The following is a 41929-nucleotide window of genomic DNA, read 5'->3' as shown; positions in this document are numbered from 1 at the left end:
TCCGCGCCCCCCCACCGGCGGGGGGGGCGCCGCCTCTGTCGTACGCGGGACCGTCTCTACTGCCCCTACTGCGGCTGGAGTTCCGCGATCCCGCCCTCCGGGATCTCCTTGCCGTCCGAGCCGACCACCTCACGGTCGCCGAGCGGCTGGTCCAGCTGTACGGTCCGCTCCATCGCCTTGGCGATCATGATGCAGACCTTGCCCTCCCAGGGGGTGCCGGTCACGGTGACGGTCACCTCGCCCGACTCCTCGCTCACCGACGCCGAGTAATCGCTGCACACCCCGCCCCAGAACGACACGGTCAGCTCGTCGCCGTCGACCGTGTAGCCCTGGATCTCGACGTCCTGTGCGTCGGGGGAGGTGGTGCCCGGCAGATCGCTGGGCGGCTCGGTCGGCTCGGTCCGGGTCTCCGGCGAGGCCAGATACTTCGGGTCGACCGCCGGATACGAGACGGTGTAGCTCTCCTCCGCCCCGGCCGGCCGTACCTCGAACATCCAGGACGGCACCAGCGCCGGCTGCCCGTCCACATGGTGCGAGGCCAGCCCGAACACCGCGTCCTCGACGGCCACCGGCTCCGGCTCCGGCAGGGTCGAAGCGCCGCACACCGGCTCGTCCGCCTTGATGTCGCCGTCGCCCCCGTCCATCGGTACGGGAGTGGCGCAGTCGTCGACACCCTCGCGCGCGGTGCCGACACCCTGGCCCGAGCCGTTCAGCAGGTCGAGGGCCCGGTCCGCGTCGACGACCGGATACGTGTCGCTCTTCACCGGGGTCTTCAGGTTGCCGTTCCCGGCGGTCACCCGGCCGTCGGCGCCGATCTGGACGCCGGTGGCCCAGCCGTACGTCGGCAGCCCGCCGACCTCGGGATCGGCGTTCACGACCCGCACGGAGCCGAGGAGCCCGGAGGCGTCGACCTTGGCGTCGTCCTGGCCGACCGCCTTGAGCACCGGCGCCGCCGCCTTCCTGGCCACCGCCTCGCTCACCGGATCGGCACCCTCCGCCGTGCCGCCGGAGGAACAGACGTCGACCTTCTGGCAGTTGTCGGTACCCGGCGCGTACCGGTTGAACGACCAGCTCCCCGGGGCCTGTGCGCCGACCTGGAGCAGCGCTCCCGAACCGTCCTTCGCGCCCCCGACCCGCCAGAACTCCCCACTGGCCGTGGGCGTGCCCTCCACCCCGAGCGCCTTCGCGAGCCGGGCCACCTCGGCGGCCGTGACCTCACCCTCGACCGCGTACACGGGCGCCGACTCGGGCCCGTCGGGCAGCTCGCCGTCCGCGCGATACGTCACCCCGTGGGGATCGGGCTCACCGGGCGCTATGCCGTTCGAGCCGCCCGAGGCGTAGCCGTCGAGTGCCAGCGGCGGGGGAGTGCCGTCGCCGCCGGGAGCGGCCGAACCGCCGGAATCCCCGTTCCCGTCGAACCCGCTCGTCGCGAGATACGCCCCACCGCCCCCGACCAGCAGCACGGCGGCGGCCACCGCGGCGACAGCCACCCGGGACCGCCGCGGCCTCGGCTCCCCACCGCCTACGTGTACGACGTCGGCGGGGGGCACATCGGCGGCTTCACCGTCGCCATCGCCATCGCCCTCGCCTGCGTCACTTTCCGTGACCGACGCCGTGGTCGCCTCGGCCTCGTCGGTCCCCTCGGCCCCGGTGACGTCATCCCCGGCGGACCCGAGCTGCTCCGTGGCGTCGGGCTCGGGGCCCTCGTCCGGGGTCTCGGGGTTGTCGGGTCGCTCGGAGTTCACCGCATCGCTCCTTCGGCTGGTCGTACACCGCATCCCCTTTACGGGGGACGCCGATGGGACGCGACGGGGGAGCGAGCGGTTCCCTCGGCGGTCCGAGGAAACCGCGCCGTGACCTCAGTTGCCGTACTCCGACATCGCGTCCACGAGCCGTGCGGAGGTCGCCGGCACCTTCACCCCGTGGATGAGCGAAGGGGACACCGGCGCCGTAATGACCTTCGCGGGGGCCGCCCAGTGCGGGGCCATCCGGGCGCAGTCGCCGCGCAGCGCCGCGAGATCGGCGTCCGGGTCGAACGGGACGGTGCCGTGGATCTTGGAGTTGTTCATGACGGCACCGTATGCACCACCTACCTCACGAAGAAAGCCCTACTATCGGGTAGTTTTTCCCGCTCCTGAGCGCCCGGACGACCTTCAGCGGGCACGGACGACCCGGTAGCGTGAACTGTCAATCGTCTCTCCCCCGCAGGAGCGTGTCCTCGCCGTGCGTATCGCAGTCTCCGGTTCCATCGCCACAGACCATCTGATGACCTTCCCGGGCCGCTTCGCCGACCAACTCGTCGCGGACCAACTGCACACGGTCTCCCTCTCCTTCCTCGTCGACCAGCTGGACGTACGCCGAGGCGGTGTCGGCGCGAACATCGCGTTCGGCATGGGGCAGCTCGGCACCCGGCCGATCCTCGTCGGCGCGGCGGGCGCGGACTTCGACGAGTACCGCGCGTGGCTCGACCGGCACGGCGTGGACACGGAGTCCGTGCGCATCTCCGAGACCCTGCACACCGCCCGCTTCGTGTGCACCACGGACGCCGACCACAACCAGATCGGCTCCTTCTACACCGGCGCCATGAGCGAGGCCCGCCTCATCGAGCTCAAGACCGTCGCCGACCGCGTGGGCGGCCTCGACCTCGTCCTCATCGGCGCCGACGACCCCGAGGGCATGCTCCGCCACACCGAGGAGTGCCGCACCCGCGCGATCCCCTTCGCCGCCGACTTCTCCCAGCAGATCGCCCGCATGGACGGCGACGAGATCCGCACCCTGCTGGACGGCGCCACGTACCTCTTCTCCAACGAGTACGAGAAGGGGCTCATCGAGACCAAGACGGGCTGGTCGGACGCCGAGATCCTCTCCCGCGTGGGCCACCGCGTCACCACCCTCGGCGCGCGCGGCGTCCGCATCGAGCGCGCCGGTCACGACCCCATCGAGGTCGGCTGCCCCGACGAGGAGCGCAAGGCCGACCCCACCGGCGTCGGCGACGCCTTCCGCGCCGGGTTCCTGTCCGGGCTGGCGTGGGGGGTCCCGCTGGAGCGGGCCGCGCAGGTGGGCTGCATGCTCGCCACTCTCGTCATCGAGACGGTGGGGACGCAGGAGTACCAGTTGCGGCGGGCGCACTTCATGGAGCGGTTCACCAAGGCGTACGGGGATGACGCCGCCGGGGAGGTCAAGGCTCACCTTGGCTGAGTGCCGGCTTTGCGACTAGGGGGGGGTGCCGCGGTCGGTGTTTTGTCGGCTGCGGCGCCGTCGTGGCTGATCGCGCCCCGCGGCGGAGCCGCTGATGTCACAGCCCCGCGCCCCTGGGTTGGCTGGGGTGCGGGCACTGCTTCAACTCACCCTTCGCACCACATACGCCGAGCCCCTCTCCTCGGCTTCCTCTCCCACGTACTCCTGGCCCCTCATCTCGCACCACGCCGGAATGTCCAGGCGGGCCGCCTCGTCATCCGAGAGGACCCGGACCGTCCCGCCCACCGGTACGTCCCCGATGACCTTCGCCAGTTCGATGACCGGGATCGGGCAGCGCTTGCCGAGCGCGTCCACGACCAGGACGTCCTCCCGCACGACCGGAGCCGGAGCCGGAACCGGCGCCCCCAGCTTCTCCCGGACCGTCGCCACCGCACCCGGCAGCACCGACAGGAACCGTTCGACATCCTCCTCCGCCACGCCCATCGGCAGCGACACCCGCACGTTCCCCTCGCTGAGGACGCCCATGGCCCTCAGCACATGGCTCGGTGTCAAGGTGCTGCTCGTGCACGACGAGCCGGAGGAGACGGAGAAGCCCTCCCTGTCCAACGCGTGCAGCAATGTCTCCCCATCGACATAGAGACACGAGAAGGTGACCACCCCCGGCAGTCGCCGCTCCGGGTCTCCGACCACCTCCACGTCCGGCACCAGCGACGGCACCCTCGCGCGGATTCGGTCCGTCAACTCCCGTAGCCGTACGGCCTCGGCGGCCGCCTCCGCCCGTACCGCCCGCAGTGAGGCCGCCGCCGCCACGATCGCCGGGATGTTCTCGAAGCCGGCGGCCCGGCCCGACTCCCGCTCGTCGGCGGGGCCTTGAGCCGCGAACCGCACACCCTTCCGTACGACCAGCAGTCCGACCCCGGACGGACCGCCCCATTTATGGGCACTGCCGGTCAACGCCGACCAGTCCCCGTCCACCGGTCCCCACCCCAACGACTGCGCCGCGTCCACCAGCAACGGCACCCCGGCCTCCCGGCACACCGCCGCCACTTCGGCCACCGGCTGCTCGGTGCCCACCTCGTGGTTGGCCGACTGAAGACAGGCGAGCGCGGTGTCGGACCGCAGGGCCTCGCCGTACGCCTCGACGTCAACGACCCCGGACCGGTTCACCTCCACCCGAGTGACCGTGCCGCCCCCGGCCTCGTGCACCTCGGCCGCATGCAACACCGAAGAGTGTTCGACAGCCGACACGATGAGATGACCCCCGATACGCCGCCGCCCGGCCAGCACCCCGGCGATTCCCGAGTGCACGGCCCGCGTCCCGGACGAGGTGAACACCAGCTCGTCGGGCCGGCATCCCACCGCCTCGGCAGCCGCCTCCCGAGCGGCGTCCAACAACAACCGAGCCCTACGCCCCTCCCGGTAGAGCCGGGCAGGATCGGCCCACCCTTCATCAAGACCGGCCACCAGGGCCTGCCGGGCAACAGGATGAAGAGGAACAGAGGAAGCAGCGTCGAAGTAACCCACAGGTCAACGCTATAAGCAGGGAGCCGGGCAGCGCCCCTTCAAGGGGCGCGGGGAACTGCGCGACCAGCCACAAACCACCCGCAGCCGCCAAATCAGCGAACCACCCCTCCCACTAGGCACCCCTCCTCGCACCCCCCCGGAGGGCGTCGGCTAGGGTTTGGTCCGCATAAACATCCAAACCCCTGCCCGCCGCAGGGCGGCGACCGACCAGCGAGAAGGCCGCAGCCTGACCTGCGCGGGCGAGACTCTCGGGAAGGCGCTACGTGAGTCCCAACGGCTCCGACCTCCCCCGCGGCCTGAAGAGCGCGGGTGGTACCCCCATGCCGCGGCGCCCGATGCGGCGGAAGCTGCTGCAGGCACTGACTGCGGGCCTGGTCCTGGCGACCGCCACCGGTTGCACATACAAGGACTTCCCCCGCCTTGGTATGCCCACCCCGACCACGGAAGAGGCTCCGCGAATCCTCTCCCTGTGGCAGGGCTCCTGGGCCGCCGCGCTCGCCACGGGCGTACTGGTCTGGGGCCTGATCCTGTGGAGTGCTTTCTTCCACCGGCGCAGCCGCACCAAGGTCGAAGTTCCTCCGCAGACCCGTTACAACATGCCCATCGAGGCGCTGTACACGGTCGTCCCGCTGATCATCGTCTCGGTGCTCTTCTACTTCACCGCCCGCGACGAGTCGAGGCTCCTCGACACGTCCAAGAAGCCCGACGTCACCATCAACGTCGTCGGCTTCCAGTGGAGCTGGTGCTTCAACTACATCGAGAACGTCGACGGCGTCACCGGTGACGCGAAGACCGACGAGAACCTGGCCGCGGTTCCCACCAAGTGGAAGAACCAGTTCCCGGACAACGCGGGCGGCGTCTACACCTGCGGCATCCCCGGTGACAAGAACCCGCAGACCGGCAACCCCGGCCCCACCCTGTGGCTGCCCGAGGGCAAGACGGTCCGCTTCGTGCTCACCTCGCGTGATGTCATCCACTCCTTCTGGGTGGTTCCGTTCCTGATGAAGCAGGACGTCATCCCGGGCCACACCAATGTGTTCCAGGTGACGCCCAACCAGGAGGGCACCTTCCTCGGCAAGTGCGCCGAGCTGTGCGGCGTCGACCACTCCCGGATGCTCTTCAACGTGAAGGTCGTCTCCCAGGAGCGGTACGAGCAGCACCTGAAGGAGCTGGCCGAGAAGGGCCAGACCGGTTACGTCCCGGCGGGCATCGAGCAGACGCAGCACGAGAAGGACCGGGAGGTGAACCAGCTGTGAGCATCGTCAACGAACCCCAGGGCACTGCCGCAGGCGAGGGCTCGTACGAGGACGAGCTGCCCGTCCGGCGCAAGCAGCCCGGGAACGTGGTGGTCAAGTGGCTGACCACCACCGACCACAAGACCATCGGCACCCTGTACCTGGTCACGTCGTTCGCGTTCTTCATCATCGGTGGCGCGATGGCGCTGCTCATGCGTGCCGAGCTGGCCCGCCCGGGCAACCAGATCATGACGAACGAGCAGTTCAACCAGGCGTTCACGATGCACGGCACGATCATGCTGCTGATGTTCGCGACGCCGCTGTTCGCCGGATTCGCCAACTGGATCATGCCGCTGCAGATCGGCGCGCCCGACGTGGCGTTCCCGCGGCTGAACATGTTCGCGTACTGGCTGTACCTCTTCGGCTCGCTGATCGCGGTGGCCGGCTTCCTCACCCCGCAGGGTGCCGCCGACTTCGGCTGGTTCGCCTACTCCCCGCTGTCGGACGCGGTCCGCAGCCCGGGCATCGGCGCCGACATGTGGATCATGGGTCTGGCCTTCTCCGGCTTCGGCACCATCCTCGGCTCGGTCAACTTCATCACCACGATCATCTGCATGCGCGCACCCGGCATGACGATGTTCCGTATGCCGATCTTCGTGTGGAACGTGCTGCTGACCGGTGTCCTGGTCCTGCTCGCCTTCCCGGTCCTCGCGGCCGCGCTGTTCGCCCTGGAGGCGGACCGCAAGTTCGGCGCCCATGTCTTCGACGCGGCCAACGGCGGCGCCCTGCTCTGGCAGCACCTCTTCTGGTTCTTCGGCCACCCAGAGGTGTACATCATCGCCCTGCCGTTCTTCGGCATCATCTCCGAGGTCATCCCGGTCTTCTCGCGCAAGCCGATGTTCGGCTACATGGGCCTGATCGGCGCGACCATCGCGATCGCCGGCCTCTCCGTGACGGTGTGGGCGCACCACATGTACGTCACCGGTGGCGTGCTCCTACCGTTCTTCTCCTTCATGACGTTCCTCATCGCCGTCCCGACCGGTGTGAAGTTCTTCAACTGGATCGGAACGATGTGGAAGGGCTCGCTGTCCTTCGAGACGCCGATGCTCTGGGCGACCGGCTTCCTGATCACCTTCACCTTCGGTGGTCTGACCGGTGTCATCCTGGCCTCGCCCCCGATGGACTTCCACGTCTCCGACTCGTACTTCGTGGTGGCGCACTTCCACTACGTCGTCTTCGGCACCGTGGTGTTCGCGATGTTCTCCGGCTTCCACTTCTGGTGGCCGAAGATGACGGGCAAGATGCTCGACGAGCGCCTCGGCAAGATCACGTTCTGGACGCTGTTCATCGGCTTCCACGGCACCTTCCTCGTCCAGCACTGGCTGGGCGCCGAGGGCATGCCGCGTCGTTACGCCGACTATCTGGCGGCCGACGGCTTCACCGCCCTGAACACGATCTCGACGATCGCCTCGTTCGTACTCGGTCTGTCGATCCTGCCGTTCCTCTACAACGTGTGGAAGACCGCCAAGTACGGCAAGCCCGTCGGCGTCGACGACCCGTGGGGCTACGGCCGTTCGCTGGAGTGGGCGACCTCCTGCCCGCCGCCGCGGCACAACTTCCTCACCCTGCCTCGGATTCGCAGCGAATCCCCGGCGTTCGACCTGCACCACCCCGAGATCGCCGCGCTGGAGCAGCTCGCGCACAGCGGTCACGGTGAGCTCGCCGGCAGCGGCGCCAGCAAGGAGGCCGGCAAGTGAAGATCCAGGGCAAGATGTTCATCTGGCTGAGCGTCTTCGTCCTCGCCATGGCGATCGTCTATGGCGTGTGGTCGAAGGAGCCGGCCGGCACCACGGCGCTCTTCCTGGCCTTCGGCCTGTGCATCATGATCGGCTACTACCTGGCCTTCACGGCCCGGCGGGTCGACGTGGGCGCGCAGGACAACAAGGAGGCCGACGTCGCGGACGACGCAGGTGAGCAGGGCTTCTTCAGCCCGCACAGCTGGCAGCCGCTGTCCCTGGCCATCGGTGGCGCGTTCGCCTTCATGGGCGTCATCTTCGGCTGGTGGCTGCTGTACTTCTCGGCTCCGATCATCCTGGTCGGTCTGTGGGGCTGGGTCTTCGAGTACTACCGCGGCGAGAACCAGAACCAGTAGCGCGCCGCTGTAACACGCGCCGAGCGCAAGGAAGCCCGGACACTCCGCCAGGAGGTCCGGGCTTCCCCCTTTTGCCGTATCGAACATCCCCCACACGGCCCACTCGGCGAGCCACGCCCGGCTCACATTCCTACGTTGGCCTCATGAGCCACACACCGCGCCACCGTACGCTCCTCAGCTGCACCCTGCTGGCCCTCTTCCTCGGGGCGGCCACCACCGCCTGCGGTTCAGGCGGTCATCCGCTCTCCGGCCGGCCCTACGACGCGGGCGACCAGGTCTCCTTCAACACCCCCGCCGAAGAAGGCGAGAAGGCCGACCCGGACAAGGCCCTGGAGGTCACCGCCGAGGACGACGCACGGATCACCGACGTCCTGGCCGTGGACGCCGCAGGACGGTACGTGGCGGGCGAACTCACCGCCGACGGTGGCCGCTGGCACTCCACCGCCCCGCTCGCCGCCAACGCCCGCTACACGGTCCGCGTGAGCACCGAGGACGACGACGGCGCTCCCGGCCGCGAGACGCTCACCTTCGACACGGGCAGGCCCCTCACCAAGAAGCGCCTCGACGTCACCTTCGGACCCGAGGCGGGCAAGTACGGCGTCGGCCAGCCCGTCACCGCCGAACTCAGCGCACCGGTCAAGGACCAGGCGGCCCGCGCCATAGTCGAGCGCGCCCTCAAGGTGGACTCCGTCCCCGCGGCCGAGGGCGCCTGGCACTGGGTGGACGACACGAAGCTCCACTACCGCCCCAAGGAGTACTGGCCCACCGGCGCCACCATAAGGGCCCACAGCAACCTGGAGGGCATAAAGATCGGCGACCGCCTCTGGGGCGGCAGGGCCAAACCCCTCACCCTCACCACCGGCGACAAGATCATCGCCGTGACGGACGCCGCCGCCCACCAGATGACGGTCTACAAGAACGACGAGGAGATCCGAGCGATCCCGGTCACCACGGGCATGCCCGGCTACGACACCCGCAACGGCGTCAAGGTCGTACTCGCCAAGGAAGGCACCGTACGCATGACCAGCGCGAGCATAGGAGCCTCGGACTTCTACGACCTGACCGTCCACCACTCCGTCCGGGTCACCAACAGCGGCGAGTACGTCCACGCCGCCCCCTGGTCCACCGGCTCCCAGGGCTACGCCAACGTCAGCCACGGCTGCACCGGCATGAGCAGCGCCAACGCCGAGTGGTTCTACGACACCATCAACGAGGGCGACATAGTCGAGGTCGTCAACTCGGCCGGCGACACCATGGCCCCCTTCGGCAACGGCTACGGCGACTGGAACCTCGACTGGGAGAAGTGGCGAGAGGGCAGCGCCCTGACAGGCGGCAAGAGGAAGGTGCCCGAAGTGCAGCAGACGGCCCGCTTGAGGCCACAGTCGGCATAAAGGGTACGTAACGGGCTTCGGCTCGCGCCCCTGATAGCGGCGCAGCCGCTTCTTGAGGGGCGCGGGGAACTGCGCGATCAACCACAACGGACCCGCAGTCGCCCACGAACAGTCGCCCCCGAGCCACTAGGCGCTCAAAGCCCTCTTCTCACGAAGAAGCGAAGCAAGCGCCGAGGCGAACTCAACAGGCTCCACCGGCAAGGTGACCGCCGAGTCAGCGCGACTCCACGTCGCGAGCCACGCGTCCTGAGGCCGCCCGATCAGCACCAGCACCGGCGGACAGTGAAAGATCTCGTCCTTGATCTGCCGGCAGACCCCCATGCCCCCCATGGGCACGGCCTCCCCGTCAAGGACACACACATCGATCCCACCCCTGTCCAACTCCTTGATGACAGCGGCGGGCGTCGCGCACTCCACGAACTCCACCTGGGGAACGTCCGGCGCGGGCCGTCGCCCCGTCGCCAGCCGGACTTGTTCGCGGGTGTTGGAGTCGTCGCTGTAGACCAGCACCGTGGCGGTCGGCTGCATTGTTCCTCCGTGACGTCAGCGTCGTAAGGACAGGCCCGATGCGCGGGATGCTACTCCCTTGAACACCACGTCAACAGCGGTACGGACGGCAGCAACACTCCGAACGGCACCCCCCGGAGTGAGGGCGGGATAAGCGACCGACATAATGTCGGTCGTGGCGACAGCAACGACAGTAGAAACCGGGCACGCGCACCCGTCGGTCAACCGGCCGAACCTCACCAGCGTCGGAACCATCATCTGGTTGAGCTCCGAGCTGATGTTCTTCGCGGCCCTCTTCGCGATGTACTTCACCCTGCGATCGGTGACCGGTCCCGAGTTCTGGTCGGAGAAGGCCGACACGCTGAACTTCCCGTTCTCGGCGACCAACACCACGATCCTGGTGCTCTCCTCCCTCACCTGCCAGCTCGGCGTGTTCGCCGCCGAGCGCGGGGACGTGAAGAAGCTCCGGATGTGGTTCATCGTCACCTTCATCATGGGCGCGATCTTCATCGGCGGTCAGGTCTTCGAGTACACCGAGCTGGTCAAGCACGAGGGCCTGTCGCTCTCGTCCGACCCGTACGGCTCGGTGTTCTACCTGACCACCGGCTTCCACGGCCTGCACGTGACGGGCGGCCTCATCGCCTTCCTGCTGGTCCTCGGCCGCACCTACGCGGCCCGGAGGTTCACCCACGAGCAGGCGACCGCGGCCATCGTCGTGTCCTACTACTGGCACTTCGTCGATGTCGTCTGGATCGGCCTCTTCGCCACGATCTACATGATCAAGTAATCGGGCGGGTGAGCCGGGCGGACGTGACGCCCCGCCCGAGGGCGGACCGAACGCCCCGCCTCGAACCGAGAACGACCCTTCCAGAAGCATCGACGCAGAAGATCCTGACACCGGGGTAATCCGTGAAAAAGCTCTCCGCACGACGACGCCATCCGCTGGCGGCGCTCGTCGTCCTACTCATCGCGCTGGCGGCCACCGGGGGGCTGTACACCGCTTTCGCGCCCGCGGACAAGGCGCAGGCCGATGAAACCGCCCAGACCCTCACCATCGAGGAGGGCAAGAAGCTCTACGCCGTGGGCTGCGCGAGCTGCCACGGCACCGGCGGTCAGGGCACCACCGACGGGCCTTCCCTGGTGGGTGTGGGCGCCGCGGCCGTCGACTTCCAGGTCGGCACCGGCCGTATGCCGGCCCAGCAGCCGGGCGCGCAGGTCCCGAAGAAGAAGGTCATCTACTCGCAGGCCGAGATCGACCAGCTGGCGGCGTTCATCGCCTCCCTGGGCGCCGGTCCGGAGATCCCGACCGAGAACGCGTACGACCCCGAGGGCGCGGACATCGCCGAGGGCGGCGAGCTCTTCCGCACCAACTGCGCTCAGTGCCACAACTTCACCGGCAAGGGCGGTGCGCTGTCCGAGGGCAAGTACGCGCCGAGCCTTGAGGACGTGGACCCGAAGCACATCTACGAGGCCATGCAGACCGGCCCGCAGAACATGCCGTCCTTCCCCGACACGACGCTGACGGAAGAGAACAAGAAGGACATCATCGCGTACCTCCATGCGGTCAACAGTGACGACACCGTCGAGCCCGGTGGCATCAGCCTCGGCGGACTCGGTCCGGTCACCGAGGGCCTCTTCGGCTGGATCTTCGGACTCGGTGCGCTGATCGCCGTCGCCATCTGGGTCGCCGCTCGGACCGCAAAGGCCAAGAAGTCATGAGTAGCCAAGACATTCCAGAAGAGAACCTGCCGGCAGAGCAGGGCCACGCGCACAGTGTGGTGAAGGTCGCGGACGAGGAGAACCCCTTCGCGGACCCCGGCCTTCCGCCTCACGAGCACCGCATCCAGGACATCGACGAGCGGGCCGCCAAGCGGTCCGAGCGCACGGTCGCCCTGCTGTTCACGGTGTCGATGCTGTCGACCGTCGGCTTCATCGCCTCCTATGTGGCGATCCCCGTCGACAAGTCGATCTACGTCTGGCCGATCGGGCACATCAGCGCGCTGAACTTCGCGCTGGGGCTCACCCTCGGTCTGGCCCTGTTCTGCATCGGCGCGGGCGCGGTCCACTGGGCCCGCACGCTGATGTCGGACGTGGAGGTCGCCGACGAGCGCCACCCGATCGAGGCCGCCCCCGAGGTCAAGGCCAAGGTCATGGCCGACTTCAGGCAGGGCGCCAAGGAGTCCGCGCTCGGCCGCCGCAAGCTGATCCGCAACACGATGTTCGGCGCGCTGGCCCTGTTCCCGCTCTCCGGTGTCGTCCTGCTGCGCGACCTCGGTCCGCTGCCCGGCACCAAGCTGCGGCACACCCAGTGGGCCAAGGGCAAGAAGCTCGTCAACATGAACACCGGCGAGCCGCTGCGTCCCTCGGACGTCGCGGTCGGGTCGCTCACGTTCGCCATGCCGGACGGCCTGGACGAGCACGACCACGACTTCCAGACGAACATCGCCAAGGACGCCCTGATGATCGTCCGGATTCAGCCGAACGACATCAAGGACCCGCAGTCACTTCAGTGGTCGCACGAGGGCATCCTCGCCTACTCGAAGATCTGCACCCACGTCGGTTGCCCGATCTCCCTGTACGAGCAGCAGACGCACCACGTGCTCTGCCCCTGCCACCAGTCCACCTTCGACCTCGCCGACCGGGGCCGGGTGATCTTCGGCCCGGCGGGTCACGCCCTGCCGCAGCTGCACATCACGGTCGGTGAAGACGGCTACCTCGAAGCGGTCAGCGACTTCGAAGAGCCCGTCGGTCCTGCCTTCTGGGAGCGCGGATGAGTACTGCAACCACCACGGACGCTCGCGACTCGCGCGAGAAGGCACCGGCCGGCGAGCGGATCGCCGACTGGGCCGACGGCCGGCTCGGGATCTACTCCCTGGCCAAGGCCAACATGCGCAAGATCTTCCCCGACCACTGGTCGTTCATGTTGGGCGAGGTCGCGCTCTACAGCTTCATCATCATCATCCTCACGGGTGTGTATCTGACGCTGTTCTTCCACCCGTCGATGAACGAGGTGGAGTACCACGGCTCGTATGTGCCGCTGCAGGGCCAGCTGATGTCCGAGGCGTTCAACTCGACCATGCACATCTCGTTCGAGGTGCGCGGTGGTCTGCTGATCCGGCAGATCCACCACTGGGCGGCGCTGATCTTCCTCGCGGCCATGTTCGTGCACATGATGCGTGTGTTCTTCACCGGCGCGTTCCGCAAGCCGCGTGAGGTCAACTGGCTGTTCGGCTTCCTGCTGTTCGTCCTCGGCATGTTCACCGGCTTCACCGGCTACTCGCTCCCGGACGACCTGCTCTCCGGCACCGGTGTCCGCTTCATGGAGGGCGCGGTCCTGTCCGTGCCGATCGTCGGCACGTACCTGTCGTTCTTCCTCTTCGGCGGGGAGTTCCCGGGCGGCGACTTCGTGGCCCGCTTCTACTCGGTCCACGTCCTGCTGCTGCCGGGCATCATGCTCGGCCTCGTGGTGGCCCACCTGATCCTGGTCTTCTACCACAAGCACACCCAGTTCGCGGGCCCCGGCAAGACGAACAACAACGTCGTCGGCATGCCGCTGCTGCCGGTCTACATGGCCAAGGCCGGAGGCTTCTTCTTCCTGGTCTTCGGCGTCATCGCGGCGATCGCGGCGCTCTTCCAGATCAACCCGATCTGGTCCATGGGCCCCTACCGCCCGGACCAGGTGTCCACCGGCGCGCAGCCCGACTGGTACATGGGCTTCTCCGAGGGCCTCATCCGTGCCATGCCGGGCTGGGAGATCAACTTCGCGGGCCACACGCTCGTCCTGGGTGTGTTCGTTCCGCTGATGGTCTTCCCGCTGGTTCTGGCGGCGATCGCGGTCTACCCGTTCATCGAGGCGTGGGTCACCGGCGACAAGCGCGAGCACCACATCCTGGACCGCCCGCGCAACGCCCCGACGCGCACGGCGGTCGGTGTCGCCTGGATCACCTGGTACGTGGTCATGCTGATCGGCGGTGGCAACGACCTGTTCGCCACCCACTTCCACCTGTCGATCAACGCGGTGACCTGGTTCGTCCGGATCGCGTTCTTCGTGGCCCCGGTCCTCGCGTTCATCGTCACCAAGCGGATCTGCCTCGGCCTCCAGCGCCGCGACAAGGACAAGGTGCTGCACGGTCGCGAGACCGGCATCATCAAGCGTCTGCCGCACGGTGAGTTCATCGAGGTCCATGAGCCGCTCAGCCAGGAGCAGCTGCACACGCTCACGGCGCACGAGCAGTACGAGCCCGCCGCGATCGGTCCGGCGGTCGACGAGAACGGCGTCGCCCGCAAGATCACCCGTCGCGCCAAGCTCCGCGCCAAGCTGAGCAAGGGCTACTACGGCGAGGACGGCCAGATCGCCAAGCCGACCGTCGAGGAGTACAAGGAGATCACGAGCGGCCACGGCCACCACTGATCACCGATCGCCTGATCGCGTCGCCACACGACGGTCGAAGGGCCCCCGTCCGATCTTCGGACGGGGGCCCTTCGACGTGCTCCGGGCTGGATAGGGTGAGGGTGCGTAATTGTTTTTGGGTGCGCGCGGCACCGGCTGCCCGCGCCATGACGACCAGGAGCGGCTGATGAACGCTGTGACCCCCGCTGGAGGCGACACCGCGGCGGGCCGTTCCTGGCCCGAGGTGCTGAACGCCCTGCTGACCGGCAAGGACCAGGACGCCGGTGCGACGTTCTGGGCGATGGACCAGATCATGCGCGGCGAGGCGACCGACGCCCAGATCGCCGGGTTCGTGGTGGCGCTGCGGGCCAAGGGCGAGACGGTGGACGAGATCACCGGGCTCGTGGACGCGCTGTACGAGCACGCCAATGTCATCGAGGTGTCGGGGAGGACCGTCGACGTCGTCGGCACGGGCGGTGACGGCGCCAAGACGGTGAACATCTCCACGATGTCGTCGATCGTCGTCGCCGGCACGGGCGCCAAGGTCGTCAAGCACGGCAACCGGGCCGCGTCCTCGGCCTCGGGCGCCTCGGACGTCCTGGAGAAGCTGGGCGTCAATCTGGAGCTGACGCCGAAGCGGGTCGCGGAGGTCGCCGAGGAAGCGGGGATCACCTTCTGCTTCGCGGTGAAGTTCCACCCGGCGCTGCGGCATGTGGCCGCCGCGCGCGGGCAGCTCGGCATCCGTACGGTCTTCAACGCGCTCGGGCCGCTGGCGAACCCGGCGAAGGTGCGGGCGCAGGCCGTGGGTGTGGCGGACCCCCGGATGGCGCCGATCATGGCGGGGGTCTTCGCCGAGCGCGGCAACTCGTCGCTGGTCTTCCGCGGTGATGACGGGCTCGACGAGCTGACCACGACGGCCACGTCCCGGGTCTGGATCGTCCGGGACGGCAAGGTCACGGAGGAGTCCTTCGATCCGCGTGATGTGGGGCTGGAGTTGGTTCCGGTGGAGGCGTTGCGGGGGGCCGACTCGTCGTACAACGCGGATGTCGCGCGGCGGTTGTTGGGTGGGGAGACGGGGCCGGTGCGGGATGCGGTGCTGTTGAACTCGGCCGCCGCGCTGGTCGCGCTGGACCCGGGTACCGGGTCTCTGGCCGAGCAGTTGCGGGAGGGTATGGCCAAGGCCGCGGAGTCGATCGACTCGGGGGCGGCGGGGCGGGTTCTTGAGCGATGGGTTGCCGCGACCAATCGGTAGTTGGCTGCGGGTGGGTGGGGGTTGGTCGCGCCCACGCGGCGGAGCCGCAAATCGACACAGCCCCGCGCCCCTGAAAGACACGGCCCCTGCGGGCCGAAAAGCAAGGGGCGCAGCCCCTGCTTTTCAGGGGCGCGGGGAACTGCGCGAGCAACCCCCACCCACCCGCACCCGCCAACTCATCCGAACTCCCGAGTTATTAGGCGCCCCTGTCCCGGCATGCGGACAGATGTTGCGGACCGGCGATCACCTCACGTACGTTTTCGGCAGGTCATGAGTGACAGTCAACAGGCCCCGGCCGACTGTCCGGCAACCCTCCGTCCGTGGCGGGGTGCCCCGGGTGAAGACCAGGTCGTAGGCAGAGAGGTCTACGGCAAGCGCGGACCCCTCGCGAAACCAGGGGTCCTGGGTCGTTCGAGGGAGCCTTCCGTGAGCAAGCGAATGCGATAGGGCCGCAGAGCCCCGCCTCCGCATCCCCCTTTCATCTCACCGCCGCTGAGCCGTGACACAGCCCTGTGCCATGTCGGGCCGTCTCGTGTGCTCGCCGGTGAATTCCAGCTGCTTTCACGGGAGTTCCGTCATGTCTGTCTCCGTTGTCTCCGCTGTCTCCAGCATTGCCGCCGACCAGTCCGTTTGTGCCCCGCTGCCCGTTCTGGGGCGTGAGGTCACCGTCCCGCTCGTCACCGGTGGTGAGGTCACCTACGCCGCGCTCGACTACGCCGCCAGCGCCCCGGCGTTGCAGCGGGTGTGGGACGACGTGGCGGCGTACGCGCCGTACTACGGGAGCGTGCACCGGGGGGCCGGCTATCTGTCGCAGCTGTCGACGGACCTGTTCGAGAACGCCCGGCGTACGGTCGCGGAGTTCCTCGACTGCCGGGACGGCGACCAGGTCGTCTTCACCCGGTCCACCACCGACTCCCTCAACCTCCTCGCCGCCGCGCTGCCCGCCGACTGCCAGGTCTTCGTGTTCGAGACGGAGCACCACGCGTCGCTGCTGCCGTGGCGGGACGCCCGGGTCACCTACCTGGACGCGCCCCGGACGCCCACCGAGGCCGTCGCCACGCTGGAGCGGGCGCTCGCGGGGCGGGACCCGTACGGGCCGGCGCTGGTCTGTGTGACCGGGGCCTCCAATGTCACCGGTGAGATCTGGCCGGTGCGGGAGCTGGCCGCCGCCGCGCACGCGCACGGCGCGCGGATCGTGCTGGACGCCGCCCAGCTCGCCCCCCACCACCCGGTCTCCGTACGGGAGTTGGACGTCGACTGGGTCGCGTTCTCGGGGCACAAGCTGTACGCGCCCTTCGGGTCGGGTGTTCTCGCCGGACGGGCCGACTGGCTGACCGAGGCCGAGCCCTACCTCGCCGGCGGGGGCGCCTCCCGCAAGGTGACCCGGCGCACCGACGGCGGCGTGGACGTCGAGTGGCAGGTGACCGCCGCCCGGCACGAGGCCGGTTCGCCGAACGTCATCGGCGCCTACTCCATCGCCTCCGCCTGCAAGGCATTGACGGAGGCCGGCTTCGAGACGCTGGTCGCGCGTGAGCGGTACCTGATCGACACCCTACGAGCCGGTCTCGCCGACGTTCCCGAGGTCCGGGTCCTCTCCCTCTTCGGCGACGACGCCCCGCGCGTCGGCGTCATCTCCTTCGTCGTCGACGGCTGGAACAGCTCCCACTTCGCCGCCGCGCTCTCCGCCGAGTACGGCATCGGCGTACGCGACGGCCTCTTCTGCGCCCACCCCCTCGTCCGCACCCTCCTCGGCACCGCCCCGGAGACCCAGGGGGAGTGCGGGGCGCCCGAGGCCGCGCCCGGCGAGAAGTCCCTCAACGCGATCCGGGTGAGCTTCGGCGCCGGTACGCCGGACGAGCATGTGGAGCGGTTCCTGCGCGCGGTCAAGGAGCTGGTGAGGGACGGCGCGAAGTGGAACTACCGGACGGAAGACGGGCGTTGCGTTCCCGCTGTCTGACCCGGCCCCGCCCACAGGGGCAGGGGCAGGGGCAGGGGCAGGGGTAGGTGTTCGGGGGAGGGCGACGGTGACCAGCCGGGCTTCCTCGCCGTCGTCACCAGGGCGCCCAGGCTCATCATCCGCAGGGCCCGTTCCGTGGCGTCGGTGAGGAGTTCGCTCGCGCGGACCATGGCCTCGGCCAGGGCCATCGGTGCCGGGAGGATACCGGTGTACGCGTCGACGCCGGGGACCTCGTGGGCGCCCTCGCCGAGCGTGCCGGCCAGGGCCAGGACCGGGCGGGCGTGCAGCTTGGCGCGGCGGGCCACCTCCGCGGGGACCTTGCCGTGCGGCGTCTGGCGGTCCAGGGCGCCCTCGGCTGTGATCACCAGGTCGGCGCGGGCCAGCCGGGTGTCCAGGTCCAGATGGGCCAGGAGCACCTCGAAACGGGGGAGCAGCCGGGCGCCCAGTGCGGCCAGGCCCGCGCCGAGACCGCCGGAGGCGCCCGTTCCGGGGCCGAGGCGGAGGTCGACGCCGCTGGGGGCGAGATCCCGGGTGAGCACGTACGCCCAGTTCGACAGGGCGGCGGACAGCTCCTCGACCTGCTCGGGCGTGGCGCCCTTCTGCGGGCCGAAGACCCGGGCCACACCGCGTTCGCCGCACAGCACGTTGAACGGGTTGCAGGCGACGAGGAGTTCGACGTCCCGCAGGCGGGGGTCGAGGCCCGAGGGGTCGATATGGTGCAGTCGGGTCAACTCCCTTCCCCCTGGTGGGAGTTCGAAGCCGTCCGCGTCCAGCAGCCGCGCGCCGAGCGCCTGCAGGGCTCCCGCCCCGCCGTCCGAGGTGCCCGAGTCGCCGCAGCCGACCAGGACGCGCCGTACGCCGGTGTCGAGTGCGGCGCGGATCAGTTCGCCGACTCCGTAGGTGGTGGTGGCACCCGGGTCGCGCAGGGCGCGTGGGACGAGGGAGAGGCCCGCGACCGCGGCCATCTCGACGACCGCCGTCCGAGGGGCGGTTCCGCCGGGCGCCTCCAGGCGGGTCGGGTCCGGCGCCTCCGGGTGGGGCGGGTCGGTCGACTGCCGGGAGGTCGCCTCGGGGGTGCCGAGCAGGGCGAAGTGCGTGCCCACCGGCTCGCCGACCGGGCCCGTCGCGGGCAGGGCGACCAGCCGGCCCCCGGTCGAGGCGGCCAGCGCGGCGGCCGTGCCCTCGCCGCCGTCGACCAGCGGGATCAGGTCCACCTCGGCGTCCGGCACCACCCGGCGGACCCCCTCCGCGATCGCCTCGGCGGCTGCCTCGGCCGACAGGGACTCCTTGAAACCGCTGGGGGCTACGGCGACACGGTTCAGCATGGTCTTCAGGGCTCCTCGGATGTCGTGAAGGGGTCGTGGGTTCAGCCGTCGGATCGTGGGTTCAGCGTCGGATCAGGGGGTCATGAGCGACACGCCCAGCAGCGGCCACACCGCCACCGCGAACAGGACGACCAGGGCGGCCGTCAGGGGCGCCAGGACCGCGGAGAGCCGCAGCAGGTCGCGGGGGGTGTACGTGGGGGTGTCGGGGAGGTCGGCGAAGAGGGCCACCGGTTTGGCGGAGGCGGGCAGCGTGTGGCAGAAGCCCGCCGCCGCGGTGGAGGCGAGGGCCGCCGCGACCGGGTTCACCCCGGCGCCGACGGCCGCCGCCACCACCAGGGGGACCAGGACCGACGAGCGGGCCGAGCGCGACTGCAGGACCAGATGCGCGGCGGTACTGATCACCACCACGGCCACCAGGAACACCATCGGCGAGACCCCGCCCGGCAACCCCGCCACCAGCCACTTCGCGGCCCCCGAGTCACTGAGCGCGACGCCCATCGCCATCGTCGCCGCCATGAACAGCAGCATCGACCAGGGCACCGTCTTCAGCGCGTCCTTCAGCCGTACGGTGCCCAGCGCCGGCGACGAGGCCACGACCGCGCCGATCAACGCCACCACCGCCGGGGACACCCGGTGGAGCGGTTCGCTGCACCACAGGACCACCACCGTGCCCAGCAGCAACGCGCAGCGCGACTCGGCCGGGGACCAGGGGCCGGTCACCGGCTGCTCACTGTGCCGCTGGATGTCCTCGACCGTGATCCGTACCGGGCCGCGACGGTCCGCTCGCCGGGTCGTCGTCAGCAGCACCGCCTCGGCGGCCAGATGCGACGACACGATCGCGAGCGGCAGGCCCAGCAGCAGCCATTCGGTGAAGCCGATGCGGTCGCCGGTCGCCTCCCACAGCACCGACACCGTGATCAGATGCGCTCCCGCGCCGATCAAAGTCGCCACCGCCGAGAGGAGGATCACGGTCGGGAACAGCAGCGCCAGCATCACGACCAGTCGTTTCCGGTCGGCCAATGCCTTGGCCAAAGCCAGGAAGACCGGGAGCGCGAGTGCCGCCCGGCCCGATGTCGCCGGGACCGCGAACGCCGTCACCACCAGGGCGGCCGTCGTCAGATGCGTCAACTGCCGTACGGTATGGGCGCCGCTGACCAGGAACGTCGCCGCCCGGCCCGCCAGGCCCGTGCGCGTCACCGCCGCCGCCAGTACGAACGCGCAGATCAGCAGCCATACGGTTGAGTCGCCGAGGGTGCCGAAGAGGGTGTCGTTGCTGATGACTCCGGTGACCGTGAGGGCGAGGCCCGCGCCGAGGGCTATGTAGGTGTCGTCGATGGGGGTGCCGATCCAGGCGGCTGTCGCCAGCGCGAAGACGGCGAGGGTGAGCCTGGCGTCTCCGGTCAGGCCCGGGAAGTTGGCGGGGACGACCAGGAGGGCGCAGAGGGAGAGTGCTGCGCAGAGGGTGGCTGCCAGACGGAAGTTCAGGGTCACGTCATCAAGGGTTCAATTGGGCTGTTAGCCGTTGATGAGCGGATTGTGAAAGGCGCTTCATGTGGGGGCGGGATCGGTTGTTTGGCGGGTGCGGGTGAGTGGGGGCTGGTCGCGCCCACGCGGCGGAGCCGCACATTGATACAGCCCCGCGCCCCTAAAGAACGGCGCTGCGCGCCGTCTAGGGCATCGCCGGCAAGCGGTAGCCCATGCCCCTTACCGTTTCCAGCTGTTCCGCGCCCAGCTTTTTCCTCAGTGCCCGGACGTATACGTCCACGATGTTCGAACCCGGGTCGAAGTCGTAGCCCCACACGTGCGACAGGATCTGTTCCCTCGACAGGACCTGGCCCGGGTGGCGGAGGAACAGCTCCAGTAGGACGAACTCCCTTGCTGTGAGGTCGACCAAGCGGTCGCCCGCCCTGGCTCGGCGGGTCCTCAGGTCCAGGGTCAGGTCGCCGCTGCGGAGCATCGTGACCTCGGGGGCCCTGGCCGCCGTGCGCAGGCGGAGGCGGACCCTGGCCAGGAGTTCCTCGAAGCGGAACGGCTTGGTCATCCAGTCGTCGGCGCCGCCCTCCAGGCCGGCCACGGTGTCGCGGACCGAGTCGCGGGCGGTGAGGACGATGACCGGGACGGTGACACGGGCCTCGCGGAGTTCGCGCAGGACCGTGAAGCCGTCGCGGCCGGGCAGGCCGATGTCGAGCACGACCAGGTCGAAGCCACCGGTCAGGGCGTACTCGTAGGCCGTGTCGCCGTCGCCGACGACCGTCGTGGTGAAGCCGCCGGCGCGCAGGCCCTTCTCGACGAACGAGGCGATCCGTTCCTCGTCCTCGACGATGAGGATGCGGTTCACGGGGTCCGCCCTTCGCCGAACATGTTCCGTTTCACGGACGGGTTCCTTCCAGGGTGAGTACGAAGGTGGCGCCGCCGCCCTCGGTGTCGTGCAGCCGTACCCGGCCGCCGTGGGCCTCGGCTATGGCGCGGACGATGGACAGACCGAGCCCCGCACCGGAGCCCCGGGCGCCCCGGCGGGCCGTACCGCGCCGGAAGCGTTCGAAGATGACGTCGGCGTCCTGCGGCTGGACGCCCGGGCCCGAGTCGACGACGTACAGCTCGATCGCCGAGCCGTCCGCGCGGGAGCCGATGCGGATCGTCTGGCCGGTGGTGGTGTGCTGGACGGCGTTCTGGGCCAGCTGGACCATGGCCTGGGTGATCCGCTGGGCGTCCAACTCCGCCTCGCGGTCGGCGACTTCGGCGAGCTGCCAGTCGCGTTCCCCGAGGGTGCGGGCCTTGACGTAGACATCGGCGGTGAGTTCGGCGAGCTGAACCGGCTCGGGGCGGACGAAGTCGGGGCGTTCGGCCTTGGCGAGGAGCAGGAGGTCCTCGACGATCCGGCTCATCCGGTCCAGCTCATCGGTGACCAGGCGGATCGTCTCCTCGCGTTCGGCCGCGCTCTCGTTGGCACCACCCATCAGTTCCAGATGGCCCCGGACGATGGTGATCGGGGTGCGCAGCTCGTGCCCGGCGTCGTCCACGAACTCCCGCTGGGCGGCGAAGGCCCGTTCGAGACGGTCGAGCATGGCGTTGAACGTCCCGGCGAGCGCGGCGACGTCGTCCCGGCCGTGCACCGGGATGCGCTGGGTGAGGTCCTGCTCGGTGAGCTGGGCGGCCGCCGTACGCACCAGCCGTACGGGTTTGAGGATGCGCCCCGCGACCACCCAGGCGATCCCGACGGTCATCAGCAGCGCGACACCCGAGATGGCGAGCAGCACCTGGAACACCTCGTCGGCCCGCTGCTGCTCCCGCTGCGGATGGAAGGCCACCACGAACGCGGCGTCCGGCTCGCCGCCGTATCGGGCCACCTCGACCTTCGCCCAGTGGATCTCCCCGGAGGGCCGGTCGAGGACACCGCTGGCGTCGGGGGAGTCGTAGATCCGGCGCTGGGCGGTGGTGTCCCGGTAGAGGGGCAGCGTGACGGGGACGTCCCGTTCCTGCCGGATGTGCCGGGGGGCGTCCCGCGCCCGGCCGATCAGGCCGAGCAACTCCTCGTCGGAGTCGGCGTTCTGGCGGTCCAGGAAGACGTAGAGCAGCCGGGCCGGTTCGGTGAACGGCTGCCCGGTCTCCGGATCGACGCCTCTGGTCTGGAGATTCGTGAACTCCCCGGCCTCCTGGGCGAGCAGCCGGTTGATCCGCTGCTCGGTGTCGCGCAACAGGATCGAACGGGTCGTGGTGGCCACCGAGGCCAGTGCCACCGCCATCACCAGCAGCAGCCACAGCAGAATCCTGACCCGTGCCGAGAGCCACCGCCGAGCCCCGTCAGCCGTCGTCACCGGGCCCGTCGTCGGAGTCGTCCGTCCCGAGGTCGTCGTCATCGTCATCACTCGCGGGGCTGTCGGTCACCGGCGGCCGGGGCACGACCTCGTCACGGGGAGTCCGCTCGGCACTCGGCGTCGGACTCGGGGTCGGACTCGGCGACCCCTTGTCCAACTCCACCTTGGGCGGCACCTTCGGCGCCTCAGGACTGTCGGTCAGGGCAAAACTGGTGGCCGCGATCCCGAGCGGGATGGCCACCACGGCGGCCAGAGCGGCGATACGACGAGAGAACACCATGGGAGTGAGCCTGCGGCCGCTGGGCGAGGAGGATGATGAACCCCAGATGAGGGTTCTTTAATCTGCCGGGTGCCCTGGTGCTTTTAGGGGCGCGGGGCTGTATCGATTTGCGGCTCCGCCGCGTGGGCGCGGCCAACCCCCACACACCCGCAGCCGCCAACGAACCCTCACCCATCCAGACCGATGGCGAACGCAGCCTCAAGATCATGCTGCGAATACGCCCGAAACGCCACATGCGTATCCGTCGCCAACACCCCCGGAATCTTGCTGATCGCCCCCGGAATCACATCCGCGAGATCGTCATGGGCCTTCACCCGGACCATGGCGACCAGATCGTACGTACCGGTCACGGAGAACACCTCGCTCACCGACTCCAGCGCCGCGATCGACTCGGCGATCTCAGGAATCCGGTCCACGCTGGTCTTGATGAGCACGATCGCGGTGATCACGGCTGTCTCTCTCCTCAGATCCGGGCACGGGGCCTTTCACTCTAGCCCGCCACCCCCGACGCCCCCACGCGCAGACGAACCCCAGTCCGAACCCCACCAGATGTGCGAGATACGCGACCCCGGGCCCGCTGGTCTGCCGCCCGGCGGCCAGCCACTGCAGGCTCACCCAGAACGGCAGGGTCACCCAGGCCGGAAAACGCAAGGGGAGGAAGAACAGGAAGGGAAAGAGGCTGGTGACCCGGGCCCGGGGGAAGAGGAACAGAAAGGCGCCGAGGACCGCCGAGATCGCCCCGGACGCCCCGACCAGGGACTGCGGGGACCCGGCGTGGGCGACGGCGTACGCGACGAGGGCGAGATAACCGCAGCCGACGTAGAAGAGGGCGAACCGCAGATGGCCCATGCGTTCCTCGACCATCGCCCCGAAGACGAACAGGAACAGCATGTTGCCGAGCAGATGCAGCCAGCTTCCGTGCACGAAGAGCGCCGTGAGGGGGGTGAGCAGCGCACGGGAGGACCCGGTGAACAGTTCGACCGGTACCACCCCCCAGCGGCGGAAATACGTCCGCTGTGCCGCGATCAGCTCGTCGCCGCTGCCGTATCCCGGATTCAGTCCGGCCGCCGGACCGATCAGGAAGATCAGACAGCAGGCGAGGATCAGCCCGTAGGTGACCGGCGCGTGCTCGTTCGCCACGGGCGCCGGCTCGCCGTCCACCGGTGGCCCGCACTCGCCCTCCGGCCCCCCGGCCCCCGCCCCCGGCGCTGACTGAATCCGTACCGTCCGGCCCACCGCCGCGCTCCACTTGCCGATCATGAGCAGAGCATGACGTAACGGGACCCACCCGCACAGACCGCCTCGCCGCCGGGGGTATTCGGGGTCGCCGCCGGGAACAATCGGCCTGACCGGCGGAGGCGCTCGGCTTCACGGCCCCGGGCGAGGCCGTAGGGTTACGAGCCACACGCACCGGGAAGTCGGCGCGTCACGGAGACTGGAAGAAGGAAAGAGCAGCCACGATGACGGTTCCCCTGCCGACCGCCACGACCCGCTGGCGCTGCACGCTGTGCGGCAACCTCACGCGTTTCGACGTGACCCGTTCCTCGAAGGTCGTCGAGTACGTTCACCTCGACCTCGCCGGAGAACCGAAGGTCGAGGAGCGCGAGGTCGTCAGTGAGACGATCGAATCGGTCCGCTGCCGCTGGTGCAACGCCGTGGATCAGGTGGAACTCGTGGACAGGCCGGGCGCCGACTCCTGACAGGGAGCGGCACCGAACGGACGTAGGGGTGTTGACGGATGGTGGAGACCGCAGGCGGGGGGCCGGGCGACGGCGCCGCTGAGGTGCTCGACCGTCCGTTGCCCGAAGGTGTGCGCAAGCGGGTCGTGCAGATCGTCTCGGACGGCTTCGGTGGTCTGACCGTCGCCGAACTGCCCGCTCAGCTCAGGCAGTACGCCCGGTTCGCCCCGAACCGCCGGGTGAAGTTCGCGGGCAACGCGATGGCGGCCGCCGTCGAGGCCGACACGCTGTTCCGGCAGCGGATCGGTGAGCGGTTCAGGGAGGCGCACCCGGAGTTGGCGGGCGCCCTCGACACGGGGTCGCCGCCCCCGGCCGCCGATCCGCTGGACGTGGCGGCGGCGGCGTACGTCCTGCGGCCCACGGGCTGGGTGAAACTGGTCGCCGCCGCCGGCGAGGAGGCCCTGCGGGCGGACGCCGAGCGGGCCGACGAGGAGAGCCGGGCCGAGCTGGAGCGGTTGCGCGAGCAGCTCGCTCAGGCGCGCGGGCACACGAAGGCGGAGACGGAACGGCTGCGCGCCGAGCTGGAATCGGCCAAGAAGGAGGCCGACTCACTGCACCGCAAGCTCCGCTCGGCCATGAGCGACGTCAAGCGCGGCGAGGCCGCCCTGCGCAAGCTGCAGGCCGAGATGGAGGCCGTACGCGCCGAGGGGCACGCCCAGGTGTCCGCCGCCGAGAGCGAGACCCGGCGGCTCAAGGCCCGCCTCGGTGAGGCCGAGGCCGCCCTGGAGGCCACCCGGCGGGCGGCCCGCGAGGGGCGCAGCGTCGAGGACATGCGCGTACGACTGCTCTTGGACACCGTGCTGGACGCGGCGCAGGGGCTTCGGCGGGAGCTGGCGCTGCCCCCGGTGTCCGTGCGGCCGGCGGAGACCGTGGACGCGGTGGAGCCGGGGCGGATGACGCCGAAGGACATCGCCGCGCGGGCGCTGTCCGAGAACGACCCGGCGATCCTGGACCAGTTGCTGGCGCTGCCGCAGGCGCATCTCGTCGTCGACGGCTACAACGTCACCAAGACCGGCTATCCGCAGATGCCGTTGGAGAAGCAGCGGCTCAGGCTCCTCGGGCAGCTCTCCCAGCTCGCCGCGCAGACCGGTGCCGAGGTGACCTGTGTCTTCGACGGGGCCGAACTGGCCGCTCCCGTCCTGCTGGCGCCGCCGCGCGGGGTCCGGGTGCTGTTCTCGAAGCCCGGCGTCACCGCCGATGAGCTGATCCGTCAACTGGTGCGTGCCGAGCCGCCCGGACGTCCGGTCATCGTGGCCTCCACCGACCGTGAGGTGGCCGACGGCATCGCCAAGGCTGGTGCGCGGCCGGTGGCTTCGGCGGTCCTCCTCAAGCGGCTCACCTGACCCGGCCAGGTCGTCCCGTCCGCCCCTTCGGTCTCACCCTGCCCCATCAGCAACATAAGGCGGCTATGACCGAATTGGACCGAACTGTTGCGCAACGTAGCGTCAATCGAGCATTACTAGATGTGTGTTGAGTGTAAATAGTGCGCCCAGGGACGGGATTTTTCTGGTGGGGGATTTGAAGTGATCACCACTGGGTCACTAGGGTCTGGGCTCAAACCTCTGCACGGGTGGTCGTTCACCGGAAGTCCCCGCCGGGCGATCGCTCACGAGAAGGAGTTCACCTACCGTGGCGTCCCACCGTCGACCGAAGCAGCCGAGCCGCGCGCGTGTGACCGTGCTCACCAGCGCCGCAGCCGCCGCCGTGGCCCTGTCCTCGCAGGCCGCCAACGCCGCGCCCGACGACAAGCCCACCAAGGAACAGGTCAAGACCAAGGTCCACGACCTGTACGAAGAGGCGGGACGGGCCACCGACAAGTACAACGGGGCCAAGGAGAAGCAGGAGAAGCTCCAGAAGGAGATCTCCACGATCCAGGACAACGTCGCCCGTGGCCAGGAGGAGCTGAACGAACTGCGTGAGGGCATAGGCCAGGCGGCCAGCGCCCAGTACCGCAGCGGGGGCATCGACTCCTCCATCCAGCTCTTCCTCTCCGCCGACCCGGACGACTATCTCGACAAGGCGTCCACCCTGGACCAGTTGAGCAGCCAGCAGGTCGATCTGCTCAAGAAGATCCAGGAGAAGCAGCGCTCGCTCGCCCAGCAGCGCCAGGAGGCCTCCGAGAAGCTGGAGGACCTCGCCGACGCCCGCGAGACCCTCGGCAAGAAGAAGGAAGAAGTCCAGAACAAGCTCGCCGAGGCGCAGAAGCTCCTCAACACCCTCACCGCCGCGGAGAAGGCCGCCCTCGACGAGGAGGACCAGCGCGCCAGCCGTGACGCCGGGGAACGCGCCAAGCTCACCGACTCCAGCGACGTCCCCGCCTCCGGGCGCGGCGCCGCCGCCCTCGCCGCCGCCGACACCCAGGTCGGCAAGCCGTATGTCTCCGGCGGCAGCGGCCCCAACTCCTACGACTGCTCCGGGCTGACCCAGTGGGCCTACGCCCAGGCCGGTGTCTCCATCTCCCGGACCACCTACACCCAGGCGAACGACGGCACCCGCCTCACCCGCGACCAACTCGCCGTCGGCGACCTGGTGTTCTTCAACGACCTCGGCCATGTCGGCCTCTACGCCGGCAACAACACGGTCCTGCACGCCCCGTACCCGGGCAAGGTCGTCCGCTACGAGTCGATGGACACCATCGGCAGCTTCCAGTTCGGCGTCCGTATCGGCGGCTGACGCTCCGGCGTCCGCTGTCCGACGTTCGCGAGAGGCTCCGCCCCGGACTTCCGCACAGGCTCCGCCTGAGGTCTTCGCACAGGCTCCGCCTGGCACTTCGCGGCTCCGATTGTCACTCGGTGTGACAATCGGAGCCGTTCTGCTTCAAGATCAGGACACAGAGCCGCCCGAACGAGCGAATTCCCCCACCTCGCGCTGACCCCACGCCCCGCCGATGACCTGGGTCCCGGCCGGGGCGTCACGCTCCGTGTCCGCGTGGGTCTTTGGCTGTGACAGGGTCGCGCGGCTACTGTCGGCCGCGCTTCCCTCACCCGCCGTGAGGGCGCCCCCCGAGGACGCCCACCGACGCGGGCCGAGGGTCCCGTCCGCCGTCGAAGGGAGTGCGGCTTCCCGTGGTGTCCCACAGTCGCCTTGTACCGTCCGGGTTCGACCGGGGCGCAGCCGCCGCCCTGGGCGTACTGTCCGCCGCTGCCGCCGCCCTCGGCGCCATCCCCGTCCAGCAGGCGGTCGCAGCCCCGAACGACAACACCGCCCGGGCCGAGGTCGACCGGCTCTACGAGGAGGCCGAGAAAGCCACCGAGGCGTTCAACAAGGCCGACGAGCGCGCCGACGAACTCCGCGACCAGGTCGGCGACGCACAGGACGAGATCGCCCGGCAGCAGGACCGCGTCAACGCCATGCGGGAGGCGCTGGGTTCGCTCGCCGGAGCCCAGTACCGCGCCGGTGCCATCGACCCCTCGCTCGCCCTGCTCTTCTCCGAGGACCCCGACGACTACCTCGCCAAGGCCTCCACCCTGGACCGCATCAGCACCCACCAGGCGGGCGAACTCCACGACCTCCAGCAGGCCCTGCGCGACATCGCCCAGAAGCGCGCCGAGGCCTCCGGCAAGCTCACCGAGCTGGAGAAGAGCCGCAAGGCCGTCGCCCGGCACAAGCGGACCGTCGAGGCGAAGCTCGCCAGAGCCCGGCAGATCCTCAACTCCCTGCCGGACGACGAACGCGCCGAGTACGACCGAGTCTCCCGCTCCGGCGGCGAGGGCCGCACCGACATGCCCGAACCCGCCGACGCGGCGGCGGCGCCCAACGGCCGCGCGGCCGCCGCCGTGGCCGCCGTCCAGTCGGCGCTCGGCAAGCCGTACATCTGGGGCGCCACCGGCCCCAACGGCTTCGACTGCTCGGGCCTCATGGTCTGGTCGTACGCGCAGGCCGGAGTCGCCCTCCCGCGTACCTCGCAGGCCCAGCGCTACGCCGGCGCCCAGGTGCCGCTGTCCCAGGCACAACCCGGCGACCTGGTCACCTACCGCTCCGACGCCAGCCATGTCGGTATGTACGTGGGCAACGGCCAGGTCATTCACGCCCCCTACCCGGGCGCCCCCGTCCGCTACGACCCGGTCGCCATGATGCCGATCGCCTCGGTGACGCGTCCCTGAGGGTGAGTGCGGCGGTGCGACCGCTGCCGCCGGGCCGCCGTGAGCGCCGGGCGCCCTGCCTCTGACCGGCGGACACCGGCCGCCGTACGATCGGGAACGTGGCTGGTCGAAGCGGAGCGTTCCCGGGAGCCGCAGGAGCCTGTCTCGCGCTCGCCCTGCTCGGCGGCCTCCTCGTCGGCTGCGGTGACCCGGCGCTGGACTCCGCCCGCGCCGATGTCCAGCGGATGCTCGACACGAGGGCCGAAGCGGTCCTGGAGCGGGACGAGTCGGCGTACCGGTCGACGGAGGCGCCCGAGGGATCGGCGACGACCGGGCAACTGGCCACCGGAGAGGCCGAGTTCACCAACCTCCGCGGCCTCCCCCTCGCCTCCTGGTCGTACGGCCTCACCGACCTCAGGCGCTCCGGCGACCGGGCCACCGCCGAGGCGGCCCTCAGCTACCGGATTCGCGGCTACGACCGGGCGCCCGTCACCGCCGCCCGCACGCTCTCCCTGGTCCGCGACGAGGACGGGGCGTGGCAGGTCGCCTCGGACGAGCCCGCGCGGGACGGCACCGAGCAGCTGTGGGAGCAGGGCACGATACGGGCCGTGCGCGGTGAGCGGAGTCTCGTCCTCGGCGTGGGGCGCTCGACGCGGGACCTGCGGCAGTACGCCGGGCTGGCGGACCGGGCCGTGCCCGCCGTGACCGAGGCGTGGGGCGAGGACTGGCCGCGACGGGTCGTCGTCCTCGTCCCCGAGTCGCTGGACGAGATGGCCGGGCTGCTGGGCGCGTCGGCCTCCGCGTACCAGGGGATCGCCGCGGTCACGACGGGCGAGGTGAGCGAGGCGCGACAGGGCTCCGCCGAGCCGGAGACCGGGGCGCCCGCGGACCGGATCATCATCAACCCCGAGGCGTACGGCGTCCTCGGCGACTTCGGCAAGCAGGTCGTCCTCACCCATGAGACGACCCATGTGGCCACCCGCGCCGACACCAACGCCGCCACCCCGCTCTGGCTCTCCGAGGGCTACGCCGACTGGGTCGGCTACCGCACGACGGGCCGTACGGCCGACGAGGTCGCCCCGGAACTGCGACGGGCCGTCGCCGAGGGCCGGACCCCCGACCGGCTCCCGGAGGACGCCGACTTCGCCTTCTCCGGCGACGCCGGCCGCCTCGCACGGGCGTACGAGAGCGGTTGGCTGGCCTGTCGGATGATCGCCGACCGCTGGGGCGAGGTCCGCCTGAACGAGTTCTACCGGGCGGTGGGCGCGCACGGGGAGCGGTCCGGATCGGTGGAGGGCGCGTTGCGCGACGTCCTCGACACGACTCCCGAGCAGTTCACCGACCGGTGGCGGGAGTACATGCGCGATCAGCTGGCCTGATCCGGGTCCAGCTCGGCGACGGCCTCCCTGAGCCACGCCCGTTCCGCCTGGCCCGCCGCGTGGGCGACTCGGCTGTGTCGGCGGGCTCAGGAGCCCAGTGGTTCCTTGGCGCGGGTCTCCTGATCGGGGAGCGGTGCCGGGGCCGGGCGGGGGACCGTCTCCTGCCAGAGTTCCAGGGCGGCCAGAAGCGAGGCCATGATCAGCAGGCCGTTGCGGAGGAAGAGGAGGGTGACGCCCTGCCAGGTGCTCATGACCACGTCGGAGAACCAGATCGGGAACTCCAGGACCGTGACGAAGGACGCGACCAGGACCAGACAGGCGGGCAGCCCCATGCGGCTCGCGCGGAAGCACAGGCAGACCGCCGCGAGGCCCACCAGCCACACCATGTACTGCGGGCTGATCACCCGGCTCGTGGTCGTGAACATCAGCACCGCCACGAACGCGGCGTCCGCCAGGGTGTGCGGCGCGAACCGCCGGGCCCGCACCCGCCACAGCAGCAGCCAGCCGAAGGCAACCCCGCTGAGCGCCAGGGCCGCGTTGCTGACGACGCTCACATAGTCGCCGAGGAACTCGACCGAGCCGTAGTTGAGCAGCACCTGGCCGTCCCAGTCGAACTGCCGGGCGACATGGAAGACGAGGGCGCCCAGCGACTCCACCTCGGTGCCCCGGTCCCGCTGGAAGGTCAGGAAGGCGAACGCGCCGGGCATCCAGAGGGAGAGGGCCAGGGCCAGGGCCGCCGCCGTCACCCCGGCCGAGACCCATGCCGTGCGCCTGCGGGCGCCGAGGAGCAGCAGCAGCGGCCACACCTTCAGCAGCGCCCCGAGCGCTGTGAGGGCGCCCATCGCCTTGGGGTGCCGGCTGCCCGCCAGCAGCGCGGCGACCGCCACCGCCGTGACCATCACGTCGTAGCGGGAGTACACGGTCGGGCCGATCAGCGGCAGGCCCACCACCCACATCCAGGCCCCGTGCCACGTCCTTTCGGGGCGGGTGCCGGCGTGGAGGAGCAGGACCAGCACCGCGAGGTCGGCGAGGAAGGCGAGGACGAAGAAGGCCGACGCGTAGTCCAGGAACGGCAGCAGTGCGGGGGAGAGGATCGCGAGGGCGGCGGCGGGCGGGTACTGCCAGGTGACGTCGTTCTGCGGATACGTTCCGTCGCGCAGGACCTCGTACCAGCCGTGGTAGATGGTCGAGACGTCGGTGGTGACGTCCGGGCCGGGGAAGACGTACACCTTGAAGACGAACAGCAGCAGGAGCAGCCGGGTCGCGCCCCAGACCGTCAGCAGCCCGAACGGAAGCCGTCGAGTGCCCGTCATGTCCACCTGAGCCATCCGTGTCCCTGTTCGTGGGTTCCTGGTCCCGTTGTGCGGGTGCGCCGGGGCAGCGCCCGTGGAGACATGATCCCCCGTCGGGCTGTGAAGCGGCCGTGAAAGGCCGCCGGACCGTGTGAGGAGCGGGTGCGGACGTCGCGTGGACGCCGGTTCGGCAGGCGTGGACACCGTTTCGGCAGGGGCCGCCGCCGGTTCGGTAGGGTCGGCGGCGATGCACAAGACCCTGATCGTGACCAACGACTTCCCGCCCCGCCCCGGCGGTATCCAGGCGTTCCTGCACAACATGGCGCTGCGCCTGGACCCCGAGAAGGTCGTCGTGTACGCGTCGACCTGGAAGCGGAGCCGGGAGGGCGTCGAGGCGACCGCGGCCTTCGACGCCGAGCAGCCCTTCACCGTCGTCCGCGACCGCACGACGATGCTGCTGCCGACCCCGGGCGCCACGCGTACGGCCGTGGGTCTGCTGCGGGAGCACGGCTGTACGTCGGTGTGGTTCGGCGCGGCGGCCCCGCTCGGTCTGATGGCCCCGGCGCTGCGCAGGGCGGGCGCGAAGCGGCTCGTCGCCACCACGCACGGCCACGAGGCCGGCTGGGCCCAGCTGCCCGCCGCCCGGCAGTTGCTGGGCCGGATCGGCGAGACCACGGACACGATCACCTACCTCGGCGAGTACACCCGCTCCCGTATCGCCACCGCGCTGACCCCCGAGGCCGCCGCCCGTATGGTCCAACTCCCGCCCGGCGTCGACGAGAAGACCTTCCACCCCGGCTCCGGCGGCGACGAGGTCCGCGCCCGTCTCGGCCTCACCGACCGCCCGGTGGTCGTCTGTGTCTCCCGGCTGGTCCGGCGCAAGGGCCAGGACACGCTCATCCGGGCGATGCCGGCGATCCTCGCCAAGGAGCCGGACACGGTGCTGCTGATCGTCGGGGGCGGCCCCTACGAGAAGGAGCTGCGCAGGCTGGCGTACGAGACCGGGGTCGCCGATTCCGTGCGCTTCACCGGGTCCGTGCCCTGGGCCGAGCTGCCCGCCCACTACGGCGCCGGTGACGTCTTCGCGATGCCGTGCCGTACGCGCAGGGGCGGTCTGGACGTGGAGGGGCTCGGGATCGTGTACTTGGAGGCCTCCGCGACCGGGCTCCCGGTCGTCGCCGGCGACTCCGGCGGTGCCCCCGACGCCGTGCTCGACGGCGAGACCGGCTGGGTCGTGCGCGGTGGTGAGCCGGGGGAGGCCGCCGAGCGGATCGTCACCCTGCTCGGGGACGCCGAGCTGCGCCGTCGGATGGGGGAGCGGGGGCGCGAGTGGGTGGAGGAGCGATGGCGGTGGGACACGCTGGCTGAAAAGTTGCAGCTGTTGCTGTAGGGGAAAATGGGTCAAAAGGGGCGTCCAGTATCTCTGGTGGGAACGCGGGCGTCCGCCGATGCTGTGTCCATGACTGAAAAACTGACGCACCATCACCTTTCCCGTCGCCGAATACTCGGTATGGCCGCCCTCCAGACGGCCGCCGCCCTCGGCCTCACCCGGGTCGGTCTCCAGTCGGCCCACGCCGTCGAGCCCGAGGCGGTCGAATCCGCCCCCGCCATCGTCATCGGCTCCGGCTACGGCGCCGCCGTGGCCGCCCTCCGCCTCGGTCAGGCCGGCATCCGCACGGTGATCCTGGAGATGGGCCGGCTCTGGAACACCGCCGGCTCGGACGGCAAGATCTTCTGTTCGACCAGGGAGCCGGACCAGAGATCCATGTGGTTCAAGACCCGCACCGAGGCACCGCTCGCCACGTTCCTCTGGCTGGACGTCGTCAACAAGGACATCAGCCCCTACCCCGGAGTCCTGGACCGCGTCCGCTACGCCGGCATGTCGGTCTTCCTGGGCCGAGGAGTCGGCGGCGGCTCCCTCGTCAACGGCAGCATGGCCGTCACCCCCCTTCAGTCGTACTTCGCCGAGCAGTTCCCGACCGTCGACACCGCCGAGATGTACGGCACCTACTTCCCGCGCGCCCGCACCATGCTCGGCGTCAACACCATCGACCCCGCCTGGTTCGAGTCCACCGAGTGGTACCGCTTCAGCCGGATCTCCCGCGCCCACGCCGAGAAGACCGGCCTGAAGACCACCTTCGTACCCAGCGTCTACGACTTCGCCTACATGCAGCGCGAGGCCGCCGGAACGGCCACCAAGTCCGCGCTCGCCGCCGAGGTCATCTACGGCAACAACCACGGCAAACGCAGCCTCGACAAGACCTACCTCGCCGCCGCCCTCGGCACCGGCAACGTCACCATCCACACCATGGAGCGCGCCAAGGGCATCAGGAGGGAGAGCGACGGGACGTACGTCATCACCGCCGACCGCGTGGACGACACGGGCGCGGTCGTCGAGACCAAGGAGTACGGCTGCACGTACCTCTTCCTCGGCGCCGGGAGCGTCGGCACCACCGAACTCCTCGTCCGGGCGCGGGCGAAGGGCACCCTGCCCGCACTGGACGCCAGCGTCGGCTCCGGCTGGGGCACCAACGGCAACGTCATGCTCGGCCGGGCCAACCACCTCTGGGACACCGTCGGAGCGAACCAGTCGACCATGCCGGTCATGGGCATCGACGACTGGGCCAACACCTCCAACCCCGTCTTCGCGGAGATCGCCCCGCTGCCGACGGGCCTGGAGCACTGGGTCAGCCTCTATCTCGCGATCACCAAGAACCCCGAGCGCGCGTCCTTCACCTACGACGCCGCGAGCGACTCGGCGAAACTCGGCTGGAGCGCCGCCCAGAGCGCCGTCTCCGTCTCCATGGCCAAGAAGCTCTTCGACCGCATCAACTCGGCGAACTCCACGATCTACCGGTACGACCTCTTCGGCACGTCCAACAAGGTCTTCGCCGACGACTTCACGTACCACCCGCTCGGCGGCTGCGTGCTGGGCAGGTCCACCGACAACTACGGGAGGGTCAAGGGCTATGCGAAGCTGTACGTCACCGACGGCTCGCTCGTGCCCGGCTCCATCGGCGTGAACCCCTTCGTCACGATCACCGCGCTCGCCGAACGCACGATGGCGCGGGTCCTCGTGGAGGACACCGCGCCATAGCCGTATCGAGCCGCGCCATAACCGTATCGAGACGGGTTACTTCTGGTAGATCGCCTCGATCTCGTCCGCGAAGTCCTTCGCCACCACGCTCCGCTTGAGCTTCAGGGACGGCGTGAGGTGGCCCGAATCCTCCGTGAACTGGGAGGACAGAATGCGGAACTTCCGCACCGATTCCGCTTTCGACACCGCGGCGTTGCCGTCGTCGATCGCTGCCTGCACGGCCGCGTTCAGATCGGCGTCCGCGCTCAGTGACGCCGCGGTGGAGCCCGCCGGCTTGCCGTGCTCGGTGGCCCAACGGCCCAGGAACTCCTCGTCGATGGTGACCAGCGCGCCCACGAAGGGCCGCCCGTCACCGACGACCATGCACTCCGCGACCAGCGCGTGCGCCCGGATACGGTCCTCGATCACGGCCGGGGCCACGTTCTTGCCGCCCGCGGTGACGATGATCTCCTTCTTGCGGCCGGTGATCCTGAGATAGCCGTCCTCGTCGAGGGTGCCGATGTCACCGGTGTGGAACCAGCCGTCGGCCAGCGACTCCTCGGTCGCGCCCGGGTTGTTCCAGTACTCCTTGAACAGATGCTCGCCGTGCAGCAGCACCTCGCCGTCGTCCGCGATCCGGATCACCGAACCCGGCAGCGGCTGCCCGACCGTACCGATCTTCTGCCGGTCCCAGGGGTTGAACGCGGTCGCCGCACAGGTCTCGGTCAGACCGTAGCCCTCCAGGACCGTGAAGCCGATGCCCCGGAAGAAGTGCCCGAGCCGCTCGCCCAGCGGGGCGCCGCCGGAGATGGCGTACTCGCCCTTGCCGCCCAGGACAGCCCGCAGCTTGCTGTAGACGAGCTTGTCGAAGACGAAGTGCTTGAGCTTCAGCCCCAGGGACGGGCCCGACGGGGTGTCCAGGGCCTTGCTGTACGCGATCGCCGTGTCGGCGGCCTTGTCGAAGATCTTGCCCTTGCCGTCGGCCTGCGCCTTGGCGCGGGCCGAGTTGTAGACCTTCTCGAACACCCGGGGCACACCGAGGATCAGCGTCGGCCGGAAGGTGGCCAGCTCATCGGTGAGGTTCTTGATGTCCGGTACGGTGCCCAGCTTGATCGGCGCCATCATCGGCGCGATCTGGACCAGCCGCCCGAAGACATGGGCCAGCGGAAGGAAGAGCAGCACACTGCACTCGCCCGTGCGGAAGAGCGGCCGCAGACGCTCCACGACGTTCCCGCACTCGGCGAAGAAGCTGCGATGGGTGAGGACGCACCCCTTGGGCCTGCCGGTGGTACCCGACGTGTAGACGATGGTCGCCGGGTCGTCCGCCTTCGCCAGTGAACTGCGCTCCTCGACGGCCTCGTCGGTGACGTCCTCGCCGAGCCGCCCCAACTCCTCGACACCACCGGCCTCGATCTGCCACACATGCTTCAGCGCGGGCAGCCGGTCCCGCACCGACTCCACGGCCGCCGCGTGACCGTCCAGCTCCACGATCATCGCGGTCGCACCCGAGTCGGAGAGAATCCACTGCACCTGCTCCGGCGAACTGGTCTCGTACACCGGCACGGTGACCGCGCCCGCCGACCAGATCGCGAAGTCCAGCAGCGTCCACTCGTACCGCGTACGGGACATCAGCCCCACCCGGTCGCCCGGCAGCACACCGGCGGCGATCAGGCCCTTCGCGGCGGCCCGCACCTCGTCGAGGAACCGCACGGCGTTGACGTCCTGCCAGCTGCCGCCCACCTTGCGGGCGATCACGGCGACATCGGGATGCTGCGCGGCGTTTCTACGGACGATGTCGGTCAGATTGCCGTCCGTAGGGACCTCGTACAAAGCCGGAAGGCTGAACTCGCGCAAGACTGCTGCTCCTCATAGGGCGCCGGCGCCACGACTGACGTGTGTGCTGCGACGGTGCGGTCCAAGGCTGGGGCCAGCGCTCAGGATCACCGGGTTCTTCGTGATGCGTGGTCATTCGTTGGTTGAATACCTGAGCACGACTGGACTGCCCGGACGTTACCCGTCGGTATGGCTTCTCCGCGAGGGGGGTCGACCGAGATGTTCGCCGTGTCACACATGGGGGTTCCCCCCGGGCACAGTAATCCACCCACTTACTGACTGGCCAGTAACGGCGGGTCCGCTCGGCGCTGTCCGCCCGCGCCGCCCACGGCCTACCCTTGATCGCCATGGCACCCATATCAGGCGGCAATCCCAGGACACGTATCCATGTGGTCAGCGATGTGCACGGCAACGCCGCCGGCCTGGCCGGAGCCGGTGAGGGTGCCGACGCCCTGATCTGCCTCGGTGACCTGGTCCTTTTCCTCGACTACGCCGATCACTCGCGCGGGATCTTCCCCGATCTGTTCGGCGCGGAGAACGCGAGCCGACTCGTCGAGCTGCGCACCGCCCGGCGGTTCGAGGAGGCCCGGGAGTTCGGGGCGCGGCTCTGGGCGGGCGTCGGCGGCGAGCGCCACGCCGTCATCGAGAAGGCCGTGCGCAAGCAGTACGCCGAGCTGTTCGCGGCCCTCCCGACCCCTACGTACGCCACCTACGGCAATGTCGATATACCGATGCTCTGGCCCGAGTTCGCGGGCCCGGGGACCACCGTCCTCGACGGCGAGCGCGTGGAGATCGGGGGATGGGTCTTCGGCTTCGTGGGCGGCGGCCTGCGCACGCCCATGCGGACGCCCTACGAGATCAGCGACGAGGAGTACGCGGCGAAGATCGAGGCCGTGGGGGAGGTGGACGTGCTCTGCACCCATATCCCGCCGGAGGTGCCCGAGCTGGTGTACGACACGGTGGCGCGCCGCTTCGAGCGGGGCAGCCGGGCGCTGCTGGACGCCATCCGCAGGACCCGGCCCCGGTACTCGCTCTTCGGGCACGTCCATCAGCCGTTGGCGCGACGGATGCGGATCGGGGCGACCGAGTGCGTGAACGTGGGGCACTTCGCGGGGAGCGGGAAGCCGTGGGTGTTGGAGTGGTGAGCGCCGGGCTGGGTGCCGGGGGTTCCTTCGGCGCGCGGTAGCCTTCACGCTGCACATACGTGCGCACCCGACCTCCCTCACCGGACCGTCTCTGGAGGAGCCACGGCGATGGCGGAATTCACCAGTTCGAGCATCACGATCGAGGCTGCGGCGGCCGACGTCATGGGAGTGATCGCCGACTTCGCCCGCTATCCGGACTGGACGGGTGAGGTGAAGGAGGCGGAGGTACTGAAGTCGGACGCCGACGGGCGTGCCGAGCAGGTACGGCTCGTCATGGACGCCGGGGCCATCAAGGACGACCAGACCCTCGCGTACACCTGGTCCGGCGCCAACGAGGTGTCGTGGACGCTGGTCAAGTCGCAGATGCTGCGGTCGCTGGACGGGTCGTACATCTTGAAGCCGGTCGGGGATGCCGTGACCGAGGTGACGTATCAGCTGACCGTGGATGTCAAGATCCCCATGCTGGGGATGATCAAGCGGAAGGCGGAGAAGGTGATTATCGACCGGGCGTTGGCGGGTCTGAAGAAGCGAGTCGAATCGACCGCGTGAGGTCGCCCACCGGCCTTGCCCACCCACCCGCCCGCCCGTCTCGCCCCGGTCACAGGGCGCTGTAACGCTGTAACGGCACGCCCAATAGCTCGGGGGATCTGCTGCGTCGCGGCTGCGGGCAGTACGTGGCTGATCGCGCAGTTCCCCGCGCCCCTTAAAAGCACGGGGCACGGGCCCAGCTGCCACAGCCGCCGACACCCGCCGCCCCCATCCGCGGGCCGCCACTTCCACCCGCGGGTTGCTGCCCGTAAACCGCGGGCCGCTGCTCGTAAACCGCGGGCCCGCTGCTCGTAAACCGCGGGCCGTCGCCCCCACTTGCGGCCGCTGCCCCCACCCGCGGGCTGCTGTTCGTGAACGGCGGGCCGCTGCCCGTAAACCGCGGGCCCGCTGCTCGTAAACCGCGGGCCGTCGCCCCCACTTGCGGCCGCTGCCCCCACCCGCGGGCCGCCGCCCGTGAACGGCGGGCCGCTGCTCGTGAACGGCGGGCCGCTGTTCGTGAACGGCGGGCCGCCGCCCGTAAACCGCGGGCAATCGTGCCGCTGGGGCGGCACGGGTGGGCGCGGGCGGCACCCTGTAAGCGCCGGTAAGCGCCACCGCCCCCCGCTCAGCCCCCGCGCCGGGTGCCGAGGAACCTGTGGTCCGCCTCGGACCTGCTCCCGCGCCGGGTGCCGAGGAACCTGTGGTCCGCCTCGGACCTGCCCCCGCGCCGGGTGCCGAGGAACCTGTGGTCCGCCTCGGACCTGCCCCCGCGCCGGGTGCCGAGGAACCTGTGGTCCGCCTCGGACCTGCCCCCGCGCCGGGTGCCGAAAAATCTGTGGCCCGCCCCCGACCTGGCCCCGCCGGGGGCCTCGGCGGCGGGGTCCGGCCCTTTCCTCCGCTACCGTTCAACCCCATGCGCACCATCCTGATCACCGGGCAAGGCGGCAGCGGCCGTACGACGGTCGCCGCGGCCACGGGGCTGAACGCGGCTCGTGAGGGTCGGCGGACGCTCGTGCTGAGTGCTGATCGGGTGGACAGCCTGGGCGCCGCGCTCGGCGTCGAGACCGGGGCCGAGCCCGTACGGGTCGAGGAACGGCTCACCGCCTGGCGGCCCGACGCCGCGGCCGACTTCCGGGACGACCTCGTCGCGTTCCAGGAACGCGCCGCCTCCGTACTCGACCTCCTCGGCGCCGGCCGGCTGGAGGGCGAGGAACTGACGCCGCTGCCCGGCGCCGAGGAACTCGCCCTGCTGCGGGCCCTGCGGGACGCCGTACTGTCCGAGGCGTACGACCTGCTCGTCGTCGATCTGCCGCCCGCCCCGCAGGCACTCGCCCTGCTCGGCCTCCCGGAGGAGCTGCGACGGTATCTGCGGCGACTGCTCCCGCCCGAGCGGCAGGCGGCGCGGGCGCTGCGGCCGGTGCTGGGACGGCTGGCCGGGGTGCCGATGCCCGCGGAATGGCTGTACGAGACGGCCGCCCGCTGGGACGTGGAACTGGCGGCGGTCGCGGCCGTGGTCGAGGGGCCGGGGACGAGCGTGCGGCTCGTCGCCGAACCCGGCCCGGCCGGTGCCGATCATGTACGCGTCGCACAGATCGGGCTCGCCCTGCGCGGCCTGCCCGTCGAGGACCTGGTCGCGGACCGCGTCCTCCCCGAGGCCACCCACGACACCTGGCTCGCGGGGCTCGTCGCCCAGCAGAGGAAGACCTTGGAGGAGTGGGAGGGGAGCCAGGCAGGCGCCCGGCCGGTCGCGGTACGGAAGGTCACCCACCTCGGGCGGGACCCCCGAGGCCTCGACGACCTCGCCACCCTCCACGTCCCCGCCGTCGGCGACGCCCCCGCCCATGACCCCTGGCCCGTCGTCGACCGCCTCGACGACGACGGGGTGCTGGTCTGGCACATCCCGCTGCCGGGTGCGATACGCGACGAGCTGGATCTCATCCGCAGGGGTGACGAGTTGGTCGTCAGCGCGGGGCAGTTCCGGCGTATCGTGCCGCTGCCGTCGGCGCTGCGCCGCTGCACGGTCGACGGCGCCTCCCTGCGCGAGGGCGAGTTGAGGATTCGTTTCGCGCCGGACCCGAGCCTGTGGCCGCGCGGGCAGTGAAGCGCGTACCCCCGTTCGGGTAACGTCGAAGGTACGAACCGTAGGCAGGAGAGTCCGCCATGAGCGAAGAGCGCCCCCCGTCCGAGGCCGCGTCCGACGCCGAACGGCAGCAGACCGCCGGTGAGACGTGGGCGCGGGCGACCGACGCCGACGCCTGGGCCACGGCGTGCGAGGAGGACCTCGCCGCGGAGAAGGCCCGCCGCCGGGCGAAGTACGGTCCGCCACCGGGTTCGGCCGCCGAGGAACTGCGCAAGCTGGTCGGCGCGGTCAGCGACAAGCTCTCCGGGCTGCAGTCACCGCTGTTCGGCGCGGTGGCGGGCGGTGCGGCCCAGCAGATGGTCCACCAGGTCGTCCGCCAGGCCAAGGCCGCCGTCGAACCCGTCATCGAACGCAACCCGGACGTCTTCGACCATCTCGCCGCCGCCGGCAACGAACTCCTCGCCGCGTACCGCTCCGCCGTCGAGCACCAGGAACGCCGCTGGACCACCCGTGACACCGCCCACCGGGACCGTCATGACGACGGCGACGATTCGGGCCCCGGAGAGCGCATCGACCTGGACTGACGGCGGTTTCGGGCACCTCCGTCCGCCGGATGGACGACGGGGGTCGAGGGGGATGCCCTCGGGTACGGTTGGCCGTAGCGGGGCTCGACCGAAACTGAGGGATTCATGGGACTCACCATCGGCGTCGACATCGGCGGTACCAAGATCGCGGCGGGCGTGGTCGACGAGGAGGGCAACATCCTCTCGACCCACAAGGTGCCGACCCCCGGTACGCCCGACGCCATCGTGGACGCCATTGCCGCCGCCGTCGAGGGCGCGCGAGCCGGACACGAGATCGTCGGTGTCGGCATCGGCGCCGCCGGTTACGTCGACCGCCAGCGCTCCACGGTCTACTTCGCCCCCAACATCGACTGGCGCAACGAGCCGTTGAAGGACAAGGTCGAGACCCGCGTGGGCCTGCCGGTAGTCGTGGAGAACGACGCCAACGCGGCCGCCTGGGGCGAGTACAAGTTCGGCGCCGGCAAGGGCCACCGCAACGTCATCTGCATCACCCTCGGCACCGGCCTCGGCGGCGGCATCATCATCGGCAACAAGCTGCGCCGCGGGCACTACGGCGTGGCCGCCGAGTTCGGCCACATCCGGATGGTCCCGGACGGACTGCTGTGCGGCTGCGGCAGCCAGGGCTGCTGGGAGCAGTACGCCTCGGGGCGCGCGCTCGTCCGGTACGCAAAGCAGCGCGCCAAGGCGACCCCAGAGAACGCCGAGATCCTCCTCGGCCTCGGCGACGGCACCCCCGACGGCGTCGAGGGCAAGCACATCTCCATGGCCGCCCGCCAGGGAGACCCGGTCGCCGTCGACTCCTACCGCGAACTCGCCCGCTGGGCCGGCGCCGGCCTCGCCGACCTCGCCTCCCTCTTCGACCCCTCCGCCTTCATCGTCGGCGGCGGCCTCTCCGACGAGGGCGAACTGGTCCTCGACCCCATCCGCAAGTCCTACAAGCGCTGGCTGGTGGGCGGCAACTGGCGCCCGGTCGCCGAGGTCATCGCCGCCCAACTGGGCAACGAGGCGGGCCTGGTAGGCGCAGCCGACTTGGCAAGAGAGCCGGACCCGATCATGTAAGGGTTCACTTTCGACGCAGGGTGCCACCCCCGCGCCCCGAAAGGGGCGCGGGGAACTGCGCGAGTAACCCCCACCGGCCGTCAGCCGAACAGACGACCTGCGATTC

The 41929-nt window shown here is 70.1% G+C and carries 36 protein-coding genes and 1 riboswitch; of the genes, 23 read left to right on the top strand and 13 right to left on the bottom strand.

Annotation, left to right across the window (positions count from 1 at the left end):
• Positions 1-65: 65 nt before the first annotated feature.
• A complete protein-coding gene (locus ACWD4G_RS18025; protein WP_451294394.1) occupies positions 66-1745 on the bottom strand; it encodes a hypothetical protein in 1680 nt (559 codons plus the stop codon).
• 114 nt (positions 1746-1859) lie between these two features.
• On the bottom strand, positions 1860-2069 hold the full coding sequence (locus ACWD4G_RS18020) for a hypothetical protein (protein ID WP_451294392.1): 210 nt from the start codon (positions 2067-2069) through the stop codon (positions 1860-1862).
• A gap of 154 nt (positions 2070-2223) precedes the next feature.
• On the opposite strand from ACWD4G_RS18020, the gene ACWD4G_RS18015 reads away from it, so the two are divergent.
• Entirely contained in the window at positions 2224-3198 is a 975-nt protein-coding gene (locus tag ACWD4G_RS18015; RefSeq protein ID WP_451294390.1) for a carbohydrate kinase family protein, read from the top strand.
• Between the two features lie 141 nt (positions 3199-3339).
• On the opposite strand, the gene ACWD4G_RS18010 is transcribed toward ACWD4G_RS18015, so the two are convergent.
• Entirely contained in the window at positions 3340-4722 is a 1383-nt protein-coding gene (locus ACWD4G_RS18010) for an aminotransferase class V-fold PLP-dependent enzyme (RefSeq protein ID WP_451294389.1), read from the bottom strand.
• A 263-nt stretch (positions 4723-4985) separates the two neighbouring features.
• On the opposite strand from ACWD4G_RS18010, the gene ctaC reads away from it, so the two are divergent.
• From ctaC to ACWD4G_RS17990, 4 genes are all read left to right on the top strand, one after another.
• On the top strand, positions 4986-5978 hold the full coding sequence (gene ctaC / locus ACWD4G_RS18005) for an aa3-type cytochrome oxidase subunit II (RefSeq protein WP_451294387.1): 993 nt from the start codon (positions 4986-4988) through the stop codon (positions 5976-5978).
• The gene (ctaD, locus tag ACWD4G_RS18000) at positions 5975-7714 is read left to right on the top strand and encodes an aa3-type cytochrome oxidase subunit I (protein ID WP_451294385.1); all 1740 of its coding nucleotides are present in this window, start codon (positions 5975-5977) and stop codon (positions 7712-7714) included. Before ctaC ends, ctaD begins: the two co-directional genes overlap by 4 nt.
• On the top strand, positions 7711-8109 hold the full coding sequence (locus ACWD4G_RS17995) for a cytochrome c oxidase subunit 4 (RefSeq protein WP_451294383.1): 399 nt from the start codon (positions 7711-7713) through the stop codon (positions 8107-8109). Before ctaD ends, ACWD4G_RS17995 begins: the two co-directional genes overlap by 4 nt.
• A gap of 143 nt (positions 8110-8252) precedes the next feature.
• Positions 8253-9500: an Ig-like domain-containing protein gene (locus ACWD4G_RS17990; protein WP_451294381.1), complete on the top strand. Its 1248-nt coding sequence runs from the start codon at positions 8253-8255 to the stop codon at positions 9498-9500.
• A 126-nt stretch (positions 9501-9626) separates the two neighbouring features.
• On the opposite strand, the gene ACWD4G_RS17985 is transcribed toward ACWD4G_RS17990, so the two are convergent.
• Positions 9627-10028, bottom strand: a complete 402-nt coding sequence (locus tag ACWD4G_RS17985) for a hypothetical protein (protein WP_451294379.1) — start codon at positions 10026-10028, stop codon at positions 9627-9629.
• A gap of 145 nt (positions 10029-10173) precedes the next feature.
• Here ACWD4G_RS17985 and ctaE point away from each other — a divergent pair, with 145 nt between their 5' ends.
• The 6 genes from ctaE to ACWD4G_RS17955 all read left to right on the top strand — a co-directional run bounded on the left by ctaE (position 10174) and on the right by ACWD4G_RS17955 (position 17606).
• A complete protein-coding gene (gene ctaE / locus ACWD4G_RS17980; RefSeq protein ID WP_451294377.1) occupies positions 10174-10794 on the top strand; it encodes an aa3-type cytochrome oxidase subunit III in 621 nt (206 codons plus the stop codon).
• 122 nt (positions 10795-10916) lie between these two features.
• The gene (qcrC, locus tag ACWD4G_RS17975) at positions 10917-11726 is read left to right on the top strand and encodes a cytochrome bc1 complex diheme cytochrome c subunit (RefSeq protein WP_451294375.1); all 810 of its coding nucleotides are present in this window, start codon (positions 10917-10919) and stop codon (positions 11724-11726) included.
• Positions 11723-12781: a cytochrome bc1 complex Rieske iron-sulfur subunit gene (qcrA, locus tag ACWD4G_RS17970; protein ID WP_451294373.1), complete on the top strand. Its 1059-nt coding sequence runs from the start codon at positions 11723-11725 to the stop codon at positions 12779-12781. Before qcrC ends, qcrA begins: the two co-directional genes overlap by 4 nt.
• Entirely contained in the window at positions 12778-14418 is a 1641-nt protein-coding gene (gene qcrB, locus ACWD4G_RS17965) for a cytochrome bc1 complex cytochrome b subunit (protein WP_451294371.1), read from the top strand. The genes qcrA and qcrB overlap by 4 nt, the downstream gene beginning before the upstream one ends.
• Positions 14419-14584: 166 nt before the next feature.
• Complete coding sequence (gene trpD, locus ACWD4G_RS17960; RefSeq protein ID WP_451294369.1) at positions 14585-15649, top strand: anthranilate phosphoribosyltransferase; 1065 nt, start codon at positions 14585-14587, stop codon at positions 15647-15649.
• A 266-nt stretch (positions 15650-15915) separates the two neighbouring features.
• Positions 15916-16032: riboswitch (SAM riboswitch) on the top strand.
• 194 nt (positions 16033-16226) lie between these two features.
• Positions 16227-17606, top strand: coding sequence for an aminotransferase class V-fold PLP-dependent enzyme (locus ACWD4G_RS17955; RefSeq protein WP_451294367.1), 1380 nt, complete (start codon positions 16227-16229; stop codon positions 17604-17606).
• Here ACWD4G_RS17955 and ACWD4G_RS17950 read toward each other — a convergent pair.
• From ACWD4G_RS17950 to ACWD4G_RS17920, 7 genes are all read right to left on the bottom strand, one after another.
• The gene (locus tag ACWD4G_RS17950) at positions 17567-18931 is read right to left on the bottom strand and encodes a glycerate kinase family protein (RefSeq protein ID WP_451294365.1); all 1365 of its coding nucleotides are present in this window, start codon (positions 18929-18931) and stop codon (positions 17567-17569) included. The genes ACWD4G_RS17955 and ACWD4G_RS17950 overlap by 40 nt on opposite strands.
• A 72-nt stretch (positions 18932-19003) precedes the next feature.
• Complete coding sequence (locus ACWD4G_RS17945) at positions 19004-20422, bottom strand: SLC13 family permease (protein ID WP_451294363.1); 1419 nt, start codon at positions 20420-20422, stop codon at positions 19004-19006.
• Between the two features lie 178 nt (positions 20423-20600).
• A complete protein-coding gene (locus ACWD4G_RS17940; RefSeq protein ID WP_451294361.1) occupies positions 20601-21269 on the bottom strand; it encodes a response regulator transcription factor in 669 nt (222 codons plus the stop codon).
• 31 nt (positions 21270-21300) lie between these two features.
• The gene (locus ACWD4G_RS17935; protein WP_451294359.1) at positions 21301-22746 is read right to left on the bottom strand and encodes an ATP-binding protein; all 1446 of its coding nucleotides are present in this window, start codon (positions 22744-22746) and stop codon (positions 21301-21303) included.
• Positions 22733-23026, bottom strand: coding sequence for a small secreted hydrophilic protein (locus ACWD4G_RS17930; protein WP_451294357.1), 294 nt, complete (start codon positions 23024-23026; stop codon positions 22733-22735). Before ACWD4G_RS17930 ends, ACWD4G_RS17935 begins: the two co-directional genes overlap by 14 nt.
• 167 nt (positions 23027-23193) lie before the next feature.
• On the bottom strand, positions 23194-23475 hold the full coding sequence (locus tag ACWD4G_RS17925; protein WP_451294355.1) for an Lrp/AsnC family transcriptional regulator: 282 nt from the start codon (positions 23473-23475) through the stop codon (positions 23194-23196).
• Complete coding sequence (locus tag ACWD4G_RS17920; RefSeq protein ID WP_451294353.1) at positions 23426-24286, bottom strand: rhomboid family intramembrane serine protease; 861 nt, start codon at positions 24284-24286, stop codon at positions 23426-23428. The genes ACWD4G_RS17925 and ACWD4G_RS17920 overlap by 50 nt, the downstream gene beginning before the upstream one ends.
• A 200-nt stretch (positions 24287-24486) precedes the next feature.
• Here ACWD4G_RS17920 and ACWD4G_RS17915 point away from each other — a divergent pair, with 200 nt between their 5' ends.
• The 5 genes from ACWD4G_RS17915 to ACWD4G_RS17895 all read left to right on the top strand — a co-directional run bounded on the left by ACWD4G_RS17915 (position 24487) and on the right by ACWD4G_RS17895 (position 30226).
• Positions 24487-24726: a hypothetical protein gene (locus ACWD4G_RS17915; RefSeq protein WP_009309707.1), complete on the top strand. Its 240-nt coding sequence runs from the start codon at positions 24487-24489 to the stop codon at positions 24724-24726.
• Positions 24727-24764: 38 nt separating this feature from the next.
• On the top strand, positions 24765-26108 hold the full coding sequence (locus ACWD4G_RS17910) for an NYN domain-containing protein (RefSeq protein ID WP_451294351.1): 1344 nt from the start codon (positions 24765-24767) through the stop codon (positions 26106-26108).
• 286 nt (positions 26109-26394) lie between these two features.
• The gene (locus tag ACWD4G_RS17905) at positions 26395-27438 is read left to right on the top strand and encodes an NlpC/P60 family protein (protein ID WP_451294349.1); all 1044 of its coding nucleotides are present in this window, start codon (positions 26395-26397) and stop codon (positions 27436-27438) included.
• Between the two features lie 392 nt (positions 27439-27830).
• Positions 27831-28868, top strand: coding sequence for an NlpC/P60 family protein (locus ACWD4G_RS17900; RefSeq protein WP_451294347.1), 1038 nt, complete (start codon positions 27831-27833; stop codon positions 28866-28868).
• A 98-nt stretch (positions 28869-28966) separates the two neighbouring features.
• Positions 28967-30226, top strand: a complete 1260-nt coding sequence (locus ACWD4G_RS17895; protein WP_451294345.1) for a hypothetical protein — start codon at positions 28967-28969, stop codon at positions 30224-30226.
• An 86-nt stretch (positions 30227-30312) separates the two neighbouring features.
• On the opposite strand, the gene ACWD4G_RS17890 is transcribed toward ACWD4G_RS17895, so the two are convergent.
• Positions 30313-31545, bottom strand: coding sequence for a glycosyltransferase 87 family protein (locus ACWD4G_RS17890; RefSeq protein WP_451294424.1), 1233 nt, complete (start codon positions 31543-31545; stop codon positions 30313-30315).
• Between the two features lie 220 nt (positions 31546-31765).
• Between ACWD4G_RS17890 and ACWD4G_RS17885 the strand changes: the two genes are divergently transcribed.
• Both ACWD4G_RS17885 and ACWD4G_RS17880 read left to right on the top strand, forming a co-directional pair.
• Positions 31766-32908: a glycosyltransferase family 4 protein gene (locus ACWD4G_RS17885; protein ID WP_451294343.1), complete on the top strand. Its 1143-nt coding sequence runs from the start codon at positions 31766-31768 to the stop codon at positions 32906-32908.
• Positions 32909-32977: 69 nt separating this feature from the next.
• Positions 32978-34615 (top strand): GMC oxidoreductase, encoded by a 1638-nt coding sequence (locus ACWD4G_RS17880; RefSeq protein ID WP_451294341.1) that lies wholly within the window; start codon positions 32978-32980, stop codon positions 34613-34615.
• A gap of 36 nt (positions 34616-34651) precedes the next feature.
• Here the strand turns inward: ACWD4G_RS17880 and ACWD4G_RS17875 are convergent, their stop codons facing one another.
• Positions 34652-36448, bottom strand: a complete 1797-nt coding sequence (locus ACWD4G_RS17875) for an AMP-dependent synthetase/ligase (protein WP_451294339.1) — start codon at positions 36446-36448, stop codon at positions 34652-34654.
• A gap of 326 nt (positions 36449-36774) precedes the next feature.
• Between ACWD4G_RS17875 and ACWD4G_RS17870 the strand changes: the two genes are divergently transcribed.
• From ACWD4G_RS17870 to ACWD4G_RS17850, 5 genes are all read left to right on the top strand, one after another.
• Positions 36775-37572 carry a metallophosphoesterase family protein gene (locus tag ACWD4G_RS17870; protein WP_451294337.1) on the top strand — a complete coding sequence of 266 codons (798 nt, stop codon included), beginning with the start codon at positions 36775-36777 and terminating at the stop codon, positions 37570-37572.
• A 108-nt stretch (positions 37573-37680) separates the two neighbouring features.
• Entirely contained in the window at positions 37681-38121 is a 441-nt protein-coding gene (locus tag ACWD4G_RS17865; RefSeq protein ID WP_451294335.1) for an SRPBCC family protein, read from the top strand.
• Between the two features lie 892 nt (positions 38122-39013).
• Positions 39014-40201 carry an ArsA family ATPase gene (locus ACWD4G_RS17860; RefSeq protein WP_451294333.1) on the top strand — a complete coding sequence of 396 codons (1188 nt, stop codon included), beginning with the start codon at positions 39014-39016 and terminating at the stop codon, positions 40199-40201.
• A 59-nt stretch (positions 40202-40260) separates the two neighbouring features.
• Positions 40261-40764, top strand: coding sequence for a DUF5304 domain-containing protein (locus ACWD4G_RS17855; protein WP_451294331.1), 504 nt, complete (start codon positions 40261-40263; stop codon positions 40762-40764).
• Between the two features lie 105 nt (positions 40765-40869).
• On the top strand, positions 40870-41823 hold the full coding sequence (locus ACWD4G_RS17850; RefSeq protein ID WP_451294329.1) for an ROK family glucokinase: 954 nt from the start codon (positions 40870-40872) through the stop codon (positions 41821-41823).
• The last annotated feature ends 106 nt before the right edge of the window (positions 41824-41929 follow it).

This window comes from Streptomyces sp. NPDC002643, assembly GCF_053592555.1.
This window is presented reverse-complemented; position numbering and strand designations above follow the sequence as displayed.

Excerpts from the sequence above, each read along its gene's own strand:
- ACWD4G_RS17990 (WP_451294381.1), top strand. The coding sequence starts at position 8,253 with ATGAGCCACACACCGCGCCACCGTACGCTCCTCAGCTGCACCCTGCTG.
- ACWD4G_RS17920 (WP_451294353.1), bottom strand. The coding sequence starts at position 24,286 with ATGATCGGCAAGTGGAGCGCGGCGGTGGGCCGGACGGTACGGATTCAG.
- ACWD4G_RS17955 (WP_451294367.1), top strand. The coding sequence starts at position 16,227 with ATGTCTGTCTCCGTTGTCTCCGCTGTCTCCAGCATTGCCGCCGACCAG.
- trpD (WP_451294369.1), top strand. The coding sequence starts at position 14,585 with ATGAACGCTGTGACCCCCGCTGGAGGCGACACCGCGGCGGGCCGTTCC.
- ACWD4G_RS17910 (WP_451294351.1), top strand. The coding sequence starts at position 24,765 with ATGGTGGAGACCGCAGGCGGGGGGCCGGGCGACGGCGCCGCTGAGGTG.
- ACWD4G_RS17880 (WP_451294341.1), top strand. The coding sequence starts at position 32,978 with ATGACTGAAAAACTGACGCACCATCACCTTTCCCGTCGCCGAATACTC.
- ACWD4G_RS17870 (WP_451294337.1), top strand. The coding sequence starts at position 36,775 with ATGGCACCCATATCAGGCGGCAATCCCAGGACACGTATCCATGTGGTC.
- ACWD4G_RS17860 (WP_451294333.1), top strand. The coding sequence starts at position 39,014 with ATGCGCACCATCCTGATCACCGGGCAAGGCGGCAGCGGCCGTACGACG.
- ACWD4G_RS17885 (WP_451294343.1), top strand. The coding sequence starts at position 31,766 with ATGCACAAGACCCTGATCGTGACCAACGACTTCCCGCCCCGCCCCGGC.
- qcrA (WP_451294373.1), top strand. The coding sequence starts at position 11,723 with ATGAGTAGCCAAGACATTCCAGAAGAGAACCTGCCGGCAGAGCAGGGC.
- ACWD4G_RS17915 (WP_009309707.1), top strand. The coding sequence starts at position 24,487 with ATGACGGTTCCCCTGCCGACCGCCACGACCCGCTGGCGCTGCACGCTG.
- ACWD4G_RS17865 (WP_451294335.1), top strand. The coding sequence starts at position 37,681 with ATGGCGGAATTCACCAGTTCGAGCATCACGATCGAGGCTGCGGCGGCC.
- qcrB (WP_451294371.1), top strand. The coding sequence starts at position 12,778 with ATGAGTACTGCAACCACCACGGACGCTCGCGACTCGCGCGAGAAGGCA.
- ACWD4G_RS17985 (WP_451294379.1), bottom strand. The coding sequence starts at position 10,028 with ATGCAGCCGACCGCCACGGTGCTGGTCTACAGCGACGACTCCAACACC.
- ACWD4G_RS17950 (WP_451294365.1), bottom strand. The coding sequence starts at position 18,931 with ATGCTGAACCGTGTCGCCGTAGCCCCCAGCGGTTTCAAGGAGTCCCTG.
- ctaE (WP_451294377.1), top strand. The coding sequence starts at position 10,174 with ATGTCGGTCGTGGCGACAGCAACGACAGTAGAAACCGGGCACGCGCAC.
- ACWD4G_RS17855 (WP_451294331.1), top strand. The coding sequence starts at position 40,261 with ATGAGCGAAGAGCGCCCCCCGTCCGAGGCCGCGTCCGACGCCGAACGG.
- ACWD4G_RS17930 (WP_451294357.1), bottom strand. The coding sequence starts at position 23,026 with ATGGTGTTCTCTCGTCGTATCGCCGCTCTGGCCGCCGTGGTGGCCATC.
- ACWD4G_RS18020 (WP_451294392.1), bottom strand. The coding sequence starts at position 2,069 with ATGAACAACTCCAAGATCCACGGCACCGTCCCGTTCGACCCGGACGCC.
- ACWD4G_RS17850 (WP_451294329.1), top strand. The coding sequence starts at position 40,870 with ATGGGACTCACCATCGGCGTCGACATCGGCGGTACCAAGATCGCGGCG.